We start from the raw sequence: 40,375 nt of genomic DNA, 5'->3' as shown, positions 1-40,375 counted from the left end.
CGGTGTCGGCGTCCGCCTCGCTCATATCCGCCCCTCCGCCGCGTGGTACATCAATCTGGTGCACTCCCGTGTCCTAAGACACTAAGCTTTGAGAGTGCATCACCCCAAACCCACCGCTGTCTGGCGATTTTGGATAATCCTTGCAGGTTCGGCCGCTCTGAGTCAGAGGTACGTTTCGTCTGGAACGATTGAGGGGTGTCTGACGAGCGCACGACGCGACCGCCGTCGGTCTCGACCACTCGGGGGACGCTGCCAGTCGCATCGCACCTGGGGCAGGGATGTTCGCGACCGTTCATCGCGCGGCGGAGGTCACAGATCGGGTCCTCGATCTGGCCGTAACCGTGACACCGGTCGCAGTCCACCCACGCGACATCCTTCACCGTCGCGTCAGTGATGCCGTCGACCTCAGCCGCTTTCTCCCAGGGATGCTCCCCTCCGATCTCGTACGCGATGCGAACCTCGGTACCGCACTCCTCGCAGACGAGTTGGACCCAACCCGTCCCGTCGTGGGAGGAAAGGACACGTTCGATGAGCCGACCCTCGCATTCCTCGCACGTGCCGACGAGGTGCGGTTCGGCAGCGGCCTCAAGTGTCCGTTCGGTCGGCTGTCCGCCGTCAGTCTTGACGCGCTCCTCCCGGTTAACACGACCTGCTGTGGCGGCGCTGAAGGCGTCGTGAACGTCGGTGAGGTGGTCGACGAGCTGGTCCATCGTCTCGACGTCGGGCTGGTTGTCGTCCGGACAGTACGGACAGTGGGTGTCGTGTTGCGTGCTCATGCTCATTCTGGGTCCTCCGTGGGGTTGATACGCTGGTCGCGCGAGTGATCGAGCATGTCTGTCGACCGCGGGCGCTCCTCGCGTGAGTACGAGGAGGGGACGATCGGCGTCTGGATCGGTGAAGACGATCTCGACATGCTCCGGGAGTTCGACCACCGCTTTAGCGAGGGCGACGGCCGGTCGCGCTCGGCGGCGATCAAGCGGGCGATGCGGCTATTGATCACGCTCGATGAGGTCCTCGACCGTGTGTCGTGGACGCTCGACGACGAGCGGGCGTTGCTGACGTGGTCGCGACAGGCGTTCCTCCGCGCTGTCGAGCGCGAGGAAGGCGAAACCGGCGACGAGTAACCAACTTGTAAACCGTATCTCGCGATAGGAAGGCGCATCACTGGTCACCTCCAGAAGCGCTGCGCCACACCTGCTCGCGAACAGCCTCACGGACGGCCTCGCCGTGGACGTTCGTGATGTGCTCTTCGCGGACACTGTAACAGGTCGTGAGCCGGGAATCCCGGCGGAAGAGGACTGTCTGCGTCCAGGCGTCGTAGCGGGCCTCGTCGTGCGGCGGGATGCGCTCGTCCTCGAGGGCGAGGCGCTCGCCGCGGACCCACGCGTCCCGGAGATCGTCGGTCGGCCGGGCGCGCTGCGGCCACCGCTCCTCGAGGAGGTGGTCAGTCGCGCCGACGCCGTCGCGAAGCTCGTCGAACGGCTGGGACCGGGCGGCCATGCTCACACCCCCACCTCCACGGAGACCAGGAGGCCGGCGACGATGATCGCGACGAACAGTAGCCAGAACGCGAAGAACGCCGCCGTGCGCTGGAACTCAGTCACCGGCAACACCCCCATGTCCGCTGTCACTATTGAGGTACTTCGCGGCGTTCGCGCGACCGAGGCAGCTGGCCGAACAGAAGCGAGAGTCGTCGGCAACCCACGCCTTGACCTCGTATTCCTCACCACACTCCTCGCAGGCGTTCGTCACGTCAGAGCGTAGTCCTGCGGTTTTGCACGCGTTCGAGCAGAAGCGCTTCCCACGCTCCTTCTTACTCGGGATCGTCTCGAACGTCTCGCCGCAGTGATCGCATTCGATCGTGACCCGGTCCCGACGGGCAGCGGTGGCGCACGCTGGCGAGCAGTACTGCTGGGGTCGTTCTCGAGCCGGTTCGAACGACCCGCCACAGTTGTCGCACGTACGCTCCTCGCGGAGCGCCTCTCCGTGCGCGCCGGCGTGGTGACACCGGAGCTTGTACGCGGACTCGAAGTCCCCGCGACCGCAAGTCGGGCAGATGTGCTCGGAGATCTGGTGCTCGATCGTGGCGCGGTCCGCCGAGATTGGGAGGCGGTGAGGGCAGCCGTACCCGTGTCCGTACTCGTCGCCGTCCGGGCCGACAGTCACGCGAGCGCCGCAACAGGTACAGACGCCCTCGTTGTCGGCGTCGGCGGTCAGCGAGGAACCACCGCGCCAGTTCGGCGGCCGCGTGTCGAACAGGTGCGGTTGTGCGTCGCGGTACTCAGCCACGAATGACCACCTCGGAAACTGTTCGATCACGTTGGCGGGTAAGGATAGCCGTCGTGAGATCTGCAGGAAGGAAATCGAAGTCGTTAGACTCTGTACTACTGACTCCGACTCCGAAACCACTGGAAGTGTGGTACTGAGTGAAGCGATCGACCGAGATCTTGTTCAGGTCCTTGAGCCAGTCAGGGATCACGAGTCGATCACCTCTCCGGAGTCGACGTCGAACACCGTCTGACAGTTGCGACAGCGGGCAAGGCCCTCAGGCTCGGCCGGCGAGTAGAGGCTGAAGAGCAGCGAGAACGACTCGATTCCCTCCGTGGGTCGCTGGTCGCACTCGGGGCAGCCCTCGGCCTCGAGGTGGCGGTCGTCGCGAGCGGCGACGGCGAGCTGCTCGGCACCGGCCTCGAACGCGGCGTCGGGGACGTCGGCGTGTTGGGTTCCGCTCTCGGATCTATCGTCACGCGACACGAGCAACACCTCCGAACGTCCTGCCCGGATCCATCGTCACTCGCCACCGCTGCTCACCTCCTGCCGAAGCTCCGAAGGCCGCTTGTGTGCGTCCTCGCCCATCACGTTGGCGAGGAACTCACGCGTACTCTCGGCGATCGTGCCGTGGGTGTCCGGGTCGCGTTTGACGATCGGGTCGTCGTCCTTCAACCGAGCCAGCACCGAGAACCAGGCCCGGGCCGTCTCGTAGTCGCTGCGGACAGGATCGAACGGCTCGAAGTCCGGCGCATCGTCGGCCTCTGGCGGTTCGATGTCGTCCCGGTCGATCCACACATCGAACGGGAGCGACAGCTGCTGTTGCCCCTGCTCGATGGCGAGACACTCGATGCAGCGCCGTACGGGTCCGCGGTCGGACTCCAGCTCGTAGACGAGCTCGTCGGTGTCGCAGTAGCCGCACGTCAGTTGCGAAACACCCGACGCAGATCTTGCATCCTCGCCCGCCATCACGCCTCACCCCGGAGTGTCCGCAGTTGTTCGAGGCGCTCTCGGGCGTCGTCGAGAATACGCTCGACCTCGTCGAGATCCGTCCCGTTCGCGACCGCGCGTTCGAGCGCGTCGTCGACGAGGTCTTGGACGTCTTCGGAACTCATGCGTCGGCCACCTCCGGCCCGCCGCGCTCCCACTTCTGCCGGTCGGCGAGCACCTGCTTCCCGCGCTCGGTGCAGGTAACGACACGCTGGCGGCCGTCCGTCGGATGCGCCTCCGTCTCGACGAGGCTCTCGTCTTCGAGACGGTCGATCGCGTTGTAGATCGTCTGGTAACTCGACGGGAGGACGCCGGCGATCGTACGCGGAGTCGAGCGGTCGTAGTGGTACACCGCCCACAGCGTGTCGCGCTGGGAGCCAGCAAGGTCGGCGTACAGCTGCACTGTCTCAGGCATCGTCCTCGCCTCCGTCAGTCGCGACGCCGTCTTCGCTCGCGTCCGAGAGTTCGGACTGCGTTACCGGTTCGTCGCCAGCGATCGTCAGGTACGGGCGGATTTCCTCGCGAACCCACCGACCGAACTCCTCGACGTGCATGTCGGAGTAGACAGCGACGTAGCCGCTCGCCGCGAGCATCCCACGGATCCAGCCGCCGTTCCACTTGTAGGAGAAGCCGAAGGCGCTGACGCCCTCGGTGGGAACGCCGTCCATCGTCGCGTCGGCGTGGAAATCCGCGCCAGCGCGATCGCGCGGGTAGCCGTCGTCCTTGGACTGCGAGTACGACGTGGCCCATACGCTCGCGTCGTCGCGACGGCCGTACTCCTCGATCCACGCATCCAGGTGGATCTCGGTCGGCTCGGGGATGACGCCCGCCGTCTGTAGCAGGTAGTCAGTGAGGAGTTGCTCGCCGTCGCTGGTGTCGTACCCGCACCAGCTGGCGCCGAGGTCGACGTAACAGTCGGTGACGACCTCGCGGTCGCGCTCGACCGGCTCGGTAAAGATCGCGTCCTCGCCGACGATGACCTCCTGGTCGGTCGTCGTGCGGCGCCCGGCGAGGCGCCCGTGATGGATGGTCGCGCCGTCGAGGAAGTCCGTGCGCTCGAACGACGCCGCCGGGAGGCCGCCCTCGAGGTGGTTCGGAAGCTCCTCGACGTCGGGGTCGCCCGTGAGCACGCGCAGGATCGCGGCGTGCATCAAGCGTCACCTCCGTTGACCCGCTCGCCGTACACGTCGATCACAACGCGTTGAGCGGGCGGGACTTCGATGAGGCTCGCCCCGATCTCTGCGGTGACGGCACTGGATAGCCGCGTGTTCAGGTACCCCTCGGCGATCCGCTCGCCGTTGTGACGGAGCTCCCACGTTCCGCCGTATTCGTTCTCGTCGACGGTGTCCTGATACCCACGAATCGTGATGTCCGACGGGCTCGCTTCCGGGACGCAGATTTCGCCGTGGTCTGATGAACCGACCTCGACGACTACCGGGTACGTGCGCTCGTGGTCGTGAAACACGTCAAGCAGCTCGTGGCCGCTGACAGTGACAGTAGAGCGCGTCATCAGTCCGACACCTCCTCGGGCGCGTCCTCGCCGCGCTTGGCTTCCCAGTGGTCCTCCATCGCCTCGATCTCAGTGCATGTCGCACAGAGGCGACCCTGCGCGCGCTGCCCGCAGCGATCACAGCTCATCACCGACCACCCCGGACGCTGTCGCGGCGAGCGTGCCACGTGTGGCGCGCCTCGATCTCCGTCGCACACCTCACGCAGTGGAGGCGGCTGTACCCCTTCGGACAACGCGCGTCGACGAGGCCGGCGCCACAGGCGGGGCAGGTGCCCTCGTCAGTGGGTGCGCGGTTGGCGGCCGCTCGGATCGCGCCCGACATCAGGCCACCTCCGCGGTCGCGTCGTCGGGCTGGTCGTGCGGGTCGAGACGAGTCGCGAGCGCCCGGAGTGCGTCGGCGCGCGTGTCGCCCTCGCCCCGGTAGACGGCCGCCCGGCCGTCGTACCAGGCGGCGAACCCGCCGTCGGCCAGCTCGTGGATGCGGACGACGTCGTCGTCGTCGTCGCTCATGCGTTACCTCCAGAAGCGCCCGCGACATCATCTGGGTGCGCCTCGCTAAGTTCGCGAGCAAGCCCATAGCGAGGTGCCGACGACTGTTGACGCCGGCGTGTCACCGGCTCGTCGAACTTCTCTCCACAGTTCGAGCACCGGTAAGACGGACCGCCTCCGTCACCGGCGCGGAATCCCCCGAGCCGGCTGTGGATATGGGTGGACTCACATCCCGGGCAAACCGGGACCTTCTCGTTTCTGTTTCCAGATGTCTGAGACTGTGGTATGACGCCGTTACTGACTGGGTGGCCGCCAGTAGCGCCTGTGTTACTATACCTCGTATCGCCGTCGTTTTGGTCGCTGGATTCGCAGTCCATCTGTCTCGGTGTTGATCCCCATCTGGGGCTGCATCGGGACGCCAGCCCGCGCACCCGGATCGAGTTGGTACCTGGGCCCGGGTGTGTGGGACGCTGGCTACTGTTCTGCCTGTTCAGCCGCAGCTCCGTCGCAGGCAGCTTGTTCTCGGTTTAGCTTTTCCTCCGCCGCTTCCCGGTAAAACGCGCTCTTCGACCCGTAGCCGATGTGCTCCTCGACGTCCGCGTCGAGGTCGTCCGGGAGGCGGATGGTTATTCGTGCCATGCGACGTATGACGTTATGACGGTGTGTGTCTTAGTTCTTTTCCCCTGCATGATTGTATTCATGTCATCCCTGTCTCCGTGACCTAACCGTTATCATTTGGTGCGTCACACGGTAAGACATGACCGAGCCCGAGGAAGGGACGAAACGTGTCACGGTTCGGATGGATGAGTCGACAGTCAATCGCTTGGACGACCTCATTTGGGAGAACAAGATCGAGGGAACGCTTGACCGCGAAGTGAGTCGAAGCGATCTTCTCCGAGAGAAGGTCGACGAACTCATCGACGAGCTCGAGGGAAACTCGAGCACGATGATGGCGACGGCTGACTAAATTCACGGATTGACCACCTCGACGTCTTCCCACGCGACGCGCTCGCCAGTCTTCTGGTCGATCACGTGGTAGTGCTCGGGGTCGACGTCCTCGCCGTGCTCGTGCTGCTGGCGACACGTCGGACACCAGATGTGGTTATTCGTCCGATCCCACGCGATGTGGCCCTCGGGACAGGTCCACCGATATTTCTCGGGCCCGGTGCGGCGGATCTCGACGCGCTCGCGTGGCGCCTGCTTCGTCGTTCCTGACATCCCATCACCACGTGACGGACGACGGGGTATTTAATTCGATTCTTGGGCGGAGTGAAAGTGAAACCGCGCGGCGCGACCGTTTGGCGATCGCCACATGGTTACCCCATAGTTCAAACAGTGGGGTATAGCCCACAACTGTTATGCCGATCATGTGAGCAGTATCTATTATGTATCAATCCGGACATCAAGGCGCAGCGATGTTGTTTTTCGCACCGCTGGGGTTCCTGCTCGCATTTGTGGGAGGGCTAAGTGCAGCGATCGTCGGCTTCGTAGCTGCTGCGGCTCTGGCGTCACTTCCAGACCAAGACCTTCGAGTCCCCTTCATCAAACATCGGGGTATCACCCACACCGTGTGGTTCGCGCTCGTAACTGGTCTGGTCTTGGGTGCGTTCGGCGCGCTCATCGGCGCCCAGCAGGGGCTCATCCTCGGACTCGCACTTGGAGTTCTCGGGTTCTTGACGGGGTGCCTCACGATCATTTCTCATATCGCGGCCGACGCGATCACGCCAATGGGTGTCCGCCCGCTTGCACCGATGTCGTCAAAGAAGATAGTAAAGCCAATTGCCCGGGCGAAAAACCCGATCGCGAACTATGCCCTTCTGGGGATCGGATACGCGGTCGCCATCGCAGCGACCGGAGCAGGAGTGATGGTCCGATCTGTAGTAGGCGGGCTAGTGTAACCCGCTACCGATACGGGTGCCCGTCGTACCCGGGTCCGTGCTCGCTGTCGGCGACGACGTCCGCCTGCGGGCACCACCGCCTGTGAACCTTCGCGAGCCCGTCGATGTGTTCGGCGCGAGCCCCACAGTGGCCGCACTCGACGCAGACGTACTCGCCGAGGGCGTACCCGTCCGCCGCGTACCCCGTCGTCGAGAACACGAGGTGATAATGGGTGTCCGGATCAGAGAACCGGCGCTCGCGACCGCCTGCGACGGGCGGACTCATGGCCCGGCGCTCCAGTGGTCGACCGTCCGCTCGCCGAACGCGTCGTGCAGTTCGCCTTCGAGCCAAACGCCCTCGACGCGCTCAGTCCCGCAGCCAACCCACGCGTCGCCGTCGTGACGCTCTTCGAGGAGCTCCCAGCCGTCGTCGACGCGCTCGACTCGGAGTCGACGGCGCTCGCCCGCGCCGTCGGTATACGCCAGCAGGACGGACTCGGGGATCATGCCGCCCTCCGGCGCGCCTCGGCTTCGGTCATGAAGTCGACGTAGCACTCGCGCCCGAGGCGGAGCTCGGCGAGCATCTGCTCGATCGCGGCCATCTGAGGGTCGTCGAACGGTCCCGCGAGAACGCGGAGGTCGCCATCCGTGAGGTACGGCCGGCGCATTACTCCAGCACCTCCCAGCGGTCGTCTTCTCGCAGCGTCGCGAGCGACAGCGCTACCTCGTCGCCGAAGTCGGGGGTCCGACGATGGGCGTTCCCCGTGGTGGCAGTCGCCTCGACGTAGTCGCCGTCGACGCGGTCGACGACCACCGTGAACCGTGGGCGCCCGGTCGAGAAGCTCCCCGTCCGCGACCCGGCCGGCGGCGCTCGCTCTTCGACACACTGGAGCGTGTCCCCCGCTTGGAGTTGCTGGAATCGATCGGCCATCAGAGGACCTCCGTCGTGCCGTCACGGCGTTCGATACGCGGCGCTCCCGACACCTGCGAGCCCAGCAGCGGGTCGAGGCGCGAGCGGTCGACCCAGCCAGGGATCGGCCGGCGCCCCGTCGCGAAGCCCACCCGCCGCGCGTGCTTACACCCGCCGGTCGGGTCGCGGTGGAGCGCGTCGGGGCAGTCGCATACGCCGGCGCGCAGGTCGACGTGGTACGTTCGTCCCGAGGCGGCGACGACGTCGAACACCTCCGAGTCCTCGGTCGGGAGGACGACCATGCACTCGGTGAGCGCCGCGGCCGAGCGCGTCGCGAGCGACGTGTCGATGCTCGCGTTCGAGGAGGAGGCGCTACTCGCCATCGTCACCACCGAACTTCGCCTCGATCTCCGCGAGCTCGAACGCCTCCTCGACGACGTCCTCGTCGAGCGCGCTCCCGAGAGTGGCATGGCTGGCGACGTCGTAGACGGCCTCGGCGCTGGAGGCCATGTCGCTCGCCGCGGCAACACGGAACAGCGCCTCGAGGACGTCCCGCGCGACGCGGTCGTACAGACGCCGGCCGTCGTCCGCGTGGTGGACGTCGATCAACCGGCAGCGACTGGCGGGGAACGTGTACGTCTTGCTGGGCTCCGAGCGCACGTCGCTCACGTACACGCACTCGACGACCGGCTCGTCAGGCGCGGGGTCGAACTTGCTGTTGGCGTAGTTGTCGAGCAGGTCGTACCCCTCGGCCTCGGACCACTCGGCGACGGTCTGGTCGGGCGTCGCGACGACGACCATCGCGCGACCCTGCGCGGCGTCCATGACCGGGTCGCCGATGCGGAACCAAGTGTCGCTCACGCGTCCACCTCCTCAAGGACGGGATCCTCCTCGTCGGCCCACAGCCGCCGTGTCACGTCCTCGTGCGCGAGCAGCCACGCGGTCGCCTCCCGCTTCGCAGCTTCGACGGCCTCGCGGTCCTCCCACCCCTCGTCGACCCACTCGTCGCCGTCGACGAGGACCGCCCGGCAGCGCTCGGCGCACAGCTCGTCGACGCGGTCGGCGATCGGCTCGTGTAGGGCTTCGACAGCGTTGGCGATCTCGGCGCTCGGGTCGTCGTCGAGATCGTCGGCCAGCTCCTCGCGCCGTCGGTCGCGGACGTCCTCGACCTGCGCGAGCGCGTCCTCGAGGTGCGCGAGTTGCGTGTCCTCAACGACGTCGTCGTGGAGGCCGTCTTTGAGGATCCGGTGCTCAAACCGGTCGATCGCCTCGCTACGGTGGTCCTTGATGTGGCGGCTGGCCCGCGGGTGGATGCGGTTGCCGCGCATCAGGCACCACCCTCCGTGACCGCGGTGACGGGTACGCCGGCGCGCGAGAACGCCTCCGCGACGACTGGTGAGGTCGTCGTCCGGCTGTCGCCGAGCGTGTATGTCGTCCAGGCCATCAGGAATCGACCTCCGGGTGCGTCGCCAGCGCGTCCGCGAGCCGGGCTGCGTTCAGGCCGACCGTGTCGAGGCGGTCGTCGGCGACGATCGTCGCCCGCGGTGCCTCGGTCAGCCCGCCGGCGATCCACCGCTCGACGACACGCTCGCCATCCTCGGTCATGTACAGGACCGCGGTCGCATTGTACTCACGACGTGCGTCGACGTTGTGGACGACGCCGGGCCGGACGCCGACGGCGAACGCCATCGAGCGCGGCGCGTCGTCGGTCAGCTGGTCGGGCTCGGCCATCCGCGGGATGTCGTCCGCCGCGATCTGGCGCGGGCTCGTGACCGCCGTGAAGCGGTCCGCATCGATACTCGTTTCCGGAGCGCGTGTGTTCGTGCTCATGCTTGCTTTCTTGGCAAGCACGGTCAGGGGCGTCCCACCGCCCCGGGCCACCTTCTGCGACGGCGGCCACGTCCCGTGCTTACTACCACGTACTACCTCTGGGGTTAAGTAACTAACGGACTGTTACTATCTACTGTGGTAACAACCAATAGTTACTTACTGTTGCACAAGTGTGTTATTGTATGGCGGTGAAAAGCACGACAGTGCTCGATGCAGACGATTTGAACGACGTTGATCGCCAGCTCCTCGACGAACTCGCCGAGGGGCGTGGGACCCCCAAGTTCCTCTCTGAACGGATCTCCACCGACCGCAGTTACGTGAGCCAGCGGTTGAAGCGTCTCTCAGAACACGACCACATCGAGAAACTGGAGACGGGCCTCTACGAGCTGGTCGACGATCCCCGACACGACGCCGCCGAGGATGACGTCGACCTGGAGGCGCTGCGCGCGGCGCTGCTTGAGGCGAAGTCGGCACACGCCGACGTCCGCGGCGACGACCTCGCCGAGGCGCTCGATCGAGCGCTCAAGCTGCTCGGAGAAGACGTCGAGTAACACGTCGCGGTCGGCGGTCGCCCAGGAGGACGTCCCGCGGTTCGACTCCGCGGCTGGGCATGAAGCGTCGGGGATGACTCTCTCGGGAGCGAGGGTCGCTGGGGGCGGCTGCAGGAACAGCCGCCCTGTCGCTTCGCCACCAAGCGAAGCATGTACACCAACATCGACGCCGTTGATAGTAGTACTGCCACGACCAGCCACGCGTGGAGGGCTGCCTGATGGTCCACCACACCCGCGAGGACGCGCTCTCGGACCGCGAGTACGAGCGCCTCGTCGCCGCGACGCACACCCTCGACGACGGCTACCACGCTCTCGAGACGCGGCTGGTCGTCCTCGTCGCGGGGCGGCTGGGTCTCCGTGCCGGCGAGATCGCCCACATGCGCGACTCGTGGATCGACCGCCGGAACCGGATGATCCGGATCCCCGCCCAACAGGACTGTACCAAGGGTCGCGACGGCGGGCGCTGCGGCTACTGCCGGCGGCAGGCCGAGCAAGTCGTCGAGTACGCGGACACCGACGGCGACGCCGAGGAGCAGGCCGTGTACGAACACGCGCTCGAGTCAATGTGGAATCCGAAGACGGACGCTGCCGCACGCGACGTGCCCTACGACTCGGATACGCGCGCTGCCCTCACAATTGAGGAGTACTTTGAGCGGTTCTCGGAGTTCCAGAGCTCTCGCGTGTCGGTGAACCGCCGGGTGACCGCGGCTGCGGAGGCCGCGCCCGAGCTGGACGCCGACGAGATCTACCCGCACTGCCTCCGGAGCACGGCTGCCGAGCACTTGGTCGCCCGCGGCTTGGACGTCGTCGCCCTCAAGCAGATGTTTGGATGGGCATCCTTCAGCACCGCCGAATGCTATATCGCAGGGTCTGGGAAAGCGACCGCCAGGAAACTTCGGCAACTCCCCGGCTGACCGAAAAGCCGTTACCTGACCGCCTCGTTGATCCACACGCAGTGGTCAGGTGCAGGGGCCTCTCCCCTCCCTTCTGCGGTCTGGTTGCATCTATTCGGATGCAAACAACTAAGTGGGTGGGTTGCATACGTATAGATGCAACATGCCTCAGAAGGCTACTGCGGACGGCGGCGAGACGAACCACACAGACGAGCGCGTTGCGGCTGTCGAGACGATCCGGATTCGGTGGGAGGACTTCAAGAAGGCGCTGCGGAACAACTACCTCACCGACACGGACCGGCGCCGCGGCGGCAACACGGTGCTCCGGCTCAACCCTGGGCGTGGCGGCTTCAGCGAGGCCGAGGAGGCAGAGACATACTTCAGCGAGTCGGGCGTCCACTACGCGAGCGACTGGCCTGCGAAGCCGATCCACATCCGGCCGCACACCATCATCGAGACGGGTCGCGAGCGGGGGTTCCGCGGCCTCGTCGAGTGGCCGACGCGGGGCAACACGCGCTCTGCGCTCTCGGAGGAGGAGATCGAGGAGATCGGCGGCATCGACGCGGCCGTCGAGGAGTCCCGGGAGATCTACTGGGAGGAGCTGCGTCACAGCCTCCCCGACACGTTCGACCTCGGTCGCCAGCTCGGTCCGGAGGGCAAGCACGTCGAGATCGAGTGGGTGTTCGACGAGGACGACAACTGATGGACGTTGACGAGTTCGTCGCCCACGCCAGCGAGCACGGGTTCGGGGAGCGGCAGGCAGAGGCGTTTTACCGGCGACACGTTGTCGGCGAGGGCCGCCAGGAGGTAGCCACCGCGATGGAGACGAGCGCCTCGAACGTCGACAACCTGGAGCGGGACGCGCGGTCGAAGCTCCGGAGCGCGGAGAATCTCGTCGCGCTCGTCCGCGGCGCCGGCTACGACGACCTCCGCTCGGTCGGTGTCTGTGCCGAGTGCGACGAGCCAGCGCAGTCACTCCGACCGCGGCCAGGCCAAGACGACGTCCCGATGGACGAGTGGGTCATGGTCTGTGAGGACTGCTATCCTGCGGACGGTTGAGTCACGCCTCGGCCCACACACCCTCGTCCAACCGCTCCCTCACCGCCCGCTCGCCCTCGGCAGCCGACAGCCCGACGCCGCGGTAGTGCTTCCACGCCGTCGTCGGGTTGAGCGCGTTGAACTCTCGATGCGCAAACACGCTGGTCTGCTGACCAGCGCCACCAGTCCGGAACAGCATCACGTGAGTCTGCTTGCGGGCGAGCAGGCCGTCGCGATAGGCCCACGAGCCGACCTCGGCCTCGCCGTTCGGGAGCTGCTTGTAGGCTGCCAGCGGCATCCGACGGAAGCCAGCATCCCACAGTAGCTGCTCCACGCGCTCGGGCGGCGCGTCGATCACGCCGACGTGCTCGTCGAGCGAGATCGTGTAGGCGGCGTAGTGGTTGCCCGGCAGGCGCCGTCGAGCGACGCGGTCGACCAGCGGCAAGACCAGCCTGCGAAGCGACTCCCAGAAGTCCGCGGCGGGTCCGAGCCACCGGCGCGTCCGCGGGCCCTGGAGCGCCCGCACGAATAGCGCGAGCGCCGCGAGACTGACGAGCGATGCGACTATCGATGGGTGCGTCTGGAGTGTCTCGAGCATGGGTAAACCGGTGCGTCGGCGATGTCGTCGGCGGATTTCGTTCCAGGCCGCAGAAAGAGAATCAGGCGTTAGGAAGGTGCATCGCAGCAGATTGGGACTGCACAGAACGGCCGTCTTGGACCAATTTACGCCCAATATTGGACCAAGACAATCCTCTATCGGAAGCGTATCTATCAGTACCGAATCCGTGAACAGCCACTCACCCTACACATACTGTAGGGCAAGAGTTAAGTGAATACCCTACATAGAGTGTAGTGTAGAAAGACAATGCAAGGCAAGGACTTCACCGAGTGGGCGGCGGAATACATGGTCTGCACGGACTTCGCGGCGGCGTACAAGCGCGAGAATCCGCAGGCGGTCATCAAGTTCGGGCACGTCGACGGCGACGGCCACGCGTGGGTCTACGACCCCGAGACGGACCGCACGCTCGACGCCACGCTCTCGCAGTGGGCCGGATTCAAGGCCGGATGTGAGGAGGACGACTGGTGGCCCGGAGACGACCACCCGGTCGCCGAGGAGACGAAGGAGTACGACACCGTCGAGGCGTTCGCCAAGGACGAGGGCGGCACCTACCTGCTCAACTGATGAACGAGTGCGCTCACTGCGGCGCGGAGGACGCGCCCGAAGACGGCATCGTGGTCGGGAAGACGAGCGAGGGCGGCGACTCGACGTGTAACGTGTGCCTGCACAGCCACCTCCACGAGGGGACGAGCCTCAGCAACCAAGAGGCGCACGTCGCGGCGCTGAAGATGCTGGGGTACTCGCACGCGTCGATCGCGGACCTCCTCCAGGACCTCCACAAGGAGCCGAAGCCTGCAAAGAGCACGGTCGACGAGTACAGTTCGCGCATCAACACAAAGATCGACCGGGCGAAGCAGACGTACACGAAGCTCGAACCACTGGCTTAGACGTCGTAACCCCCCTCGCGGCACATGTGTCGGATCGCTTCGCCGAGGCTCGCGTAGTCGTGGGTCTCCTGGATCTCCTTGGCTTTCTCGTGGACTGGGTCAGGGACCTTCATCGACTTCGTCATGATCCCCGCGAGAACGGGGCGCGCTGAAAAGCTATCCCGACCCGAGCACGATAAGTTCCAGAGAGTTACTCAGCGAATACGCTGCTAAGAAGAGGCATCTTATCTCTCTTTGAAGCCGAAATTGAGGTCATATAGCATTCGAATTCGTTCGGGCGTTCCTGCGTTCTGGATCATGTCAGCCACAGCCTCCTTCGCCACGGTTTTTTCGGGGCAACCGGACACCCACGCATCTATCCTGCCCGAGATTGTAATGGACTTAGTCGTGCCATTGCCGGACCAGTAAATAGTCGTTTCATCTACCTCGTCGTCGTATTTGTATTCCCAACTCATTGGCCTATCTGCACCACCGTGTAGGACCGTTCTGAACCTGTGCGATTTTCAAGGTACAGATTATTACTGTCGATAGCGAGGTTCAGCGACCCGTCCGGCCCAGACGTTCCGTCCAATGTAGTATTACCCTCATTGCTCACGTTAGTAGTTGCGAGCGTAGTTAGCGTGCTGAAGCTGGTTGCCAACAATCCGCCCCCGGAAGACTCCGACGGCCCCCCTATCAAAACGAGACATTGGGACTCCGAGTCAATGATCTTCGCGCCGTCGTCGGGTATGGTCACGTACTCATTTGTAATCCCGTCTGACGCGCTTGGGTCTGGCTTGAGTTGCTTGGCGACTGTTGGAAGTAGCTTGTCTGCATCCATCACATCGGCGGTCGCCCGTCCGAACGCCGAGTCGGGTCGCCGGTTGAGTGTGTCGTCGTACGAGTCCGCACTCGTGTCGACCTCGCCGATCTTCAGCGCCGGCGCCGACGGTGCCGAGCCGGTCGTCGCCGTGACCGAGCCGGTCGTGACCGACCCACTGTTGTCGATGTCGTAGTAGATCTCGTTGACGGCCGCGTCCGTCAGCGAGACGGTGTCGTCGTTCGCGCGCGCCTCCGCATCGACGCGGTAGTACTGGCCCGCGGCCGTGATGTGAGCGACGAAGCGGTTGACGTGCAGCTCAAGCGCGTCGTAGTCCGGATCGAACGCGCCGCCGGACTCGACAAAGTCGTCCTTGTTGACCGTCGCTTGCGAGACCGAACCGCGCTCGGTCTGGTTGTCTGGGAGGACGAGGATGTCGTCTTTGACCGTCATGCGATGCCTCTGCCGGCGTGGCGCCGGCTCACTGTCTGCTGTCTGGTTGCGTTCATGTGTAACCTCCTCAAGGAGAGGGTCGTCTGCAGGCGCTCGCCCTCGCCCCACCAGGGGGATCAGGGTCATCACGTGGTCGTCGTGCTCTCAGGTCCGCCGCTGGACGCTCCCGAGGTCGGCCCGGATCCGCGAGACGACCTGCGAGACGGGTTTCCGCGATCCCAGCTGCAGGCGCGTCGACCCGGGGCGGTCCTCGACCCCCCAGATCTCCAGGCGGTCGGCCGACTCGGGCAGGTCGGCCACGTTGATCGCCTCGACGAGCGAGACGCCGACCGGGAGTTCGCCGATGTCGACCGTCGCCGACCGGATCGGCTCGGACGTCGCCTGGACGATCCGGAGCGCCGCCTGCCCGCACGCCTGGTCGGTCGTCGCCTCAGGGATGTCGATTGCGACCTCCGTCGTCGGGTCGCCGCTGTACTCCGCCGCCTCGTACGACCCCGTCGGCTTGAACTGATAGTCGATGGCGTACTGCGTCGCGTCGCTCATCGCCCCCGACGAGAGCGTCGTGATCGTGCCGTTGAGGTTGTCGATTGTGTAGTCGTCACCCCGAGTGAACTGCTCGCCGGTGCTCGTGTCGTAGACGGCTTCGGTCGACTCGATGAGGCGGTTCTGGTCGAGGTTGACTGCGGTGCCGTGGTTCGACGTGAAGAGTTCGCGTCGACGGGTCTGCCGGCCGCCACGGACGACCGCCTTCAGCGTCGGCGAGGAGTAGTCCTGCTCGGTCTCGTAGTCGACGAGCTGCGGCGAGATGTCCGCCGTCCGCTGGCCGGGCGACGTCCACTCGACGGCCATCGTGTCGGCGCTGTCGTCCCACGTGAGCTCCCAGATGAAGTCGTGGCTCTCGGCGACGCGCGTGAGGAGCGCGTCCAGCTTCCCGTCGAACGACTGGTTGAGAACCAGCGGCGTGTTGTCGAGCGTCCCCTCGATCGTATAGAGGTCGAGCGCCTGCGCCTGCGAACCGATGTTCGGCGACTCGCCGATCGTCCCGCCGTAGGCGCCGAGCGTCACGCGAGCGCGGACTTCGTTCGTTGGGCTCGCCGAGAAGTCCGCCGTCACGGTGTCGGTGTTTGACGCCGTCGTCCAGGACGACCCGGAATCGTTCGAGAGGCCGACCGCCTGCGGGCCGGAGGTGTCGGAGAACGCCCCGTCGAAGGTGGCCGACGTGATGAGCTGCGACTGCGTCGCGTCGGCGAACTCACGGGTGACGCCGCCCGGCGGGTAGAGTTCGTACGCGGTGAGTCCACCCTCCGCGTCGACGGTGCCGGTGGTGTAGCTGAACCGCGTATCGGCGAGGATGAACGTGTCGAGGTAGACGTTCGTGTCGGACTGCCCGCCGCCGAGCGCCGTCAGCTCGATCGTGACGGTGTCGCCACGGGAGAGGCCCGAGGTGACAGTGTCCGGCCCGAACCACGACCAGTTCGTATCGGGCTTCGTCCACCCGCTGGTGAACGTCGCGGCCGTCTCACCGTTTACCTCGAGGCGGAAGCCACAGAGGCCGGTGTCCGCCGTGTCCGCCCGGAGGCGGTAGGCGAGGCCGACGTTTCCCGACGGCATCCCGGCCTCGATCGTCCGGGTGTACGTCGTGTTCGTCGTCGCATCGCCGGCGGCGAGGCGGATCGCCCCGCCCTGGGAGGCGTTCGAGATCCCCGACGTCGAGAAGTTGAGCGCACTCCCGCCATCGAAGTCCTCCGCCTCGTTGTGGTAGGCGACCTGTGACGGGCGGAAAAGGCCGCCACCCGTCACGACCCACGGGTCGGTCGAGGCGAGCGCCGACGCGAGGTTCCCCGAGAGCTCGCCCGCGGAGTCTGCCTCCTGGAGGAGCGTGTCGGGCGACGTACTCGCGTTCGGGTCGTCGACGTTTGCGGTGTACCCGGTCTGGTTCACGAACTCGTCGGCGAGCAGGTGCGCCTCCTCGGACTCGACGTCGCGCTGGTAGCGCTCCTCGAGTTCTTTCCCACCCCGCAGGACGAGCACCGTCTCGCCGGGGCGCTGGATGGGCTTGACGAGCGTGTCGACCGGGAGGCGCTGGCCGTCCTTCCAGACGCGGACGGTTGCGCGCTCGAACCCCGGCGCGTCCCACTTGTCGTCGCGGGCGACCGGGATGGTGACCTCCGGGCGACCGTTGAGTTCGGGGTCCCACGAGGGCTCGCCGATCGGCTCGGGCGTGTGCGTCGCGCCGGAGGAGTGGTCGACCTCGACGCGGTAGCCCGAGGGCGGAACAGCCGTGGTCTGCAGCCGAGCGGCGTTCGTGGTCGTCTGCGTGACGTTCGAGTACGCCTCGGCGTCTTCGGTGAACGACTCGATGCGGTACTCGTAGGTCGTTCCTGGGGAGAGACCGCTGTCGGAGTATGTGGTCGTGTTCGCTCCGACGTCGGTGAGGACCTGCCAGGCACTCCACGTACTCGACGTGAGCTGCTCGCGACGCTCGACCCGCTGGCCGTCCTCGTTGTCGGCGTTGTCGGTCCAGGAGAGGTCGAGCGTTGTTCGGCCGGTGACCGTCGCCGAGAGGCCGGAAGCACCGGGGAACTTCGTGACGATGGAGACGGGCGACGTCCAGGCGGTCGACCCGGCGTCGGTAGACTCCGTCCGGACACGCACCTCGTACTCCTCGCCGTCCTCCCTGCTCGTGAACGTCGTGTCCTCCGTGCCGGAGGTGTCCGCGTCGGCGGTGACCGTCGTCTCGGCGAAACCCGTCGCGTTGCTGTCCCACGACGACTCGCCTGTCTCGCGGATCTGCGCTCGGTAGAGCCCGTTGTCGATGACGTCCGGGATGGAGACGGCGACCTCGTCCTCGACGCCGTTGCCGAGCGTGGGGGCGCTCGCCGCGGGGAGTGCCGTCGTCCCGGTTACGGTCGGGCTTGACCCCTCGGCGTCCGTCGTGTACGGCCGGACCTGGATGTCGTACGTCTCGCCATCGAGGAGGTTCGTCGTGGTCGCCGTCGTCGAGTTCGCTGCGACGCTCTTGTCGACCGACCAGGTCGACCCACCGTCGGTGGAAACGTACACCCGGTAGCCGTCCTCGTTCTCACTGTTGTCGGTCCAGCTGAGGTCAAACTGGTCACCGTTCGTCGCGTCGATCGCGAGATTGGTCGTCGCCTCGAGTGACGTCGTGATCGACGTGGTCGTCTCTGACGATTCGCCAAAGTTGCTCCACGCGGTGACAGCGTACGAGTACTCCGTCCCTTCTGAGACGGTCGTGTCCTGGTACGTCGTCGAGTCCGCGGCAAGCGTAGCGATCTGCGTGTAATCGCCGGGGAATGTCGGCGTGTCGACCGTCGTCCGGTAGACGCGGTACTCGTCTTCGGTGGTGGCGTTGTCCGTCCAGCTGAGGTCGACGTTTTCGGATGCGTCCTCGGTCGCAGAGAGTCCGGACGGCGCTGCAGGCGGATCGTCGTACGTGATGACGACTTTGCCGTCGCCAGTACGAGCGGCGGACGTGTCGTCGAGAACCGTCCCGGTCGCCGCCGATGATCCACCGCCACCGCCCGGGCCCTGTTCGTACCCACCGTCTGGTGACCCGACGCCACCGCCGTCCCAGCCGGCGCCGCCCGCTCCGCTGGCCGCGCTCGTCTTGTCGGGGGCGTCGTCGCCGTTGCCGCCGGATTCGGTCGAGCTACCCCCTGCACCACCGGTGTCGCTGTACGTCCCTCCGCTGTCGCCGCCGTCCTGCCCGGAGGGATAGGCACCCCCACCGCCGGCGTATGCTGCGGCTGAACTACTGCTGACGGCTGCCCCACCGCCACCCCCACCGCCGCCAACAACGATTCGGTCGGATCGGGTGTCTCCGCCTTGCCGCACGTCGGACATGCCGCCGCCGCCACCAGTCTCCCCGTCGGGGTCAGATCCTTTGACCAGCGCGCCAGAGCCACCACCGTTCTCCCCCGCGGTCAGTGCGCCACCGGCGCCCCCGACGTGGATGTTGAGCGTCTCGCCCGCCGTGACCGGCTGCCGGGCCTTGATGTACCCGCCTTTGCCCCCGGCCGCTGTGACGGAACCGGTAGACGTTCCACCTTCGGCACCCCAGCACTCGATGACGGCCCACTCGACGCCGCTCGGGACCGTCGAGGTGTGTTCGCCGACGGTGGTGTACGTCTCAGTCGTCGCCATCAGCTACACCTCCGCCGGGACGTCGTCCCGAGATCGAAGACCGGTCGTCGGGTTCGGCGTCTCGTACCGCGGTGAGGCGATCGGGTCAAGGAGCGTCTGGAGCCCCGACGGCGTCGGCGGGGCGCTGTCGCTGGGACGGACCCACTGGACGTTCGACCAGCCGCGGTGGACGATCGCCCGGAGCGTGTAGAACGAACTGCTTGCCGTGTCGTCGAAGAGGACATCCGCCTCGACGACTGCCGGCTCGATGCGCTGGACGTCGACGTCGAGCGGGACCCAGTCGGACGTCCCGAGCGTGACGCTCGACCAGCTGCCCGAGGCGTAGCGTTCGGCACTGATCGTCTGGGCGTCGTCGTTGATCGTGACGCGAATCTTCCGGTTCGAGAAGACGGCCGCGCCGCTGAATTCGTGGTCAGGTTGGAACGCCCGCTGCCAGCTGACGTTTCCGTTGCCATCCAACTTCGAGGCGTTGCCGCGGTCGTCCCACAGCCGGACATCCGTGTCGCCTTCCTTGCCGTACGGGAGCGTATACAGGAGCTCGGGCGAGGCGATGCTCGACGCGCTCGGGTCGTAGAGGTCGACATCTCCGCCCCCGGTCGTGACCGTCTCGACTGACGACGGCCGCTCCAGCGTGTCTGGTCCAGGGTCGAACCACCGGATGTTCGTCGCGCCGTTCGGCGCGGCGAGGTACGGCTTCTCGTCCGACCCGAAGTCAGACGTCAATGCCGCCGGCTCGGTCGTTGCCGCTCGCCAGTGCGACCGACGCGTTCCCACGGCTTCCAGGCGGACCTCATACTGGTGGAGTTTACCAAACGCTTGGGGCTGCGCCGGCGACGTCGACACCGAGGCGAGGATGTAGTACCCGTCACGGAGGTCGGTGCTGTCGCTATCGCCGTACAGCGGGATTGTCTCGAACCCCGTCGACGGTGCGCCCCCGAGTTCTTTGAGCTCTGTCGCGATCTCGTCCGCAGCCGTCCCGCCGACAAACCCGGTGATCCGACGGCCGCCAGGTTCGACGCCCGCCGACTCGGGAGCGCCGGAACTGTTGAGGCCGGCGTTCGAGGCGACTTGCCTTGAGGCAGACATCCCTGCGTTGGACTGCTGGGTCTGGTCGAGCGGGAGTACGTATGCGTACAGGGTCATGGTGTGGATCGAAAACTGCGGAGACTGTGGTTACGGCTGGCGCTGGCGCTGCGTGAGCGCCTGTTCGAGATCCAGTACCGACACCGCGGTCATGCTGATGTCTGCTGCGGTCGGGTCGTCGTTGACGATGGACACCTCCGGGTCCTCGAGGGCGACCGAGAGTGGGTCAAGAAAGCCGTTCGACGAGTACTCAAAGAACTCCAACGTCGCCGGGGTGAACGAGTCGCCATCACTACGCGAGAGGTACGTCAGCAGGACCGCCTGCTGGGCTTCCTTGTCCGCGCCAGTGGCCGTGTGTGCGTTCGGCCCGACGGTCGGATCCGGGTCCGACCCCCACTGGAACGTGTCGCCGTTTGGTTTTGTCCCCGTCGTCGGTGTCTCCGCTTCGAGCTGGAAAGCGAGTTGTCCACCGCCGCTCACACGGATAGCCTGCCCCCGCGCTTCCACCTGATCCGAAAGGCGAGAGAGCAACGCGAGCGCCGCTTGTCCACCGCTCTCGACGATCGTTCCCGTCCGGATTCCTCCGGAGATGACACCGGCGCCTTCTGCTGCCGGAGCCCATTCGAATACGCCTGTGCGCTGCGTCGAGTTGATCTCCGCCTCAATCGTGAGGCGGACGTATTCGAGTGTCATGTGGTAGTCTCAGATTCGGACGTGGCCCGCGGCTTTTTCTTGCACCGGTTATAGTCTCCAGATATGTTTGGTGTAGCTACACGAGAGGCAGTGGTTCTCGGTGTCGGTGGAGTGGTTGGAACTGTTGGGCTCATCTTGGCGTTCGGATCATCTGATATCGCCCTCGGAATGGTTGCAGCTGCTCTCGTTGGTGTTGTGGCATTCACCCACCAGCGAATCAGTGAGCTACGCAATTTGCTCACCTCCTAAGCCGGTTGCTTCCGCTCCCGCCGCTGCTGATCCCTTGAGACACTTCGTTCAGTACTTCGTTTTTTGCCTGTTTCAACGCCTGGTCAAGTTCGCGTTCGGAGACGCCGGTCACGTCGACATTGACCGTCACGGAGGTGTCGCCGCCGCGCTTCTGTTTCTGTTGACCAGCACGGTTCTGCCGGATCTCTCGACCGATCCGGGCACCGGTTCGGGCAGCCCCGAACGGAAGAATCGCCGCCGGTGCGACGCCTCCGCGTTGACCACCGCCTTTCGAGAGATTGACGCCGAAAAGCCGTTCGAGCAGGCCGCGCTCGCCATTACCACCACGCTGTGCATCCTGTGCAGCCAGTATAGAGGGAAGTGCGAAAGGCGCTGCCGCTGAGGCGCCGGGTGACGGAGTCCCACGGCCGAGTTGACGCGTGAGGGCACCGATTCCAGTTGCCGCGAGAACCCCCCCGATGACTTCCCCAGGCCCAACGTCTCCGAGCGGCCCAGGTTTGGGCGACGGCGTTCCGTCTGGCCCGAACGTCACGTCCCCCGACGGTCCTCGCGTCAGATCTCCGCCTGGCGCAACCGGCACGGGTGCCGATCCACCGCCGCCCGGCGGTTTGAAATTCGGGTCGGGGGCCGGCGCTCCTGGCGACGTCCTCGGAACATCGGGAATCGCACCCGCGATCCCAGCGAGTCCGGCCGTGATAAGCGCTGCCGTCGCGCCCAGCGTCGCGCCAAGCTGCCCGAGTTGCTTCGCTCGGTCGAAGTCGGACTCCTGTTGCTGGTCGAGGATCTCGAGGAGAATCTCGTTCCGGCGCTCGGAGAGTTCGTGTTCGACGTCCCACTCGTCGAGGACGGCCGGCGCAGCGCCGGGCTCGTCGAGCGCCCCCTGGATATCCGTAAGCGCGTCGACCTGCTGCGTCTGGAGCTGACGCTCCATCGCCCGCTCACGGCCGGCGATCCGGTCGCGACCGCCGGCGCCGGTCTGTGCGGCGACCTGGACCTCGATGCTACCGAGCTCGTCTTCGATCGTCTGGCGTGCCGAGCGCAGCGACTCCGGAGCCACCGTGGCGTCGAAGACAGCGTCGACGTCGAACTCGGTCACTCGTCACCACCGCCTGCGAGGGCGAGCATCCGCAGCCGTTCGATACCGGGGAGACACACGAGCAACTGCTCGATTTCCCTCCACGAGAGTTCCTCTCGAACGCGTTTGGGCGGCATTCCCAGCGTCGCGGCGGCGGCCATCACGGCGAAGGTCACCTCTGCGTCTGGGGCTGCCTGTTCGCCGTACGCCGCTCGGCGTAGCTGCTCCTGTTCCCGTTTCCCAGGCTGTTCTCCTTGGTGACCTCCTGCTTCAGGTACTGAATGAGGTGCCACGCCCAGCCGTCGAGGTCGCGAATCGCGACGACCCGCTGCTGGATGGATTCCCCACCCTCGAGGAACGGCGCGTCGACGAGGCCGGCCCCGACCCAGTACAGATCTCGGAGGTTCGCGGCCTCCGTCTCCGCGGTCATCTGGTTACGTGCAGCCTCAAGGAGGTCGCCAAACTGCGCCCGCTCGCCGGGCGAGAGCGACTGGATGACGAACTCGGCGTCGGGCTCCCACTCAGCGGCGGCGCGCTCGAACGCACGCATCCGCTGTTCGAGTTGGACGCCCTGCTGGTCGAGGCGTGCCTGTTCGTCGGAGCCGTCGGCGGCACGCTCGGCCTCGTCGGCGATCTCGTCCAGGCGCTCGTCGAGCTCGTCGACGACATCGGAGACGACGAGAGTAGTTGTCTCGGACATGGTCACCTCGCGCTCGACGTGTCGGTCGTCAGCACCGGCTCGATGCTGTCGACGAACAACTCGGTGTTCTCCAGCCGATCGGCCTCGGCGTCACCGAAGTTCTCCCAGCTGTAGTTGTTCGGCTTCACGTTGGTACACGGGAAGTCGGCCTCAGTGGTGCCGCCGCTCGAAAACGTCAGCGACGCACTCACTCCGGACAGCTCCGTGCTTTTGACCGGTGCCGACGAGTTCCCGTATGCCAGCTGTAGGAGGTCGGTCGCGTCGATCACCTTCGTCGGCGTGAGCGTGTGCTCGACGGGACCGATGACGGCGTCGGCGGGCACCCGCTGCCAGTCGCGCTGGAAGCGCGCGCCGGTGTTCATCGACAGCGTCGCCGACTCCATCTTTGTCTGTGCGTTCCCCCCGATCGACAACGAGCCGCCGTGGAACATGAGCTCGGGTCCCGTCGGCGATGGCTGCGAGCCGGGTGTGAGCGACGTGTTGAGCAGCTCGTCGCCGTAGAGCACGGTCGCGTTGAACGTGACCGACTCACCCACGTTGCACTCGAAGTCGATCTGCGGGATGATGGCGCCCTTCGCGACACGCTCGGCCGTCCCGTTGAGGTAGTCGAGCCCCGCCCAGATCCGGAACGACTGACAGCGGCCGGGTTCGACCGTCCAGGTGTAGTCGTATGGACCGGTTCCGGACTGCGTCGGCGGGGAGCCCATGTGGTGGTTCAGTAGCCAGATGGTGTCTTCTGTGACCGTCCCGGTGATGGTCGCGGCGCCCTCGAGCGTCGTCTCACGGGAGTTGACCGGCTCCGCGGAGAAGTTCCGCATCCGCTGGAGCGCGTTCTGTAGCTCGACCGGCGTGAGCGACGCGTCGGCGCCGACGTTGTAGAACGTCGACCCACCGGGCGTGCCCATGTAGTCGCCGTCCGGCTCGCGCTTGATGGCGACCGTCTCTGTGCCGGCACCGGTCATCCTGTACCTCCGCTCTCAGTGCTGTGTATCATGTGTCTGGTAGCTCCTCGTAGCCGCGGAACCGGACGTCGAAATCGGTCCGGTAGTAATCCGCGAAGTCGTCGGACTGCGGTGCCTCGTTCTCGATGAACAGCGTTGTGAACGTCGTGTCCGGCGCCCCGACGGCGGGGTAGTGACGCTCGGCCTGAAGCGCGCGGCGAAGCCGGCGGACGAGTTCCTCGAACGGGACGCCGTCGGCGCCGTCCGGGTCGACGTGACCGAACTCGTCGATGTGGACTCCCTCGACGCGGACGCCGACGACCGGCTCGACGCGGTTGTCGAACTCGAAGCCGATCGGCTCGCGGCTTGGGTTGCCGCTTGCGGCGCCGACGTAGCACCCCTGCTGGAGTTCCGCTGTTCGTGTCCGGATGTCGCCCTCGAGGATCTTGCTGTCCTCGCGGTTGATCCGCTCCAGCGTGACCGAACTGCCATCGGAGAGCGTGTAGTCGTTCGCGATGGACGTGACGACGCTCGCGAACTGCTCGAGCACCCAGTCGACCTCGGCGCTCACGCCTGGACCACCCGCCGGAACGTGTGGAGCGCGTCACGGATGGCCCGCGACTCCGGGATGCCACCCGTCTCACTCCCCCATTCGACCGACTGGACGGTGATCGTCTCGTCGATTTTCTCCCAGTAGAAGTGGAGCACGGGGTTGCCCTCGATGGTGTGCGGCGAGACGCCAAACTCGAACAGCGCGGTCAGCTCGGGCCACTCGACCCGGAACTGGACGCTGTCGCCGTTCCGTTCGACGATCGGGCCCTCGACGTCCTCCCAGATGTGGTCGATGTCGTATCCGTTCGCCGAGGCGTAGCGCTGGAAGTTCTCCCGCGCCGTCGCGATGAGCAGCGGGCCGAGCTCGTCCTCGAACTTCTTTTTGAGCTCGTCCAGCAGCGCCTCGCGGAGGTTGTCCTCGAATCCGGACTCAAGCGTTGCCATCAGAGTCACCACCACTTGGGTCCGATCCGTCGGTCAGCTCCTGCGCCTCGTCGACGGCCGCGCTCATCGTCCGGCGACCGAACACCGCGTAGCCGCTCGCGAGCACGAGCGCGCCGGCGCCGGCACGCAGGGCGCGGTAGGGCTGGGTGGGCCGCATCACCGCACCTCCACGGAGAGGTACGGCGACAGCAGCGACCACGCCTCGCCGATCGCGTCCGCGACGTGCTGGTCGCGCTGCGTCGCGACGCCGATGAGCTGGCCGTTGTCTGGGATCGCCGTGAGGACGTCGTCATCACTCACGACTTGCGCGGCCGCCAACAGCGCCACGCCGCGGCGCACGTCGTCCCACGAAGTGTCCTGTGCGTCCAAGCCGTAGTCGTACTCGAGCGTCAGCAGGCCGTCGTAGTCGACGCGGGCGCCGATGCTCGCGGCCCGAATGTACAGATACGTCCGCCCGTAGCTGTCCTGCCCACGGGCCTCGATGTAGTAGTCCTCACCGCGACCTTCGGTCTTCTCGGCGCTGGCGACCCAGTCGTCGACGTCGCCGCCACGACCGCGGACGAGCAGTGCTGTGACCGTCTGCACGTACGGGTGGGGCAGGCGGATCTTCGCGTACGGGCCGTGTGTCGTCGTGGGGTAGCGAGCGCCAGTGTCGTCGTGGAACAGCTGCCGGTCCTTCCGGTGGGGACCGCTGGGGACATCGAGGCGGACCCCCGTCGCTGATGCGGCCGTCGTGTCGATCTCGTCCCCAGACGCGGCGCTGGAATCGTACCAGTGGCCGTTCGTCTGGCGAGCGAACCAGCCCGACACGCCAGTGATCGCCGGCGTGATCATCGACGCTGAAATGGTGCCAGTGAGTTCGCGCTTCTGGAGTACCTGGCGGACGTCGTCGGGCTCGCAAAACCCCACCATGATCAGGGCGAGTACCGAATCAGCGCGACAACTCGGTTGTGTCCGTGCGAGGTGACGGAGAAGGCGTCGATGGACGTGACGCCAGACTGGAAGCTGGCGATCGCCTCATCGAGTTCGCCGGGATTCGCTTCGATCGTCTCCCACGCCATGCGTTACGCCTCCGACTCCTCGTCGGCGCTCAGCTCGTCGAGTCGCGCGTCGATCGCGTCGACGGCCGTCTCGCGATCCTTCTGGTGCTGTTCGTGCGCCCGCAGCGCCTCGAGGGCGTCCGGGTCGTCGACATCGTCCACCTCGTCTCGCAGCTCGTCGACGGTGAACTCGGACGGGTCGAAGGGCGCGTTGGCGTTGGGCGGCCCATCCTCCTCGTGGACCAGTTCAGACGAGTCCACGCCGTGTCGGTCAGCGAAGCCACGGAGCCACGCCTCGTCGTCGACCTCGAAGCGGCCGTCCTCGTCGACGGTCCGATGCTCGCCGTTGACGTCGACGACCGCGGGCGGGACGCCCGGCCCATCGCCGGCGCGGGGGTGCTCGACGGTCGTCATGCCGAGGGGTCCCCCGAGACCTTGACACGCACTTCGCCGACGTCGGTGCCGGCGGTCGGGTCGGTGCCGTCGAGGTTGTGTACGTGGAGTGTGGCGCCGTCCAGGTGGTCGAACGCCGCCTGGTACAGGTCGCCGTTCTCCAGCCCCTCGACACTCACGCCGAGCACCGTGTCGAACCCGAGCTCGGCTGCCGGGTCGAACGACTCGCTGTCGGCCGCATCCAGCCCAGTCACGTCGAGCGTCGCGAACACCGACTCGAAGGAGCCGTCGCTCACGCGCTCTTCGACGGTGGTGGTGTGCGTCATGTCACACCTCAGATGTCGTAGCCCTGGAGCCAGAGGCCGTGGTTGCCGTGCGCCTTGTCGATGAGGGTGCCGTACTCGAACATCGCCACCTTGTCCGCGAGCCCGGTTCGCCCGAGCGGAACAGTGCTGAAGGGCGCGAGCTGGCGGAACTGCGTGGCGCGCTCGTCGATGAGGAAGACGTCACCGACGTCCGAGGACGCTCCGACACCAGACAGGCCGGAGTAGCTCCGGATGTTGTCACACGGCGTGATCTGGACGGAGCCCTGCTCGACGCCGATCGCGAGGCCCTGCGGGCCGTACTCGACGTCCGCGTCGTAGCCATCCAGACGGACAGTCGGCGTGACCTCGTCGTAGATGGCGTTGTACATCTGCGGCGACATCAGCAGGCGCGCCGCGTCCCACATCAGACCCGTGTTGGTCACCTGGACGGTGACCTCGTCGAGGAGGTCTTCGAGGAACCCGGACGACCGACCCGTCTTGTCGATCGAGTTGCCGGCGCCGTCGAAGATCTTCGCCATCCCCTCGTAGGCGTCGCCGTCCTCGATGGACTTGTCGCCGGCCGCGACCGAGGGGTCGCCGTAGAACAGCTGCTTGGCCTTGAACAGCGCGTGGGCGATGGTGCGCTGGCCGATGGTCGTCTGGCTCAGATCCATGTACTGCAGCGTGTCCTCGGCGCGCTGCGAGTAGTCGGAGATCCGAGCCTGGTCGAGGTAGATCTTCATCCGCTTGTTCTCCGTGGAGAGGCTGAAGTCGCCCTCGCTCAGGCTGGAGATGTCGCCGGCAGCCTCCGCCTCGGAGACCATCCCGATCGGGTCGTTGCGACCGTCGATGATGTTGTACTGGGCCTCGAATCCAGCCTGCGCCTGCGTCGGGATCACACCGAGGACCGGCGCGGCCGAGCGCTGGATGTCGACGAGTCGCGGGTCGACCTCGACCGGCGAGGCAGCGCCGACGACCGAGTAGTCGATCGCAGCGCGCTCGTTCATCTCCTCGAGGGCACCGATGCGCTCGGCGTCGCCGAGGTCGTGGTAGCCGTCGCCGGCGGCCGCGGCGGCCGCGAACGGCGAGCGCGTGCCGAACTGCTCCTCGGCGCGAGTCGTCGCCTCGGGGTCATCCTCGGCGCGCTGGTGGCTCTTCCACAGCTGCTCCTTGATGTGCGAGATCGGGATGCCGACGCGCCCCTGCTCGATGGGCACCTCGGGCATGCCGAACGCGCGCAGCAGCGTGTCGTAGATCGTCTGGGCGTTGCTCTGTGTCGGGGACGCGAGCCGGGCCGCGATATCGCGGTCCGTGCTCAGGTCGTCGAAGTTGGTGTTGTCAGAAGTTGCGGACATCGTCTCCTCCTACAGGAGGTTCTTCGGGTCTGCGGGCTCGTTCTCGCGCTGTTCCTCGCCATCCTCACCGCCGCCGTCTCCGCCTGCAGTCACGTCGGGGTCGACGTCGTCGAGCTGCGATCGCAGGTCGCGGATGTCCTCGGCGGTCACCTCGTCGCCGTCGACGGTGAGCGTCTCTTCCGTGGAGCGCTCGTCGTCCTCGCCGTCGGCGCCGCGGTCGTCGTCCTCCTCCTCGTCGTCTTCGTCGTCGTCCTCGTCGTCGTCGTCCATGTCTTCGCGCAGCGCCTGGATCTCGTCCAGGAGCTCGCGCTGGACGTCGAGCATCTCCCGGAACTGCTTCTCGGAGACGCCGTCCTGTGCGCCGTTCTCGTTGTCCGGCTCGGAGCCGGAGTCTGGGTCATCGTCAGTGTCTGTCACAGAATCACGGGCCTCGCGGCCCTCGGTTTCGCCCGGATCGGGTCCCATCACCAGGCTCCGGAACTGCTCGACCAGCGCCTCGCGGTCCTCGGCGTCGAGATCGTCGCGACCGGCGACGGCCGCACGGGCGACGTCGGCGACCGCGCCCTGCGTGGTCGTCCGGGGATCCGCCGGGATGCCGACGATGGATGCTTCCATCAAGTCGACACCGCCCGGCGCATCCTCGTCGTCGCGCCAGCCAATGCTCGAGGAGAGGCCGATGTTGCGCTCGGCCTGTGCCTTGATCGCGGCGAGAGCCTCCCGGACGCTCCCGGTCGTGTCCGAGAGCGTGTCGGGGTCCATCAGCCGCGCGTCGGCCTCGAGGAGCTGCGCGTCCGGCTCGGCCTGCGCGTCGACGAGCTCGGCGTTCGTCCACTCGCCGACCTTGCCGACCGCCGAGTAGCGCCAGCCACCCAGGTCGCTCATCCCGTGGTCGAGGAACACGCCGGCCTCGCCGCGGTCGACCTGTTCGGCCATCCCTGCCAGCTCTTCCCGCGTGAGCGGATCGTCGCCCTCGTTGCGGACCTCGCCGGTCGAGGCGATCGGCATCCGGACGACGAACGTGCCGTCGTCCTCCTCGCGAACGCTGACGCGGTCGGGGGTGCCGTGGTGATATGCGCGATGCTCCGGGTCGTCGGAGGTGGTCATCTCGTATCCCTCAGAACAGTGCCGTGGCGATGGTGACCCTCGGACGCCCCACGGCGAGCGTCGGTCATCGGGAATCAGTCGGGCGGTGACTACTCGTCGTACGGCGGGCTGTCCGTCATGTCCGCGTCGGCGTCCTCGTCAGTCCGGGCATCACGGAGGAGCGCATCGACCACGTGTTTCGGGTGGTCGCCGTAGTCGACTGTCTCACCGTTGATCTCGACCGAGAGGTCGGCGTCCGCGAGATCCTCGTCTCCGCGCCGGCGGATGTACTGCCGCAGGGTGAGCCCGCCGGCCTGGTACATGTCCCGCAGGCGCTGCTCGCGAGCGCGTTCCTCGCGTGGGTCGGAGAACCGGATCCGGATCGAGAACGGATCCTCGAGAGCGGTGTAGACGTCGAACTGCTCGGCGATGTGCTGGAAGGCGTTCTCGAACTGCTTGGCGAACGGCCCCGCGATGCGCTTGAACACGCGGGTGGACTCGACCTCGCCGTTGCTCCGGTTGACGTCCTCGATGAACCCCAGCTCCTGCTTTCCGAGGCCGAGGCTCGCGAGACACATCTGGAAGAACCACTTCTGCTCCTCGATGATGTTGAGATTGACCGCCGTCCCGCCCAGTTCGATCCACTGGGCACCGCCGTCCCCGCCGATGACCGGGACGTCGCGCGGGTCGCCAGAGGCCGCTTCGATCTTGTCTTTGATCGCGTCGACGTTCTGGGCGCCCATCACCTGGATGAGCCCGGGCGGGATCTCGTTGTCCGAGTAGAAGCGGTTGTGATGCGTCGTCGAGTTCGCGAGGATCTCCAGCCATTCCTTGACCTGCAGGCTGGGGCTCTGCGGGTACAGCGAGTGACTCCGGTGACCACGCGGGTAGTGCATCACCGCGAGCTGCTCCTCCTGGAGCGGGACGGGGTCGATGTTGCCAAGGTTCGCGACGCCATCGCTCGAGAAAGCACCCTGCGCCTGCCAGTACGGCGGGTCGAGCGGGTAGCCGTGCTTGTTGACGTTATGGCGGATCGTGAGGGCGTCGAGCATCGACAGCGACACGACCGGGAGGTCAGAGGTCGCCTCGTCCGCCGGCGGGTGGAGCTGCCAGTAGGCCTGCCCCGGGCCGAGCATGTCTTCGACGGCGGCCGTGATGAGGTCGTCGAGGTCGTAGCCACCGAGGTGCGGGCCCTGGATCACCTGTTTCAGGAGCGCCCACACGTCGGCCTCGATATCGGACACCTCACCGTCGTCACTCTCGGCGACGAGTTCCCCGCCGACGAGCTGGTCCGTGACGCCGTTCGCGATGGCCTGCATCGCGCTCGTCTGGACGATCTGCCGCGCCTCAAGGGCGTCGCGACCGCGGGGGCGGCCATGCGAGCCCTTACCCGTGATCCACGTGCCGTCGTCGGTCGTCTTTGACGTCTCCGGCTCCTCGATCGGGACCGACTCGCCGGCGACCTCGACGGTTGCGTCGCGCGCGCCGACGGCTGTCACCTTCGCGGCGGTTGTCGCGGCCAGTTCCGCGACGTCGTCACTGTCGCCGTACTCGCGCTGCTCGACTTCTCGTGTGGCTTTCTCGAAGATGCTCATGAGTAGGGTCCTCCAAGGCTACGGCGTCGTCACGAACCGCCGGGCGAGGTCGTTGTCGAGCCCGCGTCCCCGCTGCGGGAAGTCGCCCTTCGTCAGCAGCGTGTATGGGTAGTCGAAGGCGATGTTCCGGTTGATGTACGACCCCTTCGAGCCGGCGTCTTTCAGCCCCGACCACGTCCGCGGGCCGACACTCCAGTAACGGTAGATGGCGTCCGGCCCGTCCCGGAGGTAGCGGACGTACAGCTCGGACCGGCCGTAGTCGTACAGCGCCGAGTGGACGTTGGACGAGGAGAAGGACGACGTCGGCATGGTGTCCAGCGGCGCCTCGATCGTCTCCGGCGGGTCCGCTGGGCGCTGGTTACTCGGGTCGTGCGGAATCCCGATGTCGGCGCCGATGCTCATCGGCCGAACCCTCCGCGTTGGTTGCGGCGGAACTCCTCGACAGCCTGTCCGATCGGCGAGTCGCGGAACTCGCTGCGCTCGTCGTCGGAGTCGCCGAGCCGAGCGGTGACGGTCGGGATGCCCGCGAGCGCGCCAGAGTCGCGGGCCCAGACAGCCATGTAGGCGGCGTCGAGGCGGTCCGGCGACCGGCCAAGGCGATCCTTGATGTCGGACTTCGACGCCGTCGCCTTGAGGACCTCCGTCCCGCGGCTCGCGTAGTGGCGCTCTTCGAACTCGACCGTGCGGGCAACGATGAGGAGCTCCTCGTAGAGCTTCCGGTCCTCGATGCTCCCGCCGTTCGCGAGCCAGTCGCCCAGCAGGTCGAGACCCTCCTCCCAGCACGAGTAGTAGGCTTCGGGCGCAGCGGGCTCCTTGCCGGCGCCGAATCGGATGACCTCGGGGAAGCGCTCCTCGAGCATGTCCGCGAGGCCCGAGCCTTCACCCAGCGAGTCGACGGCGATCACGTGATCGTCGTCGCCGCCGAAGGTGTCGGTGAGGTCGTCCCGCTGTGCCGTGTGGGTGTCACCGGGCTGCTCGTAGCGGATGGAGAGCAACTGCTCGAACACGCTGGAGGCGACGGTGTCGTCGGCGCCGGAGCGGGCGACGTCCACCGCAGACGCCTGCGGTTCGTCGGTGACTGTCGCCGGCGTGCGCTCCCACGCGGCCTTCACGTCGGCGCGCTCGATCGGCCGGTGGGCGGCGGCGGCCGCCGGCGGGATGACGCCGGCGCGTCGCCGGTACCAGCGCTCGTCGAGGTCCTCGCGGAAGTCGGGATGGTCCGGGTCGGACCACGCACGCGCCTGCTCGATCCCGGGCCAGTCGGCGGCGTTCCACTCGACCCAGTCGTCGCGGATGGTGTCCAGGTCGGTGATACCGGGGATCTTCTCGGCTTCGAGCTCGCCGGCGTCGACGCGGACGTTGTGGCTCTCCAGCGTCGAGAACTGGATCGTCTCCCACCGGTCGGACTCCAGCCGATCGTAGACGGCGTTGGACTCGTCTCGCGGAGGGTTGCAGATGGCGAGCATCCGGTCGTCGGCGTCCGTCACCGACGAGCCCGCGCTGTCGAAGTGCTCGTCGCCGATGTAGGCCTTGTCCGCCTCCTCGATCACGACCAGGACGGCGTCGGCGTGGCGCCCCTCGAGGTCGCCGGGGTCCCGCGGGGAGACGACCTTCGCGAACCAGTCCGTCTCGAGTTCGAGCGTCGGCTGGCCGCCGTCGGTCGGGCTTCCCAGGTCGACTGGAAGGCGCTCCTCAAGGCGCGAGTGGAGACTCTTCATCGGCCGCCAGACCGCGTCGACGTACTGCGAGTACGACCCGGACGTCCCGAGTACGGTCGCGCCGGGGTTCGTGAACAGGAACGCCAGCTTGGCGATCGCGACGCCGAAGGACTTCCCCGGGCCGTTCCCCGACATGATGACCGTCCGCTGGTTCGTCGCGAGCGAGCGCAGGATCTGCTCCTGTTGGGCTGCCAGGTTGATACCGAGGACCTCGCGAGCGAACCGGACGTAGCGATCCTCGCCGTCCGTGTATCGCGAGAGGTCGACGTCCGACGGCGCCGGCGTGGACGTGCTCACTCGTCACCACCACCGAAGAGGTCGCGAAGACCACCGACACCACCGCCGTCGCCGGCGATCTTGTCGTGCGCCTTGATGAGTTTCCGAACGAGGTCGATCTCCTCCTGGGCGGCGCGGTTGTTGATGCTCAGCGCCTTCGCCAACTCCTTGATCTGCTTCGCCGAGAGGCCGGGATCGCCGTTCTTCCGACCCTCCTGCACCATCATGTCGAACTTGTCGAAGAAGGACTCACGCTCAGCGTCGTTCTTCTGCCGGAGGTACCGACGGAGGCGAGCCAGCCGCCAGTTGATGAGCTCCTCGAGCTTCTCAGCGTTGTCGAGCTCGGCGAGCGCGTCGACGGCGTCGCGATCCTCTTCCGAGAGGTGGTCGCTGAAGAGCCCATGCTCGAACGTCGGGCTCTCCTCGCCGCGCTTGGACTTCCCGCCGTGGATGTCGCACTTCCCGTGCTCACCGACGGCGGGGCGGCCGCACCGCTCTCCGGTCGACTTGGACGTCGCCTCGCAGCGGCCGTGCTCGCCGTAGTTCATCGAGGGGCTCATGAGGTGTTCCTGGAAGTTGGGGGGCTCATGGGGTGATCACGCGAGCAGCCATACGAGCGCCGCCAGCGCCCACGCGTCGACGGCGAGGACGAACGGGATCGCCGCGGCGCGGAGGATGAAGTCGATCGGCGGGACGTACTGCCACTGCGTCGGGCGCTGCCGTTCCCACCGGACGTAGAGCGTGATCCCGTTGCGCCAGCAGGCGGCGAGCGTCAGGACGAGCAGCGTCGCGAGCAAGAGCGCGTAGCCGAGTACGGCGAGAGTCTCGACCGGCGCCTCGAACAGCCTGACGAACGGGTTCGCGATCACTACTCGTCCTCCTCGTCTTCATCTTCGTCCTCGTCCTCATCATCGTCTTGTACCTCGCCGTTTTCGAAGCGGAGTCGTTTCCCGGGCATGGTCACCTCTTCCGTCGTCTGCGGACCCACCGGCCGAGCCGGCGGAGCACGGGTTTGATATCCTCGACGTCGCCGGCCTCGACGGCAGCCTCGATGACGTGAGCGTCGACATAGCGGTACGCGAGGCCGACCGCGAGCACGCCGACGGCGCCCGCGGCAGCAACGTAGGGATTGCCGAGGACGAACTGCCGATACGTGAACACCAGAAGTGCGAACAGCGGCCCGAGGAGTGCGTCACGAATCGCGCGTGTCCTCGCCATCGTTAATCGTCACCCCTGTTCGACGAGCGAGTTGGATCCTCGACGTTCGCGAGGAGGATCTCCAGGGCCTCTGGGCCGGCGACCATCACGGCGATGAGGATGAGCGACAGCGTGGGCTTGGCGCCGAGGCTGAGCGCGTACAGCCCGCCGGCAACGCCGACCAGCTGGAGGAGGACCTTCAGGCTCTTGTAGAGGATGACAGTCATGCCGAATCTCCGGGCTACTGCGTGGTTCCAGATCGAGACGTCGTCGCGGGTGGTGCTGTGCGTGGACATGGGAGCATCTGTGGGCGTCGAAAGACCGCGTCGGGGAGTCGAACCCCGGCGCTCGCTCGGGTGTCGAGGAGCGTGACCGTCACGCGGTCGGGGCGGCCGGCCGATGTGGTCGGTGATCACGAAGGAGACGAGGTGGCGCGCTGGCGAAACGCGGGCCGGCCGGTTGACGAGCGGTGCATCCCCTCCTGCCTCGTGGCGAGGGCAGTGCAAACGGGGGTCGCTCAGTAGCGGTCGGGAATGGGCTCGGCCTCTCGCCGCGTCGTCCGGTAGATGGTGCCGTCGACGAGCACGCGGAAGATGACTGTGATCCCGGTGACGTCCGGTGCGAGGAACGCCTCGCGAACGACACCCTCGAGGACGCGGCCGGCGAACGGGAAGCGAACCGTCAGATGCGTCGGGTCAGCAGGCCACGACGTCGCGGGCATGGTGGGGTCCGGGGAGGTTACCGCTGTGCGTACTGGATGGCGAGCTTGGTGGCCCGGGCGAAGATCTCGCGGTCGTAGCCCTGGATGCGCTCGTCGCTCTTGAGCCGGCGGACGGCATGCACCAGGACATCTTCGACGGCCGGAACGTCCATGGCGTCGAGGCGGTCGGCGAGACGGTGGGCTCGCTCGACGGCTTCGCGTTGCGACAGGGTCCGGTCGAGAGCACGGCCCGACTCGCTGCCGCACTCCCGGCAGAACGTCTTCGGCTCGGTCGCGCGGCGATCACTCACGTAGCCGCGGACAGCGTTGGCGGTCGGGAACGCCAGCGTCCGCTCGCGAGTCCCAACGGCGCCATGCTCGACGGCGACGTGCTCGATGTCGCGGAGGTGTGCGAAACACTCCGAGCAGGTCGAGCGGGAGAAGAAGATGAGCTCGTCGAACGCGTTGCCGGGCTGGACGCGCGGTACGGGCGACGCCGTGGATGAGTGTGTGCTGGTGGACATCCGGGAACAGGACAGGCCGAAGGCTGGTCGGGGCCAACGTCGCCGATCATCCCTGAGGTGGCGACGACGCTGTGGGCTGTGCGTCTGGTGTGAACACAGGCCTACAGCAGAAAAGCGCGACCGGTTCCGGCCGATATGTACGGATTAGGGGGAGGGGGACGGCTTGTACAGCTGCTGGCGGGCGTCGGTGACCGACGGCCGTGACTCGATGAGGCCGCGCTCCTCGAGGCGTTCGAGCGCGTAGCGAGCGGTCCGGCCGGTGAGGGCCGACCGTTCGCGGATCTCCTGCTGAGTAAGCGGCTCGTCTGCGTAGTCGAGGACAGTGTACACGAGCTTCGCGCTCGGAGGCAGGTCGTGATGGTCGTCTGGGATTGATGTCGTCCGGGTCATCTGTTGGCCTCCGTGTCGTAGCGAGGTCCGAAAGCCTCGTCGAGCGTGTCGCCGGGGAGTTCGTCGTCGCGGACGGAGAAGCCCGAGCCCGCGATGCTGTGCAGCTCCCACGCCTCGAACACGTGCCACTGGTCGTGGCCCCGGAGGTCAGGCTTGATCACGATCAGCGCCGTCCCGCCGGCGCGCGTCGCGAACGACCGCAGCGCGCGGACCTCGTCAGCGTCGAGTTGCCCCTTCGCGTTCCTCCAGGCCTTCACCTCGATCGCCTTCGTCTCCGAATAGGTGGGCGGCGTGTCCCACGCCCCACGCTTCCGGCCAAGGCGGCGACGGGCAGCCATGATGTCCGGGCGGGCGCGGTCAGTCCCCGATCCCGACGAGCCCGCTGGCATCGCCGCGAACCGGTAGCGGTCTTCGAGGAGGTTCGACAACTCGCGCTCGGCGCGGTCGCCCTTCGAACGACTCACACCGACCACCCTGCGTTCTGCGGGCGGAAGACGAGATCGCCCGTCTCGTCCCAATGTCGGAGTAACTCGTCTGGCGCCTCGCCGAACACGGAGATCGCCGTGTTGAACGGGACGCCGCTGACTGCCTCCCCCTCGGCAGGGTCGATGAAGTTCACGCGCGAGGTTGCGAACCAGGTGACCGACGCTTCGGCGGCGATGAACTCGTGCCACCAGGCAGCGACGTCCGTCGCATCCGGCGTGAGGACGTACACGACATCGACCTGCGAGCGCTTAGACTCCTCGACAGCCTTCGCGAGCCAGTCAGCCTTCGCGCTGAACGGTGGGTTGACGAAGACCACCCCTTCCCATCGCCTCGCGAGTCCGTTCTTTGGTGGGCGGAAATTCACTTCTCCGATGTCTGTTTCCGAGCCTGCACACGGGTCAAGGTCGATACCACCGTGTGCATCAACGATCGGAGCAGTGACGGTGGTAGGTGTCTGCCAGTCGTCTTTCCCGCCGGTCTGTACGAACGACATATCGGTGTCGCTCACTCCGCATCACCTCCGTCGGTCGCGACCGCGAAGTCCTCGATCCCGCTGGCTTCCGTGCCGCTGTCGGTCTGCTGCTCGCGCTCGTAGCGGTCGGTGCCCGGCGTCGGCCCCCGCGGCACCGGTCGCGACGGCCGGTCCACCTCGGCCATCTCGTCCCACTCGGGATGCTCGGCGCGGACGGCCTCGCGAACGGCGGCGATCTCCTCAGGTGGTGGACGCTCGCCGTGCTCAAGGAGGCCCTGCAGTCGCTCGTCGAGGCGCTGCATCACGTACCCACGGGGACCCCCGTCTTCTCCGCGGTCGAGGTCTCGCTCGACGAGCTTCCACGTGTTGAGGACGCCGATGCGGTCGATCGAGGCGATGCGGTCATACGCCGGCACGACCTCGTCCTCGTCCGGCAGCTCGGGAAGTGACCGATCGAGCCACCGGGCCGGGTCCTCGCCAATCGTCTCGGCGCGGTCGGGGAACGTCTGCCGGTCGGACTGGTCGGCGGGCGAGTGCTCGGACGGCATCTACGCACCCCTCCCGAGCCACTTCACACGGTCATGGCGCGGCGTGTACGCCCAGCCCTTGTGCTCGGTCAGCTTCTTGACCGTCTTCCGAGTGTCGTCCTCGTCGATGCCTGCCTCTGCGGCAAACTCGATGAGGTCCTCCTTCGGAACGCCCGCCTCCTCGTACTCGTCCTCATGCTCTTTCAGCAGCTTCTCGATCGTCTTCTCCCGGTCACGCTGCGTCGACGGCGTTCCAGTCTCGGTCGCGTCAGCGTCGAACTCACCGTCTTCGTTCTGCCCGTACTGCCGCAGCGACACGCCAACGTGGTAGCGCGCCCGGTCGATGTCTTCTTCCTCGATCCACTGGGAGAGCCGGCCGCGGGCGGACGCCTCCGCGAGACGGTGGATGTCCTCGAGCTTCCGAGCGCTGATGGGGATGGGCGCGTCGTCGTCTTGCCCGTTGACCTGGCGGAACTGAACGTACGAGTCGATCATCGCCTTGAACTCCGAAACGGAGTCACTGCGCTCGCTCGGCGGCCGGAACCGCGGCGCCGGCTGTCGCTTCGCGTAGGCGATGTACTTCCGGAGCAGCTCGTGCGGGATGGATGGATCCGGCGAGACGCCGGTGTCGTCTTCCCACTGCTCGACCGCGCCGTCGGCAGCGTCGGCCGCTTTCTTCGCCTCCTTGCGGGCGACGGTCGCCGTCGCCATCTGCCGGTCCTGCTCCGGATCGACCTCGTCCTCGAGGCGATAGACGAGTCCGAACCGTGAGAGCAACGTGCCCGAGAACCCCAGCTGGTCGGACAGGTCCTCGTACTCATCCCAGCGCTCGTACTTCGGGTTGGCCGCGGCGACGACCGTCGTCTCCGCCTGTAGCGTCGTGTTGATCCCAGCCTTGCTGATGGGGATCCGCTGCTTCGCAAGCGCGTCGTGCATCGACGATGCCACTTCGGCATCCATCTTGTCCAGCTCGTCCATCGCGCACACTCCGTTGTGTGCCTGGACGAGCGCGCCGCCCTCGATCGTCCACTCGGCGTCGCCGAAGTCATTCTGAACGGCGGCGCCGATCAACCCCGCGACGGTCGAGCCCTTGCCGCTCGCTGAAACACTGCGCGGGGCGATCGCCTGGACGGCCTCGAGAAGCGTTGACTTCCCCGTCGCGCGCTCGCCGATCAACAGGATGTGCTCATCACCGCGGACGGCCGTCCCGTCGTCGAACTCGACGCGCTCGCCGCCGATGAGCGACAGGAACATCGCCTCCTTGATCGGCTCGTACTTTTCGCCGGTGATGCCCGTCGCGATGGACTCGCGAGCCCGTCGGAATATCTCGTCGTTCGAAAGCTCGATGATACGCTCCTCCTCCTCGGGCGTGATGTCCAGGTCGTCGTAGTCGGTGTCGGAGATCTCGATCGACTCCCCGACCAGGTACGGCTCGAAGTTCGTCGTCTTCTGCTGTCCGCGCGTGACCTGCTCGAGTTCGAGCGTGCCCGTGATCACGACACGGTCGCCGGCGTCGGCCTGCTTGCACAGGTCGTCCTCGACGTAGACGTCGATCGTCTTCCCGTTCCCGCTGGGGGCACGCTCCGGTGGCTCTTTCAGCCGGAGCTTCTGCCCGTCGACGAAGTTCGACTCGTGGTTGTCGACGCGGAACGGTCCCTGGCGCTCGCAGCCCTGGCACTCGTGTGGCTCTTGGAAGCCCGTGTCGTTCTGTGGGATGTAGGTCGGCGTCCCGCAGCGCTGGCATTCGAAGGCCGCCTCGACGATCGTCGGCGACGTGTTGGTCGCCTGCTCGACCTGCCCTTGCAGGGCCACGAATGGCTTCTCTTCGTGCCGGCGGGTCGGCGAGTACTCGCCTGGGAAGTACGTCTCCTCCTCCGGCAGGTTGTACACGCGGACGTGTGCCTGCGAGAGGCTGATGTCCGCCGGCAACTCGATCGTCCGGAGCGCCTCTTCGAGGTCGTCGTTGCGCGTCGACGGGTGCTTGAGGTACTCCTCCGCCCACGTGTGATCCCAGCGATAGAGGTCGTCGTAGTCGATGTACAGCGACCGCTGCTCCTTCGGGTAGTGTTGGGCGAGCTCGTAGACAGCCTCCTTGTACTCGTTCCGGAGGAACCCGACCAACACCTCTACGTCTGAGCGCGTGGCGGCGGTCGACGGCATCAGGTCTCCACCTCCTGCAGCTGCGTCGCGGTTGAGTGCCGATCCGGCCTGTCGTGTGTCGTGTCGTGCATCGTGTGGGGTCGTGGTTTTGTTGACGGGAACAACGGCGTCGGAGCCGTTTCCCGCCGAAATCCGGGAGCACGAGACGCACCGAGACGGTAGACCCGTCACTCCCGAACACTTGCTTACAACTGCTACTACAACCGAACTTTAGCTCAGATCAACCGGCGGTGGGTTCGGGAGCTGGTGAACCGTCATCTCAGACGTCCACCTCCTCGGCGCGATTGTTCCCGCCAACAAAGAGCGAGGAATCGTTGACCTCGCTCACGTCGACGGTGATGCGACGGGTTCCGGAGTCGTCCTCGACGAAGCCGTCCTCTTGGGCGGCAAGCTCCATCAGGTCGTAGCAGTGCCGTGCGGAAGCGTGGCCGTCGAACACGGACCACTGAACATCGGAGTAGTCCAGGGCGGCTTTCCCGTTCGTGGCCTCCGCACGCCGGACGAGTTCTTGGCGGACCATCCGGACCTTCTCGGGGCGCTCGAGATCGTCGTAGTCCTTCGCGTGTGGGTCGGGATCAACGCGACCCTCGAGCTCGGCGATGCGGTACTCGAGGCGCTCGATCGTCTTCTCCTTCTCCGCGAGTTCGTCGCGGAGATCAGCAACCTGCTGCAGCGCGGTCTGAGCGACCGACTGGACGCCGTCGAGGCGCTCCGCGAGATCGTCGACGTCCTCAGACACGCTTGACCACCTCGGCGTCGCGGAGGTCCTCCGCGGTGCGAGCGTGCGGCCCACACACCGTGCGCTCCTCGCCGTCAAGGTCGATCACGACCTCCGGGTCCGCCCTGCAGCCGAGGGCGCCACACACGTCCGGGGACTTGGACGTCGCCATCAGCGGTCACCCTCCTCGTTCCTTGCAGGCAGTGTTCGGCCAATTACCTGCAAGGCTTGCAGTCCGATGGTGGACTTAATACAGCCTCTGAACGACTTCGAGAGTGCTTCTAAAGGTGTGCTAGCGGAATCCTGACGTGAGACACTAATTCTGTATTCTTCATCAACAGCTGTTCCGGCTTGAAAAACGCTGAAACGCAGATATCTGCCGGTTTAACGGTGAACCAGCGGACCGCGTGTGTGAAGCAAA

General features: G+C 66.4%; 67 protein-coding genes. 9 read left to right on the top strand and 58 right to left on the bottom strand.

All coding sequences use genetic code 11. From position 1 onward, the window contains the following. Window positions 1–50 precede the first annotated feature (50 nt). Complete coding sequence (locus ACQUQ1_RS19485) at window positions 51–782, bottom strand: hypothetical protein (RefSeq protein WP_435065931.1); 732 nt, start codon at window positions 780–782, stop codon at window positions 51–53. A gap of 48 nt (window positions 783–830) precedes the next feature. Between ACQUQ1_RS19485 and ACQUQ1_RS19480 the strand changes: the two genes are divergently transcribed. After that, window positions 831–1,124, top strand: coding sequence for a hypothetical protein (locus ACQUQ1_RS19480; protein WP_435065930.1), 294 nt, complete (start codon window positions 831–833; stop codon window positions 1,122–1,124). A gap of 37 nt (window positions 1,125–1,161) precedes the next feature. Here the strand turns inward: ACQUQ1_RS19480 and ACQUQ1_RS19475 are convergent, their stop codons facing one another. From ACQUQ1_RS19475 to ACQUQ1_RS19420, 12 genes are all read right to left on the bottom strand, one after another. Continuing rightward, a complete protein-coding gene (locus ACQUQ1_RS19475; RefSeq protein ID WP_435065929.1) occupies window positions 1,162–1,506 on the bottom strand; it encodes a hypothetical protein in 345 nt (114 codons plus the stop codon). Between the two features lie 90 nt (window positions 1,507–1,596). Beyond that, window positions 1,597–2,319 (bottom strand): hypothetical protein, encoded by a 723-nt coding sequence (locus ACQUQ1_RS19470; protein ID WP_435065928.1) that lies wholly within the window; start codon window positions 2,317–2,319, stop codon window positions 1,597–1,599. 156 nt (window positions 2,320–2,475) lie between these two features. Continuing rightward, window positions 2,476–2,754 (bottom strand): hypothetical protein, encoded by a 279-nt coding sequence (locus ACQUQ1_RS19465; RefSeq protein WP_435065927.1) that lies wholly within the window; start codon window positions 2,752–2,754, stop codon window positions 2,476–2,478. A 36-nt stretch (window positions 2,755–2,790) separates the two neighbouring features. Beyond that, complete coding sequence (locus ACQUQ1_RS19460) at window positions 2,791–3,237, bottom strand: hypothetical protein (protein ID WP_435065926.1); 447 nt, start codon at window positions 3,235–3,237, stop codon at window positions 2,791–2,793. After that, on the bottom strand, window positions 3,237–3,383 hold the full coding sequence (locus ACQUQ1_RS19455) for a hypothetical protein (protein WP_435065925.1): 147 nt from the start codon (window positions 3,381–3,383) through the stop codon (window positions 3,237–3,239). The genes ACQUQ1_RS19460 and ACQUQ1_RS19455 overlap by 1 nt, the downstream gene beginning before the upstream one ends. Continuing rightward, complete coding sequence (locus ACQUQ1_RS19450; protein ID WP_435065924.1) at window positions 3,380–3,673, bottom strand: MarR family winged helix-turn-helix transcriptional regulator; 294 nt, start codon at window positions 3,671–3,673, stop codon at window positions 3,380–3,382. Before ACQUQ1_RS19450 ends, ACQUQ1_RS19455 begins: the two co-directional genes overlap by 4 nt. After that, window positions 3,666–4,409 carry a hypothetical protein gene (locus tag ACQUQ1_RS19445; RefSeq protein ID WP_435065923.1) on the bottom strand — a complete coding sequence of 248 codons (744 nt, stop codon included), beginning with the start codon at window positions 4,407–4,409 and terminating at the stop codon, window positions 3,666–3,668. Before ACQUQ1_RS19445 ends, ACQUQ1_RS19450 begins: the two co-directional genes overlap by 8 nt. After that, entirely contained in the window at window positions 4,409–4,768 is a 360-nt protein-coding gene (locus ACQUQ1_RS19440) for a hypothetical protein (protein WP_435065922.1), read from the bottom strand. Before ACQUQ1_RS19440 ends, ACQUQ1_RS19445 begins: the two co-directional genes overlap by 1 nt. Beyond that, window positions 4,768–4,896: a hypothetical protein gene (locus ACQUQ1_RS19435; RefSeq protein WP_435065921.1), complete on the bottom strand. Its 129-nt coding sequence runs from the start codon at window positions 4,894–4,896 to the stop codon at window positions 4,768–4,770. Before ACQUQ1_RS19435 ends, ACQUQ1_RS19440 begins: the two co-directional genes overlap by 1 nt. Further along, complete coding sequence (locus tag ACQUQ1_RS19430) at window positions 4,896–5,090, bottom strand: hypothetical protein (protein WP_435065920.1); 195 nt, start codon at window positions 5,088–5,090, stop codon at window positions 4,896–4,898. The genes ACQUQ1_RS19435 and ACQUQ1_RS19430 overlap by 1 nt, the downstream gene beginning before the upstream one ends. Beyond that, window positions 5,090–5,278 (bottom strand): hypothetical protein, encoded by a 189-nt coding sequence (locus ACQUQ1_RS19425; RefSeq protein ID WP_435065919.1) that lies wholly within the window; start codon window positions 5,276–5,278, stop codon window positions 5,090–5,092. Before ACQUQ1_RS19425 ends, ACQUQ1_RS19430 begins: the two co-directional genes overlap by 1 nt. A gap of 453 nt (window positions 5,279–5,731) precedes the next feature. Continuing rightward, the gene (locus ACQUQ1_RS19420; RefSeq protein WP_435065918.1) at window positions 5,732–5,896 is read right to left on the bottom strand and encodes a ribbon-helix-helix domain-containing protein; all 165 of its coding nucleotides are present in this window, start codon (window positions 5,894–5,896) and stop codon (window positions 5,732–5,734) included. Window positions 5,897–6,014: 118 nt separating this feature from the next. Between ACQUQ1_RS19420 and ACQUQ1_RS19415 the strand changes: the two genes are divergently transcribed. After that, complete coding sequence (locus ACQUQ1_RS19415; RefSeq protein ID WP_435065917.1) at window positions 6,015–6,224, top strand: hypothetical protein; 210 nt, start codon at window positions 6,015–6,017, stop codon at window positions 6,222–6,224. A gap of 2 nt (window positions 6,225–6,226) precedes the next feature. Here the strand turns inward: ACQUQ1_RS19415 and ACQUQ1_RS19410 are convergent, their stop codons facing one another. Next, window positions 6,227–6,475 (bottom strand): hypothetical protein, encoded by a 249-nt coding sequence (locus tag ACQUQ1_RS19410; RefSeq protein WP_435065916.1) that lies wholly within the window; start codon window positions 6,473–6,475, stop codon window positions 6,227–6,229. A 167-nt stretch (window positions 6,476–6,642) separates the two neighbouring features. Between ACQUQ1_RS19410 and ACQUQ1_RS19405 the strand changes: the two genes are divergently transcribed. Further along, window positions 6,643–7,155 (top strand): metal-dependent hydrolase, encoded by a 513-nt coding sequence (locus ACQUQ1_RS19405; RefSeq protein WP_435065915.1) that lies wholly within the window; start codon window positions 6,643–6,645, stop codon window positions 7,153–7,155. Window positions 7,156–7,159: 4 nt separating this feature from the next. Here ACQUQ1_RS19405 and ACQUQ1_RS19400 read toward each other — a convergent pair whose 3' ends face one another. From ACQUQ1_RS19400 to ACQUQ1_RS19365, 8 genes are all read right to left on the bottom strand, one after another. Further along, on the bottom strand, window positions 7,160–7,420 hold the full coding sequence (locus ACQUQ1_RS19400) for a hypothetical protein (protein WP_435065914.1): 261 nt from the start codon (window positions 7,418–7,420) through the stop codon (window positions 7,160–7,162). Continuing rightward, window positions 7,417–7,641 (bottom strand): hypothetical protein, encoded by a 225-nt coding sequence (locus tag ACQUQ1_RS19395; protein ID WP_435065913.1) that lies wholly within the window; start codon window positions 7,639–7,641, stop codon window positions 7,417–7,419. Before ACQUQ1_RS19395 ends, ACQUQ1_RS19400 begins: the two co-directional genes overlap by 4 nt. Beyond that, window positions 7,638–7,802, bottom strand: a complete 165-nt coding sequence (locus ACQUQ1_RS19390) for a hypothetical protein (protein WP_435065912.1) — start codon at window positions 7,800–7,802, stop codon at window positions 7,638–7,640. Before ACQUQ1_RS19390 ends, ACQUQ1_RS19395 begins: the two co-directional genes overlap by 4 nt. After that, window positions 7,802–8,065 carry an SNF2/RAD54 family helicase gene (locus ACQUQ1_RS19385; protein WP_435065911.1) on the bottom strand — a complete coding sequence of 88 codons (264 nt, stop codon included), beginning with the start codon at window positions 8,063–8,065 and terminating at the stop codon, window positions 7,802–7,804. The genes ACQUQ1_RS19390 and ACQUQ1_RS19385 overlap by 1 nt, the downstream gene beginning before the upstream one ends. Continuing rightward, window positions 8,065–8,427, bottom strand: a complete 363-nt coding sequence (locus ACQUQ1_RS19380) for a hypothetical protein (protein ID WP_435065910.1) — start codon at window positions 8,425–8,427, stop codon at window positions 8,065–8,067. The genes ACQUQ1_RS19385 and ACQUQ1_RS19380 overlap by 1 nt, the downstream gene beginning before the upstream one ends. Continuing rightward, window positions 8,417–8,905 carry a hypothetical protein gene (locus tag ACQUQ1_RS19375; RefSeq protein WP_435065909.1) on the bottom strand — a complete coding sequence of 163 codons (489 nt, stop codon included), beginning with the start codon at window positions 8,903–8,905 and terminating at the stop codon, window positions 8,417–8,419. The genes ACQUQ1_RS19380 and ACQUQ1_RS19375 overlap by 11 nt, the downstream gene beginning before the upstream one ends. Continuing rightward, window positions 8,902–9,372 (bottom strand): hypothetical protein, encoded by a 471-nt coding sequence (locus tag ACQUQ1_RS19370; protein WP_435065908.1) that lies wholly within the window; start codon window positions 9,370–9,372, stop codon window positions 8,902–8,904. Before ACQUQ1_RS19370 ends, ACQUQ1_RS19375 begins: the two co-directional genes overlap by 4 nt. A 115-nt stretch (window positions 9,373–9,487) precedes the next feature. Continuing rightward, window positions 9,488–9,874 carry a hypothetical protein gene (locus ACQUQ1_RS19365; protein ID WP_435065907.1) on the bottom strand — a complete coding sequence of 129 codons (387 nt, stop codon included), beginning with the start codon at window positions 9,872–9,874 and terminating at the stop codon, window positions 9,488–9,490. Window positions 9,875–10,056: 182 nt separating this feature from the next. On the opposite strand from ACQUQ1_RS19365, the gene ACQUQ1_RS19360 reads away from it, so the two are divergent. The 4 genes from ACQUQ1_RS19360 (at window position 10,057) to ACQUQ1_RS19345 (ending at window position 12,377) form a co-directional block, all read left to right on the top strand. Then, window positions 10,057–10,425, top strand: coding sequence for a hypothetical protein (locus tag ACQUQ1_RS19360; RefSeq protein WP_435065906.1), 369 nt, complete (start codon window positions 10,057–10,059; stop codon window positions 10,423–10,425). Between the two features lie 218 nt (window positions 10,426–10,643). Continuing rightward, complete coding sequence (locus ACQUQ1_RS19355) at window positions 10,644–11,339, top strand: tyrosine-type recombinase/integrase (protein WP_435065905.1); 696 nt, start codon at window positions 10,644–10,646, stop codon at window positions 11,337–11,339. 142 nt (window positions 11,340–11,481) lie between these two features. Continuing rightward, entirely contained in the window at window positions 11,482–12,021 is a 540-nt protein-coding gene (locus tag ACQUQ1_RS19350) for a hypothetical protein (protein ID WP_435065904.1), read from the top strand. After that, complete coding sequence (locus tag ACQUQ1_RS19345; RefSeq protein ID WP_435065903.1) at window positions 12,021–12,377, top strand: hypothetical protein; 357 nt, start codon at window positions 12,021–12,023, stop codon at window positions 12,375–12,377. Before ACQUQ1_RS19350 ends, ACQUQ1_RS19345 begins: the two co-directional genes overlap by 1 nt. A gap of 1 nt (window position 12,378) precedes the next feature. Here the strand turns inward: ACQUQ1_RS19345 and ACQUQ1_RS19340 are convergent, their stop codons facing one another. After that, window positions 12,379–12,954, bottom strand: coding sequence for a hypothetical protein (locus tag ACQUQ1_RS19340; RefSeq protein ID WP_435065902.1), 576 nt, complete (start codon window positions 12,952–12,954; stop codon window positions 12,379–12,381). Window positions 12,955–13,221: 267 nt separating this feature from the next. On the opposite strand from ACQUQ1_RS19340, the gene ACQUQ1_RS19335 reads away from it, so the two are divergent. Both ACQUQ1_RS19335 and ACQUQ1_RS19330 read left to right on the top strand, forming a co-directional pair. After that, entirely contained in the window at window positions 13,222–13,539 is a 318-nt protein-coding gene (locus ACQUQ1_RS19335; RefSeq protein ID WP_435065901.1) for a hypothetical protein, read from the top strand. Then, on the top strand, window positions 13,539–13,862 hold the full coding sequence (locus ACQUQ1_RS19330; protein WP_435065900.1) for a hypothetical protein: 324 nt from the start codon (window positions 13,539–13,541) through the stop codon (window positions 13,860–13,862). Before ACQUQ1_RS19335 ends, ACQUQ1_RS19330 begins: the two co-directional genes overlap by 1 nt. Here the strand turns inward: ACQUQ1_RS19330 and ACQUQ1_RS19325 are convergent. The 35 genes from ACQUQ1_RS19325 to ACQUQ1_RS19155 form a co-directional block, all read right to left on the bottom strand. Further along, window positions 13,859–13,987, bottom strand: coding sequence for a hypothetical protein (locus tag ACQUQ1_RS19325; protein WP_435065899.1), 129 nt, complete (start codon window positions 13,985–13,987; stop codon window positions 13,859–13,861). The genes ACQUQ1_RS19330 and ACQUQ1_RS19325 overlap by 4 nt on opposite strands. A gap of 99 nt (window positions 13,988–14,086) precedes the next feature. Further along, complete coding sequence (locus ACQUQ1_RS19320; RefSeq protein WP_435065898.1) at window positions 14,087–14,317, bottom strand: hypothetical protein; 231 nt, start codon at window positions 14,315–14,317, stop codon at window positions 14,087–14,089. Next, complete coding sequence (locus ACQUQ1_RS19315) at window positions 14,314–15,114, bottom strand: hypothetical protein (protein WP_435065897.1); 801 nt, start codon at window positions 15,112–15,114, stop codon at window positions 14,314–14,316. Before ACQUQ1_RS19315 ends, ACQUQ1_RS19320 begins: the two co-directional genes overlap by 4 nt. Before the next feature lie 144 nt (window positions 15,115–15,258). Next, window positions 15,259–19,278, bottom strand: coding sequence for a fibronectin type III domain-containing protein (locus tag ACQUQ1_RS19310; protein WP_435065896.1), 4,020 nt, complete (start codon window positions 19,276–19,278; stop codon window positions 15,259–15,261). A 3-nt stretch (window positions 19,279–19,281) separates the two neighbouring features. After that, window positions 19,282–20,421 (bottom strand): hypothetical protein, encoded by a 1,140-nt coding sequence (locus ACQUQ1_RS19305; protein ID WP_435065895.1) that lies wholly within the window; start codon window positions 20,419–20,421, stop codon window positions 19,282–19,284. Window positions 20,422–20,451: 30 nt separating this feature from the next. Beyond that, window positions 20,452–21,054 (bottom strand): hypothetical protein, encoded by a 603-nt coding sequence (locus tag ACQUQ1_RS19300; RefSeq protein WP_435065894.1) that lies wholly within the window; start codon window positions 21,052–21,054, stop codon window positions 20,452–20,454. Between the two features lie 238 nt (window positions 21,055–21,292). Beyond that, window positions 21,293–22,399 (bottom strand): hypothetical protein, encoded by a 1,107-nt coding sequence (locus ACQUQ1_RS19295; protein WP_435065893.1) that lies wholly within the window; start codon window positions 22,397–22,399, stop codon window positions 21,293–21,295. Continuing rightward, complete coding sequence (locus tag ACQUQ1_RS19290) at window positions 22,396–22,554, bottom strand: hypothetical protein (protein WP_435065892.1); 159 nt, start codon at window positions 22,552–22,554, stop codon at window positions 22,396–22,398. The genes ACQUQ1_RS19295 and ACQUQ1_RS19290 overlap by 4 nt, the downstream gene beginning before the upstream one ends. Continuing rightward, entirely contained in the window at window positions 22,551–23,078 is a 528-nt protein-coding gene (locus tag ACQUQ1_RS19285) for a hypothetical protein (protein ID WP_435065891.1), read from the bottom strand. Before ACQUQ1_RS19285 ends, ACQUQ1_RS19290 begins: the two co-directional genes overlap by 4 nt. 2 nt (window positions 23,079–23,080) lie before the next feature. Next, window positions 23,081–24,040 (bottom strand): phage tail tube protein, encoded by a 960-nt coding sequence (locus ACQUQ1_RS19280; RefSeq protein ID WP_435065890.1) that lies wholly within the window; start codon window positions 24,038–24,040, stop codon window positions 23,081–23,083. Between the two features lie 28 nt (window positions 24,041–24,068). Next, complete coding sequence (locus ACQUQ1_RS19275; protein ID WP_435065889.1) at window positions 24,069–24,590, bottom strand: hypothetical protein; 522 nt, start codon at window positions 24,588–24,590, stop codon at window positions 24,069–24,071. Continuing rightward, complete coding sequence (locus tag ACQUQ1_RS19270) at window positions 24,587–25,015, bottom strand: hypothetical protein (RefSeq protein WP_435065888.1); 429 nt, start codon at window positions 25,013–25,015, stop codon at window positions 24,587–24,589. Before ACQUQ1_RS19270 ends, ACQUQ1_RS19275 begins: the two co-directional genes overlap by 4 nt. Continuing rightward, window positions 25,002–25,172, bottom strand: a complete 171-nt coding sequence (locus ACQUQ1_RS19265; RefSeq protein WP_435065887.1) for a hypothetical protein — start codon at window positions 25,170–25,172, stop codon at window positions 25,002–25,004. Before ACQUQ1_RS19265 ends, ACQUQ1_RS19270 begins: the two co-directional genes overlap by 14 nt. Continuing rightward, window positions 25,172–25,927 (bottom strand): hypothetical protein, encoded by a 756-nt coding sequence (locus ACQUQ1_RS19260; RefSeq protein ID WP_435065886.1) that lies wholly within the window; start codon window positions 25,925–25,927, stop codon window positions 25,172–25,174. Before ACQUQ1_RS19260 ends, ACQUQ1_RS19265 begins: the two co-directional genes overlap by 1 nt. Before the next feature lie 2 nt (window positions 25,928–25,929). Continuing rightward, window positions 25,930–26,076: a hypothetical protein gene (locus ACQUQ1_RS19255; RefSeq protein ID WP_435065885.1), complete on the bottom strand. Its 147-nt coding sequence runs from the start codon at window positions 26,074–26,076 to the stop codon at window positions 25,930–25,932. A 3-nt stretch (window positions 26,077–26,079) separates the two neighbouring features. After that, window positions 26,080–26,469, bottom strand: coding sequence for a hypothetical protein (locus ACQUQ1_RS19250; RefSeq protein ID WP_435065884.1), 390 nt, complete (start codon window positions 26,467–26,469; stop codon window positions 26,080–26,082). Beyond that, window positions 26,466–26,774: a hypothetical protein gene (locus tag ACQUQ1_RS19245; RefSeq protein ID WP_435065883.1), complete on the bottom strand. Its 309-nt coding sequence runs from the start codon at window positions 26,772–26,774 to the stop codon at window positions 26,466–26,468. The genes ACQUQ1_RS19250 and ACQUQ1_RS19245 overlap by 4 nt, the downstream gene beginning before the upstream one ends. A gap of 8 nt (window positions 26,775–26,782) precedes the next feature. Next, the gene (locus tag ACQUQ1_RS19240; protein WP_435065882.1) at window positions 26,783–28,108 is read right to left on the bottom strand and encodes a hypothetical protein; all 1,326 of its coding nucleotides are present in this window, start codon (window positions 28,106–28,108) and stop codon (window positions 26,783–26,785) included. Window positions 28,109–28,117: 9 nt separating this feature from the next. Beyond that, on the bottom strand, window positions 28,118–29,212 hold the full coding sequence (locus ACQUQ1_RS19235; protein WP_435065881.1) for a hypothetical protein: 1,095 nt from the start codon (window positions 29,210–29,212) through the stop codon (window positions 28,118–28,120). Between the two features lie 89 nt (window positions 29,213–29,301). Next, window positions 29,302–30,786: a hypothetical protein gene (locus tag ACQUQ1_RS19230; protein ID WP_435065880.1), complete on the bottom strand. Its 1,485-nt coding sequence runs from the start codon at window positions 30,784–30,786 to the stop codon at window positions 29,302–29,304. Between the two features lie 18 nt (window positions 30,787–30,804). Next, the gene (locus ACQUQ1_RS19225) at window positions 30,805–31,188 is read right to left on the bottom strand and encodes a KTSC domain-containing protein (protein ID WP_435065879.1); all 384 of its coding nucleotides are present in this window, start codon (window positions 31,186–31,188) and stop codon (window positions 30,805–30,807) included. Then, a complete protein-coding gene (locus ACQUQ1_RS19220; RefSeq protein WP_435065878.1) occupies window positions 31,185–32,801 on the bottom strand; it encodes a hypothetical protein in 1,617 nt (538 codons plus the stop codon). Before ACQUQ1_RS19220 ends, ACQUQ1_RS19225 begins: the two co-directional genes overlap by 4 nt. Then, window positions 32,798–33,340: a hypothetical protein gene (locus ACQUQ1_RS19215; protein ID WP_435065877.1), complete on the bottom strand. Its 543-nt coding sequence runs from the start codon at window positions 33,338–33,340 to the stop codon at window positions 32,798–32,800. Before ACQUQ1_RS19215 ends, ACQUQ1_RS19220 begins: the two co-directional genes overlap by 4 nt. Before the next feature lie 36 nt (window positions 33,341–33,376). Then, complete coding sequence (locus ACQUQ1_RS19210; protein WP_435065876.1) at window positions 33,377–33,649, bottom strand: hypothetical protein; 273 nt, start codon at window positions 33,647–33,649, stop codon at window positions 33,377–33,379. A 91-nt stretch (window positions 33,650–33,740) separates the two neighbouring features. Then, window positions 33,741–33,998: a hypothetical protein gene (locus ACQUQ1_RS19205; RefSeq protein WP_435065875.1), complete on the bottom strand. Its 258-nt coding sequence runs from the start codon at window positions 33,996–33,998 to the stop codon at window positions 33,741–33,743. Window positions 33,999–34,000: 2 nt separating this feature from the next. Further along, window positions 34,001–34,204: a hypothetical protein gene (locus ACQUQ1_RS19200; protein WP_435065874.1), complete on the bottom strand. Its 204-nt coding sequence runs from the start codon at window positions 34,202–34,204 to the stop codon at window positions 34,001–34,003. Between the two features lie 290 nt (window positions 34,205–34,494). Beyond that, window positions 34,495–34,698 (bottom strand): hypothetical protein, encoded by a 204-nt coding sequence (locus tag ACQUQ1_RS19195; RefSeq protein WP_435065873.1) that lies wholly within the window; start codon window positions 34,696–34,698, stop codon window positions 34,495–34,497. Between the two features lie 17 nt (window positions 34,699–34,715). Beyond that, window positions 34,716–35,201 (bottom strand): hypothetical protein, encoded by a 486-nt coding sequence (locus ACQUQ1_RS19190; protein WP_435065872.1) that lies wholly within the window; start codon window positions 35,199–35,201, stop codon window positions 34,716–34,718. A gap of 144 nt (window positions 35,202–35,345) precedes the next feature. After that, complete coding sequence (locus tag ACQUQ1_RS19185) at window positions 35,346–35,591, bottom strand: MarR family transcriptional regulator (RefSeq protein ID WP_435065871.1); 246 nt, start codon at window positions 35,589–35,591, stop codon at window positions 35,346–35,348. Further along, a complete protein-coding gene (locus tag ACQUQ1_RS19180; RefSeq protein WP_435065870.1) occupies window positions 35,588–36,055 on the bottom strand; it encodes a hypothetical protein in 468 nt (155 codons plus the stop codon). Before ACQUQ1_RS19180 ends, ACQUQ1_RS19185 begins: the two co-directional genes overlap by 4 nt. Next, on the bottom strand, window positions 36,052–36,585 hold the full coding sequence (locus ACQUQ1_RS19175) for a DNA N-6-adenine-methyltransferase (RefSeq protein ID WP_435065869.1): 534 nt from the start codon (window positions 36,583–36,585) through the stop codon (window positions 36,052–36,054). The genes ACQUQ1_RS19180 and ACQUQ1_RS19175 overlap by 4 nt, the downstream gene beginning before the upstream one ends. Beyond that, window positions 36,582–37,097, bottom strand: a complete 516-nt coding sequence (locus ACQUQ1_RS19170; RefSeq protein ID WP_435065868.1) for a hypothetical protein — start codon at window positions 37,095–37,097, stop codon at window positions 36,582–36,584. Before ACQUQ1_RS19170 ends, ACQUQ1_RS19175 begins: the two co-directional genes overlap by 4 nt. Then, entirely contained in the window at window positions 37,098–39,236 is a 2,139-nt protein-coding gene (locus ACQUQ1_RS19165; protein WP_435065867.1) for a minichromosome maintenance protein MCM, read from the bottom strand. A 259-nt stretch (window positions 39,237–39,495) separates the two neighbouring features. After that, a complete protein-coding gene (locus ACQUQ1_RS19160; protein ID WP_435065866.1) occupies window positions 39,496–39,975 on the bottom strand; it encodes a hypothetical protein in 480 nt (159 codons plus the stop codon). Then, window positions 39,968–40,126: a hypothetical protein gene (locus tag ACQUQ1_RS19155; RefSeq protein WP_435065865.1), complete on the bottom strand. Its 159-nt coding sequence runs from the start codon at window positions 40,124–40,126 to the stop codon at window positions 39,968–39,970. The genes ACQUQ1_RS19160 and ACQUQ1_RS19155 overlap by 8 nt, the downstream gene beginning before the upstream one ends. Window positions 40,127–40,375 lie beyond the last annotated feature (249 nt).

The sequence above is a fragment of the Halobaculum sp. EA56 genome, assembly GCF_051195075.1.
GTDB lineage: Archaea > Halobacteriota > Halobacteria > Halobacteriales > Haloferacaceae > Halobaculum.
The sequence above is the reverse complement of the archived record's forward strand: the minus strand, read 5'-3'. Positions and strand labels throughout refer to the sequence as shown.

What these genes read in the sequence shown, in the direction of transcription:
- ACQUQ1_RS19200 (WP_435065874.1), bottom strand. Translation starts at nt 34,204, where the DNA reads ATGACTGTCATCCTCTACAAGAGCCTGAAGGTCCTCCTCCAGCTGGTC.
- ACQUQ1_RS19355 (WP_435065905.1), top strand. Translation starts at nt 10,644, where the DNA reads ATGGTCCACCACACCCGCGAGGACGCGCTCTCGGACCGCGAGTACGAG.
- ACQUQ1_RS19310 (WP_435065896.1), bottom strand. Translation starts at nt 19,278, where the DNA reads ATGGCGACGACTGAGACGTACACCACCGTCGGCGAACACACCTCGACG.
- ACQUQ1_RS19370 (WP_435065908.1), bottom strand. Translation starts at nt 9,372, where the DNA reads ATGCGCGGCAACCGCATCCACCCGCGGGCCAGCCGCCACATCAAGGAC.
- ACQUQ1_RS19320 (WP_435065898.1), bottom strand. Translation starts at nt 14,317, where the DNA reads ATGAGTTGGGAATACAAATACGACGACGAGGTAGATGAAACGACTATT.
- ACQUQ1_RS19155 (WP_435065865.1), bottom strand. Translation starts at nt 40,126, where the DNA reads ATGGCGACGTCCAAGTCCCCGGACGTGTGTGGCGCCCTCGGCTGCAGG.
- ACQUQ1_RS19245 (WP_435065883.1), bottom strand. Translation starts at nt 26,774, where the DNA reads ATGACGCACACCACCACCGTCGAAGAGCGCGTGAGCGACGGCTCCTTC.
- ACQUQ1_RS19450 (WP_435065924.1), bottom strand. Translation starts at nt 3,673, where the DNA reads ATGCCTGAGACAGTGCAGCTGTACGCCGACCTTGCTGGCTCCCAGCGC.
- ACQUQ1_RS19260 (WP_435065886.1), bottom strand. Translation starts at nt 25,927, where the DNA reads ATGGTGGGGTTTTGCGAGCCCGACGACGTCCGCCAGGTACTCCAGAAG.
- ACQUQ1_RS19165 (WP_435065867.1), bottom strand. Translation starts at nt 39,236, where the DNA reads ATGCCGTCGACCGCCGCCACGCGCTCAGACGTAGAGGTGTTGGTCGGG.
- ACQUQ1_RS19400 (WP_435065914.1), bottom strand. Translation starts at nt 7,420, where the DNA reads ATGAGTCCGCCCGTCGCAGGCGGTCGCGAGCGCCGGTTCTCTGATCCG.
- ACQUQ1_RS19215 (WP_435065877.1), bottom strand. Translation starts at nt 33,340, where the DNA reads ATGAGCCCCTCGATGAACTACGGCGAGCACGGCCGCTGCGAGGCGACG.
- ACQUQ1_RS19285 (WP_435065891.1), bottom strand. Translation starts at nt 23,078, where the DNA reads ATGTCCGAGACAACTACTCTCGTCGTCTCCGATGTCGTCGACGAGCTC.
- ACQUQ1_RS19240 (WP_435065882.1), bottom strand. Translation starts at nt 28,108, where the DNA reads ATGTCCGCAACTTCTGACAACACCAACTTCGACGACCTGAGCACGGAC.
- ACQUQ1_RS19410 (WP_435065916.1), bottom strand. Translation starts at nt 6,475, where the DNA reads ATGTCAGGAACGACGAAGCAGGCGCCACGCGAGCGCGTCGAGATCCGC.
- ACQUQ1_RS19380 (WP_435065910.1), bottom strand. Translation starts at nt 8,427, where the DNA reads ATGGCGAGTAGCGCCTCCTCCTCGAACGCGAGCATCGACACGTCGCTC.
- ACQUQ1_RS19425 (WP_435065919.1), bottom strand. Translation starts at nt 5,278, where the DNA reads ATGAGCGACGACGACGACGACGTCGTCCGCATCCACGAGCTGGCCGAC.
- ACQUQ1_RS19455 (WP_435065925.1), bottom strand. Translation starts at nt 3,383, where the DNA reads ATGAGTTCCGAAGACGTCCAAGACCTCGTCGACGACGCGCTCGAACGC.
- ACQUQ1_RS19170 (WP_435065868.1), bottom strand. Translation starts at nt 37,097, where the DNA reads ATGCCGTCCGAGCACTCGCCCGCCGACCAGTCCGACCGGCAGACGTTC.
- ACQUQ1_RS19365 (WP_435065907.1), bottom strand. Translation starts at nt 9,874, where the DNA reads ATGAGCACGAACACACGCGCTCCGGAAACGAGTATCGATGCGGACCGC.
- ACQUQ1_RS19225 (WP_435065879.1), bottom strand. Translation starts at nt 31,188, where the DNA reads ATGAGCATCGGCGCCGACATCGGGATTCCGCACGACCCGAGTAACCAG.
- ACQUQ1_RS19250 (WP_435065884.1), bottom strand. Translation starts at nt 26,469, where the DNA reads ATGACGACCGTCGAGCACCCCCGCGCCGGCGATGGGCCGGGCGTCCCG.
- ACQUQ1_RS19485 (WP_435065931.1), bottom strand. Translation starts at nt 782, where the DNA reads ATGAGCATGAGCACGCAACACGACACCCACTGTCCGTACTGTCCGGAC.
- ACQUQ1_RS19460 (WP_435065926.1), bottom strand. Translation starts at nt 3,237, where the DNA reads ATGGCGGGCGAGGATGCAAGATCTGCGTCGGGTGTTTCGCAACTGACG.
- ACQUQ1_RS19325 (WP_435065899.1), bottom strand. Translation starts at nt 13,987, where the DNA reads ATGACGAAGTCGATGAAGGTCCCTGACCCAGTCCACGAGAAAGCCAAG.
- ACQUQ1_RS19305 (WP_435065895.1), bottom strand. Translation starts at nt 20,421, where the DNA reads ATGACCCTGTACGCATACGTACTCCCGCTCGACCAGACCCAGCAGTCC.
- ACQUQ1_RS19190 (WP_435065872.1), bottom strand. Translation starts at nt 35,201, where the DNA reads ATGTCCACCAGCACACACTCATCCACGGCGTCGCCCGTACCGCGCGTC.
- ACQUQ1_RS19235 (WP_435065881.1), bottom strand. Translation starts at nt 29,212, where the DNA reads ATGACCACCTCCGACGACCCGGAGCATCGCGCATATCACCACGGCACC.
- ACQUQ1_RS19390 (WP_435065912.1), bottom strand. Translation starts at nt 7,802, where the DNA reads ATGCGCCGGCCGTACCTCACGGATGGCGACCTCCGCGTTCTCGCGGGA.
- ACQUQ1_RS19205 (WP_435065875.1), bottom strand. Translation starts at nt 33,998, where the DNA reads ATGGCGAGGACACGCGCGATTCGTGACGCACTCCTCGGGCCGCTGTTC.
- ACQUQ1_RS19345 (WP_435065903.1), top strand. Translation starts at nt 12,021, where the DNA reads ATGGACGTTGACGAGTTCGTCGCCCACGCCAGCGAGCACGGGTTCGGG.
- ACQUQ1_RS19315 (WP_435065897.1), bottom strand. Translation starts at nt 15,114, where the DNA reads ATGACGGTCAAAGACGACATCCTCGTCCTCCCAGACAACCAGACCGAG.
- ACQUQ1_RS19270 (WP_435065888.1), bottom strand. Translation starts at nt 25,015, where the DNA reads ATGGCAACGCTTGAGTCCGGATTCGAGGACAACCTCCGCGAGGCGCTG.
- ACQUQ1_RS19405 (WP_435065915.1), top strand. Translation starts at nt 6,643, where the DNA reads ATGTATCAATCCGGACATCAAGGCGCAGCGATGTTGTTTTTCGCACCG.
- ACQUQ1_RS19230 (WP_435065880.1), bottom strand. Translation starts at nt 30,786, where the DNA reads ATGAGCATCTTCGAGAAAGCCACACGAGAAGTCGAGCAGCGCGAGTAC.
- ACQUQ1_RS19255 (WP_435065885.1), bottom strand. Translation starts at nt 26,076, where the DNA reads ATGGCGTGGGAGACGATCGAAGCGAATCCCGGCGAACTCGATGAGGCG.
- ACQUQ1_RS19385 (WP_435065911.1), bottom strand. Translation starts at nt 8,065, where the DNA reads ATGGCCGATCGATTCCAGCAACTCCAAGCGGGGGACACGCTCCAGTGT.
- ACQUQ1_RS19480 (WP_435065930.1), top strand. Translation starts at nt 831, where the DNA reads ATGTCTGTCGACCGCGGGCGCTCCTCGCGTGAGTACGAGGAGGGGACG.
- ACQUQ1_RS19430 (WP_435065920.1), bottom strand. Translation starts at nt 5,090, where the DNA reads ATGTCGGGCGCGATCCGAGCGGCCGCCAACCGCGCACCCACTGACGAG.
- ACQUQ1_RS19340 (WP_435065902.1), bottom strand. Translation starts at nt 12,954, where the DNA reads ATGCTCGAGACACTCCAGACGCACCCATCGATAGTCGCATCGCTCGTC.
- ACQUQ1_RS19360 (WP_435065906.1), top strand. Translation starts at nt 10,057, where the DNA reads ATGGCGGTGAAAAGCACGACAGTGCTCGATGCAGACGATTTGAACGAC.
- ACQUQ1_RS19350 (WP_435065904.1), top strand. Translation starts at nt 11,482, where the DNA reads ATGCCTCAGAAGGCTACTGCGGACGGCGGCGAGACGAACCACACAGAC.
- ACQUQ1_RS19420 (WP_435065918.1), bottom strand. Translation starts at nt 5,896, where the DNA reads ATGGCACGAATAACCATCCGCCTCCCGGACGACCTCGACGCGGACGTC.
- ACQUQ1_RS19335 (WP_435065901.1), top strand. Translation starts at nt 13,222, where the DNA reads ATGCAAGGCAAGGACTTCACCGAGTGGGCGGCGGAATACATGGTCTGC.
- ACQUQ1_RS19445 (WP_435065923.1), bottom strand. Translation starts at nt 4,409, where the DNA reads ATGCACGCCGCGATCCTGCGCGTGCTCACGGGCGACCCCGACGTCGAG.
- ACQUQ1_RS19435 (WP_435065921.1), bottom strand. Translation starts at nt 4,896, where the DNA reads ATGAGCTGTGATCGCTGCGGGCAGCGCGCGCAGGGTCGCCTCTGTGCG.
- ACQUQ1_RS19300 (WP_435065894.1), bottom strand. Translation starts at nt 21,054, where the DNA reads ATGACACTCGAATACGTCCGCCTCACGATTGAGGCGGAGATCAACTCG.
- ACQUQ1_RS19330 (WP_435065900.1), top strand. Translation starts at nt 13,539, where the DNA reads ATGAACGAGTGCGCTCACTGCGGCGCGGAGGACGCGCCCGAAGACGGC.
- ACQUQ1_RS19185 (WP_435065871.1), bottom strand. Translation starts at nt 35,591, where the DNA reads ATGACCCGGACGACATCAATCCCAGACGACCATCACGACCTGCCTCCG.
- ACQUQ1_RS19415 (WP_435065917.1), top strand. Translation starts at nt 6,015, where the DNA reads ATGACCGAGCCCGAGGAAGGGACGAAACGTGTCACGGTTCGGATGGAT.
- ACQUQ1_RS19265 (WP_435065887.1), bottom strand. Translation starts at nt 25,172, where the DNA reads ATGCGGCCCACCCAGCCCTACCGCGCCCTGCGTGCCGGCGCCGGCGCG.
- ACQUQ1_RS19395 (WP_435065913.1), bottom strand. Translation starts at nt 7,641, where the DNA reads ATGATCCCCGAGTCCGTCCTGCTGGCGTATACCGACGGCGCGGGCGAG.
- ACQUQ1_RS19440 (WP_435065922.1), bottom strand. Translation starts at nt 4,768, where the DNA reads ATGACGCGCTCTACTGTCACTGTCAGCGGCCACGAGCTGCTTGACGTG.
- ACQUQ1_RS19280 (WP_435065890.1), bottom strand. Translation starts at nt 24,040, where the DNA reads ATGACCGGTGCCGGCACAGAGACGGTCGCCATCAAGCGCGAGCCGGAC.
- ACQUQ1_RS19195 (WP_435065873.1), bottom strand. Translation starts at nt 34,698, where the DNA reads ATGCCCGCGACGTCGTGGCCTGCTGACCCGACGCATCTGACGGTTCGC.